Source organism: Haladaptatus pallidirubidus (assembly GCF_020700235.1).
Taxonomy (GTDB): domain Archaea; phylum Halobacteriota; class Halobacteria; order Halobacteriales; family Haladaptataceae; genus Haladaptatus; species Haladaptatus pallidirubidus.
Window position 1 is genome coordinate 3400432 of the sequence record NZ_CP085301.1, and the last position, 52537, is coordinate 3452968.

Genomic DNA, 52537 nt, shown 5'->3' on the forward strand with positions numbered 1-52537 from the left:
GAAGCCGCCGCGGAGGGTGACGAAGAATAATGTCGCTCCCCGGTGAGAACACCAAATTCTACGAAACGCCGAATCACCCGTTCCAGGGCGAGCGCATCGGCGAAGAACGCGGTCTGATGGGCCGATACGGTCTGAAGAACAAGGAAGAACTCTGGCGCGCCCAGAGCGAACTCCGCAACTTCCGCCGTGAGGCCCGACGACTGCTCGGCGACATTACGGGCGACGAATCCGCAGACGGTGGGGAGTTCCTCTCCCGCCTGAAGCGAATCGGCGTCCTCGACGATGGCGACGAACTCGGCGACGTTCTGCTCCTCGAAATCACAGACGTCCTGGAGCGACGTCTCCAAACCGTCGCCTACCGAAAGGGACTGGCCAACACGCCACAGCAGGCGCGCCAGTTCATCACTCACGGCCACGTTACGGTTGACGGTCGGCGCGTGTCGATCCCGTCGTACAAGGTCGAAATCGTCGAGGAAGGCAGCGTCGCCTTCGACGAGAACAGCCCGCTTGCAGACGAACTTCATCCAGAACGCGCGGAGGGTAACGAATGAGCGACAACGACGAAAAGTGGGGCATCGCCCACGTACACGCATCGTTCAACAACACGATTATCACGATTACCGACCTCACCGGTGCGGAGACGATTGCGAAATCCTCCGGTGGGACGGTCGTGAAACAGAACCGAGACGAGTCATCCCCGTATGCGGCCATGCAGATGGCCGAAACGGTCGCTGACGAAGTCAAAGCTGCCGGCATCGACGGCCTGCACGTCCGCGTGCGAGGTCCCGGTGGCAACCTTCAGCAGAACCCGGGTCCGGGTGCGCAGGCGACGATTCGCGCGCTCGCTCGTGCCGGAATCGAAATCGGCCGCATCGAGGACGTAACGCCGATTCCGCACGACGGTACCCGCGCACCGAAAGGTAGTGGATTCTAACACATGACCGACAACTTCGACGTAGAGTTCATCGACGGCGACGAACACAAGGCGCAGTTCCTCGTTCGCAACGTCACACCGGCGTTCGCCAACGGTATTCGCCGGGCCATGATTGCGGACGTTCCGACGCTGTCCATCGAGACGCTCCGCGTTATCGAGAACTCCTCGGTGATGTTCGACGAGCAAATCGGACTGCGTCTGGGCTTGGTTCCGCTAACCACGCCGCCCGGAGAGTTCGAGGAGGGCGACACTGTAACGCTCAGCCTCGACGTTTCCGGTCCGGGAACCGCGTTCTCGGGCGACCTCATCAGTTCCGATGAGATGGTACAACCCGCCGAGGACAACGTTCCGATCATCGACCTGAAGGACAGTCAGCGCCTCGAGCTGGAGGCCGACGCAGTCCTCGGGACGGGGAAAGAACACGCACGGCACCAAGGTGGCGTTGCGGTCGGATACCGCCACCTGCAGCGCGTCGAAGTCGTCGGCGACCGGGACGAGTTCGGAGAGGAAGACCCCCAGATTCTCCGCGGCATCATCGAAGACGATGGTGAGATCGTTCCGACGGAATCGTTCGACCACGACCTGACCAACCGGTACCCCGGAAAGGAGGTCGAGGTTCACGACGTTCCGAACGCATTCGTGTTCGACGTCGAAAGCGACGGTTCGTTTACCGTCGAGGAGTTGGTCACGCAGGCGGTCGATTCGTTGGCCGAGCGCGCGGACGAACTCGAACAGGCAATTCAATTATAACAATGACAGGCCCTTGGAACACCCCTGACGCGTTCGCCGATTCGACGGAGAGTGTCGACTCTCGGAATCGGCCAACCGAAAGTGGTTTTAAGGGCCGCGGACAACTGTGTGATGCCCACGAGGGTGCGCACGTATTCTCAGCGTGCAGGGATAGCCAAGTCTGGCCAACGGCGCAGCGTTCAGGGCGCTGTCTCGTAGGAGTCCGCAGGTTCAAATCCTGCTCCCTGCACTTCAGTTCTCAGTACTTGGAGGAAGTAGCATGAGTAAAACTAATCCGAGGCTCAGTAGTCTCATCGCCGAGCTCAAGTCGGTTTCGCGCAGCGAAGAAACCGACGTGTGGAACGACGTTGCGACCCGCCTCGAGAAACCACGGAGTACGCACGCGGAGGTTAACCTGGGCCGTATCGAACGATACGCACAGGAAGACGAAACCGTCATCGTACCCGGCAAGGTTCTCGGAAGCGGCGTCCTGCAAAAGAACGTCACTGTTGCCGCAGTCGATTTCTCATCGACCGCGGAGACGAAGATAGAGCAGGCAAACGGCGATCCGATCCAACTCGAACAGGCAATCGAACAAAACCCCAACGGCGCTAACGTGCGAGTGATTCGATGAGTATCGCAGAGTACGACGCTGATGTCATCGTCGACGCCCGCGATTGCATTCTCGGTCGCGTGGCGAGCAAGGTCGCACAGAAGGCAATGGACGGCGAACGAGTCGCCGTCGTCAACGCCGAGGAAGCTATCATCACCGGCGGCAAACAGGACATACTGGACAAGTTCGAGACGAGGTTCAACCTCAGCTCCGACCAAGGTCCGTACTACCCAAAGCGACCGGACATGATCGCAAAGCGCGCGATTCGCGGCATGGTTCCGTACAAGAAGCCGCGCGGCCGGGAGGCCTTCGAGAACATTCGCGTCTACGTTGGCAACCCGTACGACGAGGACGGCGAAGTCCTCGACGGGACGTCGCTGGACCGACTCTCGAACATCCGCTTCGTCCAACTGGGCGAAGTCAGCGAATACCTAGGTGCTAACGTCACATGGTAACGAATACGAGCGGAAAGAAAAAGACGGCAATCGCCCGTGCCACGGTTGCGGAGGGCGAAGGTCGTGTGCGAATCAACTCGAAACCAGTCGAACTGGTCGAGCCGGAGATGGCCCGACTCAAGATGCTCGAACCGTTCCGCATCGCGGACGACGAGCGCGAAGCCGTCGACGTCGACGTCGACGTTTCGGGCGGCGGCATCACCGGACAGGCAGACGCAGTCCGCACCGCGATTGCCCGCGGACTCGTCCAGCATATGAACGACGCAGAACTCCGTGATGCGTTCATGGAGTTCGACCGTTCCCTGCTGGTCAACGACGTTCGCCAGTCCGAACCCAAAAAGTGGGGCGGTCCCGGTGCCCGCGCCCGCTACCAGAAATCCTACCGTTGAGGTGGTTTAACCCATGATGATTCCAGTCCGGTGTTTCACGTGCGGTAAGGTCGTCGGTGAACACTGGCAGGAGTACAAGGCGCGCGCCGAAACCCAGATGGGGAACGAAGACCCCGGAAAGGTTCTCGACGAACTCGGCGTCGAGCGTCACTGCTGCCGTCGAATGATAGTGTCACACAAAGACCTCGTGGACATCGTCGCCCCGTACCAGTAATGGCTCAACAACACTACTCCCGATACGAAAAAGCCCGAATCCTCGGTGCGAGAGCGCTGCAAGTGTCATACGGCGCGCCAGTGCTCATCGAAACAGAGGAGTCACAGCCGATTCTCATCGCCGCAGAAGAGTACGACGCCGGTGTGCTTCCGTTCACCGTCCGTCGGGGGGAGCAATGACGCGCATCGAAAGCGTCAGGCTCCGCCGGATTCTCGACTCTCGCGGTAACGCGACGGTCGAAGCGGACGTGCTGACCGAAAGCGGTGGCTTCGGCCGTGCCGCCGCACCGAGCGGCGCGAGCACGGGCGAATACGAAGCGATAGAACTCGACCCCGGCGAGGCAATCGCCTCGGCGCGGGAACACGCCGTTCCACGCCTCGAAGGGAACGTCTACGTCGGCGACCAGCGCGACGTTGACACCACCCTCCGCTCGGCGGACGGCACGGACAACTTCTCGGAAATTGGCGCGAACAGCGCCGTTGCAATCAGCATGGCCGCCGCGAAGGCCGCGGCGGACGTGCTTGGCGCACCGCTCTACCAGCATCTCGGTGGTGCGTTCCGCGGTGACACCTTCCCGGTGCCGCTCGGAAACGTCATCGGGGGTGGCGAACACGCCGCGGACGCGACCGCGATTCAGGAGTTCCTCGCGGCACCCGTCGGCGCGCCGAGCGTACAGGACGCGGTGTTCGCAAACGCCGCGGTGCATCAGGAAGCCGCGAACATTCTCGACGAGCGGGACGTCCCCTCGGCCAAAGGTGACGAGGGTGCGTGGGCACCGTCAATCGACGACGATGAAGCGTTCGAAGTGATGGACGAAGCGGTTTCGACCGTCGCGGACGACTTCGGCTTCGACATTCGGTTCGGCCTCGACGTGGCGGGTGCCGAATTGTACGAGGACGGCGAGTACCACTATCGCGACCAGACGCGCTCGACCGACGAGCAGATAGAGTACGTCGCAGACCTCGTAGACGAGTACGACCTCGTCTACGTCGAAGACCCGCTTGACGAGAACGATTACGACGGCTTCGCCGAACTCACCGACGCGGTCGGTGACCGAACGCTCATCTGCGGTGACGACCTGTTCGTCACCAACGTCGAGCGACTGTCCGACGGCATCGAACAGGATGCCGGAAACAGCATCCTCATCAAGCCGAACCAAATCGGCACGCTTTCGGATGCCTTCGACGCCATCGAACTCGCCGTCGAAAACGGCTACGACCCAGTCATCTCGCACCGAAGCGGCGAAACCGAGGATACGACCATCGCACACCTCGCCGTTGCGACCGACGCCCCGTTCATCAAGACGGGGTCGGTCGGCGGCGAGCGAACCGCCAAGCTCAACGAACTCATCCGAATCGAGCAGAACGTATCACGATTATGAGCGATAACGAATCAGAACAGGTAGAAGAAGAAACGGACGGTCTCGACGCCGCGGAAGAAGAAGTCGATGCGGAACCGACCGGCGAGTCCGGTGCGGAACCCGACATCGACCCCGACGAGGATGTCGGTGCGCAGACGGAAGAGACCGAAGAAGAACCACAGTTCGACAAGGACGTACTCGGCGACGAGGAGGCAGACCTCCTCATCCCCGTCGAGGACTACCTCGGCGCTGGTGTCCATATCGGTACGCAACAGAAGACCGAGGACATGGAGCGGTTCATTCACCGCGTTCGTACGGACGGTCTGTACGTCCTCGACGTGAGTAAGACCGACCAGCGAATCCGCACGGCCGCGGACTTCTTGTCCAACTACAACCCGGAGCAGATGTTGGTCACGTCCTCGCGCCAGTACGGTCGCTTCCCGGCCGAGAAGTTCGCCGAAGCGGTCGGCGCGCGCGCTCGCACGGGTCGCTTCATCCCGGGAACGCTGACGAACCCGAAATACGACGGTTACATCGAACCCGACGTCGTCGTCGTCACCGACCCGATCGGAGACGCACAGGCGGTCAAGGAGGCCATCACGGTCGGCATCCCCGTCATCGCCATGTGTGACTCCAACAACAACACGAGCAACGTCGACCTCGTCGTCCCGACGAACAACAAAGGTCGCAAAGCGCTGTCGGTCGTCTACTGGCTGCTCGCCAACGAGACACTCGACCGCCGCGGTGCCAAACCCGCTTACTCGCTCGACGATTTCGAGAGCGAGATTTAATCGAATTTTCGACTCCGAACTGCGCTGTTTTCCGGATTGGTCGTGCTAACGCAGAATCCTCAGAGACGTCTCGTTCATCGGTAATGGCCCGTTCGAAATTGCCGGTCGAAGGTGCCCTCGTGTAAAAGCGCTTGATGGTGCAACCAATGCAGTAACCACGTAGTCGGACGGATACACGATGATGGGTGGGAGACGGATTTTAGACTGTCAAGCGTGCGAATGGGTCGCCGACACGGCGACGAACGGGCGCGAAGAGTCGAATCGACGGGCGATAGCACACTTCAGTAAAACTGGCCATCCGATTACGTGCCGCGAACGATGCCATTCGTTTCGTGCGTTCTCGGGTCGATATTTTGTCTCGAAGTGACCGCCGTCAAAAACCGACTCCTCCGCGACGCGAATCGAGAGGGTCGCGGTCAACGAACTGATTGCGTCACTGGACGTTCCGTCGGTCAGCTACTTCGAGGAACCAGCACCTTCACCGAGGATGAGCGCGTTTTCCACGAGACTGCCGTGGCCGCGGCGCAAGCGCTCGGAAATTGCTTGATGTGAGATTCCGAGTTCCTCGGCGAGGTCGTCGGCTGTCGCTTTGCGAGGAACCTGATAGTAGCCGTGGTCGTAGGCGAGCGTGAGCGTGTCCTGTTGGTCTTCTGTGAGCCCAAATCGACCCCTTCGTCCCTCGTCCAATCGATAAATGTTGAGAACGTCGAGCGTCAGCCCGTGGTTTTCACAGTAGTCGTAGGTGCGCGAGAGCGCCTCCCGTTCGGGAAAAACGATGCGGAGATTCCAGCAGCTGTGGTTGCCCATCGCCGCGAGAATCGTCCCGTCTTCTTTGACGAGGATTTGGATGAGGGCGCCTATCTGGTCCACCCAGCCCATCTGGTAAAGCCACTCGTCCTCTAAATTGGCGAGCAACTCGATGTCCTTGACGGACGGATCTTCGGCGAGCGCCGTTTCGATGTCTTCGCGGCTACTTTTCTCGCTGCTAATCCAGACGAACGGCATGACTTCGTCGTCGTCGTGAGCGACGACGCGCTCGATTTCGAAGCTTAAATCTTCGAGCGCGGCTAGCGACTGACTCAATGCAAACTCGTCGGGAGGGATTTCGACTTCGACGACTGTCGCAGTCATATGATGACAGTGGTCGCCACCTACGATATATGCGTTGACTCGGTCTCCCACGTGAATCTACCGTCGTCAGCGAACCATTTGGACTCAGTCGGCCGTTTTCGGCGGAATTTCTCGGGAGTCGCGCGCGCATCTACGCCAGCGACGCAATCCATTCGAAAAAAGTGATACCCCCCGCTCACCGAGAGTACGACATGACCGTTTCGAGTGCCCCGGGGAAGGTGTATCTGTTCGGGGAACACGCCGTAGTGTATGGCGAACCCGCCGTTCCTTGCGCCATCGAGCGTCGGGCGACGGTGGCAGTCGAATCGCGCGATGACGACCGTCTTCGCGTTCATCTTTCGGATCTCAGCATCGACGGATTCACCGTCGAATACAGCGGTAGCACCGACGAAACACCCGACGTGAACGTCTCCGAATCGCTCGTTCAAGCGGGAATCGGCTACATCGACGCCGCAATCGAGCAGGCCCGCGATGCGACCGACAGGCCGGACGCTGGTTTCGACATCACCGTCGAAAGCGACATTCCGCTGGGTGCCGGGCTCGGCTCCTCCGCGGCGGTGACCGTTGCCGCAATCGACGCCGCAACGCGCGAAGTCGGCGTGTCGCTTTCGAGCGACGAAATCGCAGACAGAGCGTACCGCGCGGAACTCACGGTACAGGACGGCGAGGCTTCGCGTGCGGACACGTTCTGCTCCGCAACTGGTGGCGCGGTTCGCGTGGAAGGAGACGACTGTCGAGCCGTGAAATCGCCGGAATTGCCCATTGTCGTCGGCTTCGACGGCGGTGCTGGCGACACGGGCAAACTCGTGGCTGGCGTTCGCGCGCTGCGCGAGGAGTACGAGTTTGCGGGCGACACGGTGCAAAGTATCGGCGACATCGTCCGACAGGGAGAGCGCGCGCTAGCCGAGGGCGACACTGAGGAGCTCGGAAGGCTGATGAACTTCAACCACGGCCTGCTGGAGGCGCTCGGCGTTTCCTCGCGCTCGCTCGACAACATGGTCTGGGCGGCCCGCGACGCGGGTGCGCTCGGGGCGAAACTAACCGGTGCGGGCGGCGGCGGCTGTATCGTCGCCCTCGACCCGACCGACGAAACCGAGACGGCGCTCCGATTTACGCCCGGATGTGAAGATGCGTTCCGCGCCGAACTGGACACCGAGGGGGTGCGCGAAGAATGAGCCTCACCGTCCTCAAACTCGGCGGAAGCGTCATCACGGACAAAGACCGCGCCGACACGCTCGACGGCGAGACGCTCGGGAAAGTCAGCGATGCAATCGGCGACGCGACCGTGGACGACCTCGTGTTGGTTCACGGCGGCGGCAGTTTCGGCCACCACCACGCGAGCGAACACGGCGTATCGAAAACGACCGGGAGTAGCGACATCGACGCCGTTACGGACATCCACGGCGCGATGAAAACCCTGAACAACTTCGTCCTATCGCGGCTTCACGACCGAGGGATTCCGGCCGTTCCCGTCCATCCGTTCTCCGCCGCGGTGAGAGACGCAACTGCGTCTCTCACCCTCCCGACGTCGCAAATCGAAACGATGCTCGAAGAAGGATTCGTCCCCGTCCTCCACGGCGACGTGGTCGCCCACGAGGGCGAAGGCGTCACCGTCGTCAGCGGCGACGAACTCGTCGTTTCGGTGGCGCGCCACCTCGACGCCGACCGCGTTGGGTTCTGCTCGACGGTTCCGGGAGTGTTGGACGAGAACGACGACGTTATTCCCGAAATCACGGCCTACGAAGCTGTCGCGGACGTACTCGGCGAGAGCGAATCGACTGACGTAACCGGCGGCATGGCCGGAAAAGTTCGCTCGCTTCTCGAACTCGGTGCCTCGGCGTCGATTTTCAGCCCGGACGACGTGTCTTCGTTTCTCGATGGAGAAACGCCCGGAACGCGAATTGATGCCGCAGGCGAGCGGACAGACTGAGTTTATAAGCGAGTTTGGGCTGATTTCTCCGAGCTAACAGCTACGTGCGTACTAGAAGACGAAAGAAGAGGTAGATGCTTTTTGCTGGTGGCTCGTTTTCGATTCGACGCCGCAACTACTGTCGCGCCAGTCGAAGTTGGCGAATGCCTGGGATGATAACCCAGAAGAACAGCATGCCGAGGATAGCGAACCAAAAGAACGCTTCGCGGAGTATTATAGCGAGGCTACCGTACATATCGAGACCAGTCGGAACCTCACCAATGAGTTGCGTATCTTCGAACCCGGGTGTCGTGTACCAGCCCGAGAGAACCATCCAAGCGAAACCCGCACAGGTGGCAATACTGAGTCCCTTTATGAATTCGTCAGCCATTGTTTGACGGTTCGTCGGAGTCGTCTTTAGACTTTCCCATTCCCTCAGCGCGGAAGCGAGTGGAGAAGGCGTACACGACCGTCCCTGCTACAATAAGGAGGAGTCCGAAAATCGCAAGAGAGTAGTTAACCTCCGAAATCGGCGCGCTCGCACGGTTGGTTGCAAAATCCAGTGCGATGAACCCACCGACGACGGTGAAGACTGCGAACATCGTCGAGAAGACGGTGACGATTTTGTACAGTTGTAACGGAACGACGACGTCGCGGGACGCGATACCGGTCGAACTTTCATTCGTATTCGGCGCATCATTCCCGTCGCTCTCGTCCTCGAAAGCCGAGTAGCTAGTCTCTGATTCGTCGTCGCGTGAAGACATAAAGAAAGTCGGGTTATTTCGGCGGCCGCAGGCGGTAGTACCGGCGGTTGAGGCTGAACATGTATCCTTCCCGCATCGACTTCAGCACCGCGTAGGTGATGGTTCCTGCTGCGATGGGCAGGAGGAACGTCAGGTCGAAGAGCAGGTGCGAGTCGATGGGCATCAGGTTCTTGATGGCGAGCGTGCTGATGGTGAGGGAGAAGACGACGCCGAACATACCAACCGCGGCCCAGAACGGTTGTTCGACTGGTCGTCGGGCGCTCCCCTTGTTGAGGAACGGCACGATGGCGATGATGCCGACGACGACGCCGTTCGCCACGACACCGTAGGTTCGGTCTGCCATCAGCTTGTCGCCGCCGAGGATGGCGAGTTCGGGGTTCAGTGGCCCTAACTTCAGCAGGCCGAACGACCAGTACAGATACCAGTCGGGCAAGATAATCGCTGGCGTCGAACTCGGGTCGGCCGGTGGGCCAAGGTGAGGTGGGAGCGCAGCGGCGAGGAACAGAATCATCCCGACGAAAAAACTCGTAATGGAGAGGTTACGAATCATTTCGTGGGGCCACGTCGGGAACGCGAGCACGTCACGTTCGACGTAGCTCGATTCCTGTCGCAGGTCTTCGTCTTCTCTGCGCGAGCGCTCGAAGTATTCGTATGTCAGCCGGGAGAGTCCCTGCGTGCGCTGTTTCCGCTCAAGCCACGAGGGAGTCTCGTCGTCCGGCGAGACGATGCCGGTACCGCTTCCGTCGGTTCGGGGTTCGGGTTCGTTTTCGTCGGTCATTGTATCAGTGTGGTTCTGCGATGCCCTGCATCCAGACGATGCCGATGTGTACCGCGATGAGCGTCGTCACGACGAACGGGAGCAAGAACACGTGCAGGATGTACATCCGTTGCAGTGTCGCCTGACTCAGGCTGAAGCCGCCGAACAGGAGCTGTGCGACCCATTCGCCAATGAGCGGCACGGACAAGCTCATTTCGACGCCGATCTGTCCCGCCCAGAACGCCAACTGGTCCCACGGGAGTAGGTAGCCCGTGTATCCGAACACCATCGTCAAACTGATAAGGATGATGCCGAGAATCCAGTTGACCTCGCGCGGTTCCTTGTACGCGCCCGTGAAGTAGACACGGAGCATGTGAAGGAACACCGCCGCCACCATCACCTGTGCAGACCAGCGGTGGATACTCCGGAGCATGAATCCGAAGTTGAGGTCGGTCATGATGTACGCTAACTGGTTGTACGCGGCCGTGGGGTCGCCCGCCGTCGATGGCGAGTAGTAGAACCCGAGTAGCGCACCGCTAACTGCGGCCACTACGTATGCGATAGTCGAGAAACTACCCAGTGCGTACAGCGGATACCAGTACCAGAATTTGTTGTCGAGTCCGTACTGCTCGGTGTGGCTTTTCGGCATCTGGAGGTTGACGCGGTAGTACAACGTCTCCAGTATTTCGAGGTAGTCCACGATGCGGAACCGTTTGTCCATCCAGATGAGCGTCGTGAGGAACGTCGTCTCGATGGGAGTGAGTTCCTTCTCGCGGAGCCACTCACCGTGGTCGTGTTCGTCTTTGCGTTCGATACTCATTTAGTCATCCTCCGGCCGTGGCAGTGCCACGAACGATTCCTTGACGATGCTGAAGGGGTCGTACACCGACTGGTGGCACGGACAGTAAATCAGATCCGCGGCACCGAACTTCGCGCTTCCGGGGTCGCCCTTGAACATCGGCACACAACAGAAATGTGTACATTTGTTCAGATTGGCGATGAAACCCTGTTTGGTGCTCGCTTTGAGCCATTCGTTTTCGTTCGCCATCTTCTCTACCTTCGTGCTTCGAATCAACTGGACGGTCATCGTCTGGCTCGCTTCAACGTCCTGCGAACGCCACGTCACCGTCGCTGGCTTCCCGAGACCGGCTTTCCCGACGTTGTTGCCCCACGTCTCGTAATCGCTGAAATCATCGACGTGAACTTTGTTTCCGGCTTCGACCTCGCTCGATTGCCAATCGTACTTCGCCCCTTCCTTGTATCGGAAGTAGTTGTCCATGTCGGCGTCGGGCTTGATACCCTTGTAGGTCTGGACGCCGCAGTACTGGAACCAGTTCGCCGAGTAGGTCATGCCGCCGACTTCCGCCTCTGCGACCGTCACTTCTCGACCCTGCTCCGTCCTCGTCGATGCTTCCGGGAAGAAGCCCTTGACGTATCCCTCATCGTCGATTTTGATGGGAATCTGGGGCATACCACGTGGAGCGGGGCCTGCGGTGTTTTCCATCCCCATGAATTGCGTGATACCACCGCCTTCACCGGATGGGGCCGTCGTCGTCTTGAGCGAGGCGGCTCCCGCGGTTCCAACACTGGCGAGCGTCGCGCTTCCGACGACGCCTTTGACGAATCGGCGGCGACCTGTGCTCTCTGGATATTTGTCGTCTCCTGCCATAGTTTATCGTTTGTAGTAGGGGTACACTGCTCGTTTGAACTGTTCCCATGCGTCTCCGAACGACTCGGTTCCGTACTGCTCTTCCTCACGCACGTAGAGGTCTTCCCACTTGCGACGACGCTTTTTGACGATCATTACGTCGGGGAGGAACTCCTTGCGATACAGCATGAGGATGAACGCGAGGTCAACGAAGATGACTGCGAGAACGCCACCGAGGTACATGTTACCGAGTTCGGTCAGACCCCATCCGTTGAGGAGACCGTAGGTGAACAAGCCGACGAACACCACTTCGATAATCGTCAACAGGACGATTGCGATGGCGGCAGTCGTACTTTCTCGCGCCGGTTCGTATCGGTGTATGTCGCCGTATGTGCTTCCTGACGAGGACATCTATCTGTTCCCTCCGCTAGTGTGTGGAGATTCGCCGTACTTCAGGAAGAAGAACGTAAAGATGAGCGACATAACCATCATCAGAATCGTCGCAATTCCAACGTAGTGCGCCTGAAACGGCACGCCCATGTGTTCCGGGTCGGCTTCCGCAGAGCCACCGCCGCCGCCGCCACCACTACTACCGACCGTGATAGTGCCGGTCATGCCAGCTGATTCGTGGGGGATGCACACGTACTCGTAGGAGCCTTCGGTGTCGAAGGTGTGACTGTAGGTGTGGCCCGTGTCGAAGGTTTCGCTCTCGCTGCCGCTTCCTTCCCAGCCGGCCCCGTCGGGTTGGCTGGTGGGAATCACGTTGTGGGTGTCGGATTCCCAGACCCACTCGACGGTGGTGCCCGGCGAAATCTGGAGCTCGGCTGGTTCGAAAACGAGCTCGCCGCCCGGTCCGACGGTAACCGTCTCCGAACCGCCGCCACCGCCGCCGCCTCCTTCTGATTGATTCCCGCTAGACTGGTTTCCATTTGACTGGTTGCCACCGCCTGACGTCGTCGTCTGAGTGCCGCCAGTCCCGTTGCCGCCGGACTGGTTGCCACCTCCGGACGTCGTCGTCTGCTGCGCACCAGCGGGTGCCGCCGCCGCGGCAGTTCCGCCAGCAACGCCGCTGGCCGCCAGTAGAAAGTCCCGCCTCTTCATACATGTGTTGGTCAGGATGGGACTTGCTTAAACCCACCGATGCCGCGGGAGTGCCAACATCGACAGTGTGGGAACTGCTCCCGCCGGTTCAGTCGTCTCGTTCGTCTTCGTCTTCCCGGAGAAAGTCGGGTCGATAGTCGGAATCAACGCCAGCGGAGCGCAAGCGATTTCGGTACTCTTCCGACCGGAATCTGTCGGAAAGTCGGGCGTTCGCCACGATGAGCAGGACGAAAAATCCGAAGACGAAGAAGCCACCGCCGACGAGGGCCAACAGGGGTGCGCCGTCTTGGATATTTTCCGAAACGCTAACAATTTCGAAGTAAACGAGGAACCACGCAATCATCATCCCGAATCCAGCAACGACGTGGATGGCCGCAATCACCTGCATCAACTTGTTGCCGAGTTCGCCGCTCCCTTCTGGTACCTCGTCGGGGTTGGGGAGCTGGTCGCCTTCCGGCATCTCCGGCACGTCGTACTCCTCCATCGACGCCAGCGCAACCGTCGGTTTCACGTCGCGGAGGACGGTTCCGCGCCCTTCGACGCTTCCATCGGGATAGACCACGGCGTAGCCTTCGTCCGAATAGGCGACCAGCAGGGGTTCACCCTCGTGGGAGGTTCGCTCGATGACGGCGAACACCTCCCGGATTGCGACGCGATGTTTCAGGTCGGCTTCCACCCGGTCGAGCAGTTCCCTGCCCGTAATCCACGTGTCCGGGTCGAACGCGGCCTCCCACTCTTCGAGTGACATCTCCGCCATATCTTCCGGGCCGAAATCCTCGAAGTCGTACTTTTCATCGACCTCGCGGCGAAGTTCCTCGCGGGATTCCTCCGGCGCGTCTTCCCCTGCGCCCTGCGTCCCACTGTCGGAGTCAGCCATTGTTCGGACGTTATGCTTGGATAGCTAAACATCTTCTGTCCTGCCCGACGTTTCGGACGGTTTAACGCGCCCCAGTCTAACCACCGACTATGGTAAGCGACGCGGCGATTGCATCGGTGGTCGCGCTAGTCGTGACGGCGAGTTTTCCGTTCTACCTCTACGGCGCGTGGATAATCATCGAAGCCGAAACGGTGACGTGGGACGTTCTCACGCATCATCTGAAATTCATCGTCACCGGCCTCCTGCTGACGACGGTTCCCGCAGTGGTGTGGATGATTCCGCGATTCGAACGCCAGTTCGGCGGCCTCGCGGCGGTTCACGCCTTCCTCGGACTGCAAGCCTACGCAATGCTGATTCTCGCGCTCACGGGCATCGTCAGAATCTTTCAGGTCAAACGCGCCCACGATTTGTACGGCACGCCGAATCCCGGCATGGACATCAGCGAACTCCACGAAAACATGGATTCGTGGCGGTGGCGGCTTCGCGCCGGTGTCGCGGGCTACATCGTCTTCTGGCAGTTGACGTGGGTACTCGGTATGGCCCGATTTCTCATCCTGCACACTGATTACTTCTGACGCGCTGTGGCCGCTCGTTTCTCCTTATCCCCACGCCTCGCCGCTGGCGAGGTCAATCTCATTATCGACCTTTGAGGAGGGACAGATGTCCTCCAGCACGCAGTCACCACAGTCAGGGTTTCGGGCCTTACAGGTCGCCCGTCCGTGGCTGATAAATAGGTGGGTCAGCCACTGCCAGTCCTCTTCGTCCACGAACGTCATCAGGTCGGTTTCGATTTTCTGCGGTGTCTTCTCCTCCGTCAATCCCAATCGACGTGAAAGACGTTGAACGTGCGTATCGACCACGATTCCCTCGACCACGTCGTGGCCGTGCTGAAGCACCACGTTGGCTGTTTTGCGCCCGACGCCTGTTAGGTCGGTGAGTTCGCTCATCGTGTCCGGCACCTCGCCGTCGTGTTCCTCGATGATGGTCTGGCACGCGCTGTTTATCCACTTCGCCTTGTTGTTGTAGTAGGTGATTGAGTTCAAATCCTCGGCCAGTTCGTCCACGTCGGCCTCGGCGAAATCCGACACCGACTGGTACTTTTCGAACAGGTGTTCCGTCTCCTTGTTCACGCGCTCGTCGGTACATTGGGCCGAGAGCATCACCGCGATGAGCAGTTCGTGGCGCGTCGAGAAGTTGAGCGAGATGGTTGCGTCCGGATATTCGTCGTACAGTCTGTCGAGAATTTCCTCCAGTTGTTCCTCTCGCGTGTCGAGTTGGACGCCCATGCGATGTGGTTAGTGGGACGGGCTTTCAGTCGTTCGATGTTTGCGAGAAAAGCGACGAAGGTACAACTGTGGAGTTTGTCGAGTTTCGGGGTTTACGAGAGTGAGAAAACAACTAACGGTGGAGACGGGTCGTTTACAAATCACGACTCTATGCCACGCCTGCGAAAGACTTCGTCTTTCGCGGCACCTGAAAACCATCGGTTTTCCGTGACTTGCAAACGCGAAGCGTTTGCTCACCCGAGGAAATCCCCGATTTCCCCCGGCTCGCCTGCGAGTCTGGTGGCAACGGGCGAGTGAAGGAGGGAAGGAGTGGCGAAGCCACGAGTGACCGACTGAGCGAGGGCGTCCTTTGTAGCCGTGATTTCTGCGGTCGCAGTGGCTCCAGTTCGTTCGAACGCGGTTTTCACAAATACACGCTCAAACTCCACATTTCTTCTTCGCTCTCCCCCTTACCGTATTCCAGAGAGTTTAAACGCCCGTCACACAGCCATCGACGTATGAAAGCGACCGCGAAGGCCCACCCGATACAGGGACTCGTCAAGTACCACGGAATGCGCGACGAAGAAGAGCGTTACCCCTACCACGACAGCATCAGCGTCTGTACCGCCCCGAGCTACACGAAGACGACCGTCGAGTTCGACAACTCGCTCGATTCCGACATCTTCGTCGTTGACGGCGACGAACTGACGGGGCGGAAGGCAGACCGCGTCAGGACAGTAGTCTCCCGCGTGCGTGAACTTGCGGACATCGACAGCTGCGTTCGCCTCGAAAGCGAGAACAGTTTCCCGTCCAACGTCGGCCTCGGGTCGTCTTCGTCCGGGTTCGCCGCCGCTGCGATGGCCAGCGCGGAGGCTGCCGGACTCGACCTCTCGCGCCCCGACATCTCGACCATCGCTCGCCTCGGGTCGTCCTCCGCGGCGCGCGCCGTGACGGGTGGCTTCTCCGACCTCCACATGGGGCTGAACGACTACGACTGCCGTTCTGAGCGACTCGAATCGCCGCTCGAAGACGACGTTCGAATCGTCGCTGGACTGGTTCCGGCGTACAAGGAAACCGAAGAAGCCCACCGCGAAGCCGCTGACAGTCACATGTTCGAGGCCCGACTCGCGCACATCCACGACCAACTCGTGGAGATGCGGGATGCCTTGCGGGAGGGTGATTTCGACCGCGTCTTCGAGACGGCGGAACACGATTCGCTTTCGCTCGCCGCGACGACCATGACCGGCCCGGCGGGGTGGGTGTACTGGAAGCCCGAAACCATCAAAATCTTCAACGAGGTGCGGCGACTGCGCGAAAAAGAGGACGTTCCGGTCTACTTCTCCACCGACACGGGCGCGAGCGTCTACGTCAACACGACGGCGGAACACGAGGAGTACGTCGAGGAAGTCATTGCCGACTGCGGCGTCGAAACCATGCGCTGGAAGGTCGGCGGCCCTGCCGAAATCCTCCCCGAAAGCGACGCTCTGTTCTGAGGACAAACGCGAACCCCTGTTCTAGCGGGGAGTACGCCTTTAGCCCTCCTGTTCCAATCTACTCCCATGCAGATTGCTGTCCTCGGTGCTGGCTATGCTGGTCTTACCCTCGCCAGAAAACTCGAACGCTCCCTTCCGGACGACGCGAACTTCGTCGTCGTCGAGCAGACTGGGAAGCATCTGGTGCAACACGAACTCCACCGCGTCATCCGCAGGCCGTCACTGGCGGACGACATCTCGATTCCCTTAGAAGACGTTCTCGACTGCGAAATTCGGGAGACGAGAGTCGAATCCATCGACCCGGAGGAAAACGTAGTTGTGTTCGAGGATGGGGAACTCGAATACGATTACGCCGGAGTTTGTCTCGGTGCGGAAACCGCCTTCTACGACCTGCCGGGCGTCGAAGAGCACGCAACTCCCCTGAAGCGATTACATCAAGCAGAAACGATTCGGGAGGAGTTCTTCACCAACGAAGGCGGCCGCGTCGTGGTTGGCGGGGCGGGACTGTCGGGCGTGCAGGTCGCGGGCGAACTTGCCGCGCTCGCCCGCGAGGAAGAGATGAACACGGAAATCGTCCTGTTGGAGCAGTTCGCCACCGTCGCTCCTTCCTTCCCGAGCAATTTCCAGCAAGCGGTGGAGAAAGAACTCGAAAAGCGTGATGTCGAGATACAAACCGGAACAGCAGTCAAACGCGCTGACGACGAGGAAATCATGCTGGCCGACGGAACCGTGCTCCCCTACGACCAGTTCATCTGGACGGGGGGCATTCGCGGCCCGGATGCCCTCGGCGGTGACCGCCCGCAAGTCGATAGCACGCTCCGACTCGGCGACGGAACCTTCGTCGTCGGCGACGCTGGAAGGGTCGTGGATGCAGACGGCGAAGCGGTTCCGGCGAGTGCCCAATCCGCGATTCGAGAGGCCAGAGTCGTCGCAGCAAATATCGCGCGACTGGTGGAGGACAAAAGTGATGGAGACGGTGACGTGTTCGACACGCGACTCGAACAGTTCAGCTTCAATTCGCCCGGATGGCTGGTTTCCGTGGGGGACGGTGCGGTCGCACAGGTTGGGCCAACAGTCGTCACCGGCAAGCCAGCGAAAGCACTCAAAACGACGGTCGGCGCGGGGTATCTGTCCTCAGTCGGTGCTGTTCGGAATGCGGTGGATTTGCTCGGAGAAGAGTTGGGCAATTAGATGCCCGGAATGCCGAGCGCTTCGAACGTCAACACGTTCATGATGGCCAGCGCGTAGGTGATGGCGACGACCGAAAGCCAGCCGATAAGTGCGATTCCAATCGCGTTGCCCCATCCGCCGGGGTAGCGGAAATTGATGACCCAAATCCACGCGACGAGGACGACTATCCAGCCGAACAGCCACCCGAGGAGGAATGCGACGATGACACCGACTATCGACCCGACGATGGCCGTGATGAGCGCGTATCCGTAGTCGTCGGTTCCCGTCACGACTCGCGCACCGATGTAGATGCCGAGCGCGCCGATAAGCAGGCTCACGACGAACCCGACAACTGACCCAGTGAGAGATATCATACGAACCGTTCTACGACGAACTTATTTTTATATGAACCGCTTGTCCCTCGGTAGGATGCGACGTGGCCGAAAGATATATTACGAATGAATCCAGCAGTAGCTTTAAGGTACTGGCCTATCCTTGCCTCACCATGGCACGCGAAAACGCAATTGACACGATTTTGATGGGTGCGGTTGGAGCAGGTGCCGTCGCAGTAATCGGCACACGAGTGGTCAAATACTACCACGAACGACAGCGACGTTCGAAGCCACATGTCGTCTGCACAGACTGTGGGGAGGCGATGCCTGTCGGTGAACTACTCGACCCGGTCATCACCTGCGGCTGTGCGACGATTCGAACGGACTGAAAAAACCGCGTGCCAGACGTTCACTTTCAACAAAATCGAGCCGGGGAACGTTAGACGCGGCCAAGAGTGCCGCGAAGCCCCCGCTCAGCTACTCCGATGAGGAGCAGGGCGAAGAGAGCGACGACGAGCCAGCGTCCCGTCTGGGAACTGACCGCCTCCGCGAACAGCCCCAGCAGGTCGAAACCGACGGCCTGGCCGAGTGCGAACAACAACAACACGAAGCCGATGACCGCGAGTCCCGACATCAAGCCGGTCTTCGCGAGCCAGTTCGACGACTTCTCGTTCTTGCGACGCGCGTTCTGCGCTTGTGATTGCCGTTTCGCACCGCCCTGTCCAGCAGTTTCTTTCTGTGTGGTTCGTTGACTGCTGTCGTTACGGTCTCTATCGCCGTTTTGTGGTTGGGGCATAATGAATCATCCCCGAGAGGAGAAAGAACACCCGAACCTAAAGTTATAGAGCAGTTAAACGGCATGTTACGTGGTGTCTATGGAGATTCACGGAGCAAGTATTCAGGAGCGAGACGACGTCGTGCTGACCGCTTACTCCACCGACTCCGCATATCGCTCCAACTCTCCAGCCAACTCCCGCGCCTGTTCCGGCGACAACGTAACCGTGTCGGCGTGGGCGGGCAGATGCTCCAACCCCGTGTTGTCCAGTTCGAGTTGGAGCAGTACCTCGTCGGGTGCATCCTCTCCGCGTGGCGTTTTGACGTTCAAAACGCCCACGGCTTCCTCCGTCCAGCCGTGACCTTCCGCGACGGCGTCTACGAGGTCGAACGTGGTGTAGGCGTTCACCGACAGGATGCGGTCTGGCATCTCAGTCGTCTCCTGAAATCGCGTCGTCCGGGCTGTTCGGGGCCGGACTGGCGTCCATTGCGTCGTCCTCGGCGTACGGGTACCACGTCTTCTTCGTGTTGTGCATGTATGGGTCGTCGTAGGAGGTCTCCTCCGGCTTGGCGAGCGTTTCCAACCGGTCTTCGTGGCGGGCTTGAACGAACTCGCGGAACGTTTCGCCGTCTTCGCGTTCCTCCGCGAAGCCGCGTATCAGGTTCCGAATCGCGCCGGGAACCTCATCGGCGGCGATTCGCTCTCGAATCCACGTCGCGAAGCTCGGGTCTTTGCCGAGACCGCCGCCAACGCCGATGTCGAGGGCTTCGACCGCCTCGCCGTCTTTGCGGGTTTTCATCCCGCGCAGGCTGATGTCGGCGATTTGTGGTTGTGCGCAGGAAGCGGTACAACCCGACAGGTGGATGTGGAAGTTCTCCACGTCCTCCGGCAGTTCGACGTTGTCCCGAAGCCAGCGCGAAAGTCGCACTTGCCGGTTCTTCGTCTCCACGATAGAGAGTGAGCAGAATTCGGTTCCGGTACAGGCGATGGACCCGCGCTGGAAGGGGTGCGGGTCGGGACTGTAGCGGTCGAACAGCGGTTCGTCCAGCATCGCGTCGAGGCGGTCTTCGGGCACGTCCGTCAGGATGATGTTCTGCCGTTGGGTGAGTCGGGCCTCGCCGGAACCGTATTTCGTGGCGATGTCGGCCATCTCGATCATGTCCTCCGCGCCGACGCGTCCGACGAGGACGTTCAGGCCGACGTAGTAGTTTCCGTCGGGTTGTTCGTGGACGCCGACGTGATCCGCGTGCCCGTGGTCGTCCGGAACTCCGGCGTTGTACGAATACTCCTCGCGGAGGTCGTCGCCCGCCGTTTTGAGGTAGAAATCGACGTACTCCTCCTGTAACACCTTTCGAATCTTCTCCGGACCCCACTCGTCCACGAGGAACTTGATGCGGGCGCGACGGCGATTCTCGCGGTTGCCGTAGTCGCGGAACAGTCCGGAGAGACCGCCCAAGACCGGAACGACTTCGTCCGGTTCGGCGAACACGTCGATATCTCGCGCGAAGCGCGCTTCGCGCCCGGCGAGTCCGCCGCCGACGCGGACATTGAATCCACGAACCGTTTCGCCGTCGATCTCCTTCTCGGCAGGTTCGATGCCGATGTCGTTGATGTCGCCCTGTCCGCAGCCTTCCCGGCAGCCGGTGACGGATACCTTCCACTTCCGGGGAAGATTCGCGTATTCGGGATTGCCTTTGAAGTTCTCGTTCAAATCCTTGACGACGGGGAGGGCATCCACGAATTCGCGTTCGTCCTTGCCCGCGACCGGACAGCCGACGATGTTGCGCCACGAGTCGCCACAGGCCTGCTTGGTCGAGAGTCCCGCGTCCTCCAATCGTTCCCAGATTTTCGGCACGTCCTCGATGTTTATCCAGTGGAGTTGTACCGCCTGTCGCGTCGTCACGTCGGCGTAGCCGTTTCCGAATTCCGGATTTTCGGCCGGACCGACGGCGAAATCGCGCGCGATTTCGCCGATAACTCGCAGTTGTCCGGGTTCGAGGACGCCGCTCGGCGGCCCGATTCGCATCATGAAGTAGCTCTCTTGGCCGTCGCGCTGGTGGTACAGCCCCCACCATTTGAACCGCTCGAACCACGCGTCGTGCTCGTCGTCCGGAATGGCGTCCCAGCCCTCCTCGGCGAATCGGAGCATGTGTTCCCGTATCTCCTCGCCGTACACCTCGTCCTTCCATTTCTCCACGTCTGTCGGCATGGGACATCGTACAGAATCCACCCGTAAACCCCCGCGCTCCGCGTCAATGTCCGCCGGGGGTCGGGAATACCGGCAAGAATCGCGGCGACGTGCGACGCGAGAACTGGACGACGGATGGATGTGACGGTAGATGGATTATTTCGGGGAGTGGACGCCCTCGACTGCGACGGAGCGGAAACGGCTTTCACCCATCTTTCCAACTTGGAGCCAGCCCGTCGTCCCGCGTTCGCCACAGCCGATACACTGTCCCCCGGCGCGGGCTTCGACCCGGCGCCCATCGACCCCCACGTCGGTGAACACTTCGACGACGAAAAAGGCGACCCCGCAGTCGCAGATGTCGTGGCGAGCGAGCTTCCAGACGTTGCTCACGCCGACGATTCGGGTGTTGTTCACGTTCACCCACGCGCCCTCGTCCAGCGTGCGAACCGCGATAACCATATCGCAATATCGGGCTGCCCGCGACCTGAACGCGTCGGCAGTCGCAATCCACGCCGCGTCGGATGACGCGTCACAGCGGGCTGAACTGCCGATTTCGGTTCCGTATCGACATAAAATCCGAAAACAGCCAGCTCGCGGATGTCAGAGATACCCTCGAATGTTACCGTAACGTGGGAGCATCGGCTGGTATTACGCCAAGACGCACCGTTTAGGAGTCGTACCGTAAACCGAGGGGTGATGAGAAGAAACGACAGCGACGAACGTTGGTTCCTCCGCGACGCAGTCGCGGAACCGGCGAATCGGGAGGTGGCGCGACGTGAGCGATAGACAAGAAACCGACCATCTGGAGGACGTTCCGGACGGGAGCGGCTGTACCGAAATCTGGGAACACCTCTCGGAGCGTCGAGACGCGGACGAAGAGGAGGAAACGGTCGAAGAATGAGGAGCTCTGCACTCGTACTGGTCGGGCACGGGTCGCATCTCGACCCGAAATCCGCCCGACCGCTGTACGACCACGCCGACGAAATCCGCTCGCGGGGCGTTTTCGACGCCGTCCACGAGGCGTTTTGGAAGGAAGCGCCGTCGCCCCGCGAAGTGCTCCGAACCGTCGAACAGGACGAAGTGTACGTCGTCCCGCTGTTCACCAGCGAGGGGTATTTCACCGAACAGGTGATTCCGCGCGAACTCCGAATCGCGGACGATTGGAACCTCGACGTGGACAAATCGGTGCGGTACACCGACCCCGTCGGCACGCACGAGGCGATGACGGCGGTCATCGCCCGGCGTGCCGAGCGCGTGACCGGAAAGCCCGAAATCGGTTCCGGCGTCGGACTCGCGGTCGTCGGACACGGCACCGAGCGCAACGAAAACAGCGCCATCTCGACGCAAACCCACGCAGACCGCCTCCGAAAGCAGGGGCGGTTTGACGAGGTTCGAGCGCTGTTCATGGACGAAGCACCGCGAATCGACGACCTCACCGACCGTTTCGAGAGCGACGAACTCGTCGTCGTTCCGCTGTTCATCGCGGACGGCTACCACACGCAGGAAGACATTCCGGAGGACATCGGGTTGACCGACGACGCACACGCTGGCTACTACGTTCCCGCCGAAGTGGACGGCAAAACCGTCTGGTACGCCGGAGCGGTCGGAACGGAGCCGCTGATCGCGGACGTTGTTCTCGAACGCGCGGGGGATGCGGGGGCCGAAATAGAAGCATCGGAAACCGGAGTCGAAACGGGGAACGTTCAAAAATCGGAGCATTCGACGTTCGACCACCGCCGTACATTTTTGCGGTGGCTGGAAGGCACGAACCACCCAGTTTCGGAACGCGACAACGAACCGGACACGAAGAGCGGAATCGAAAAAACGTGGGGTGAACTCTCGATCACCGTCCGTTTGATCGATGCTGCGGAACGCGAATACGAGGTTCGCCACGTCGAAGACCGCGACGAAGACAGCTCGGCTCTCGAAACCTACCGCGACCCGACCGCGGTACGCGACCTGTCGCGGTTCACCGACGGTGGCGACTACCGCCCGCTACGAACAGCCCCGAATCTGCCGACCGGGTGGTCGTTCGAAACGGAGAATCCGGACGAACTGTATCGGGTCGTGGATTGGGTGTATCCCGCGGCGGTGACCAACTGGAACCGGGAACGCGAAGACGCTCTCGACGTGACTCATTTCGTGGAAACGGCAGACCGCCAAACGGGGATGTACGCGGAAATCGGGAATATAGACGAGGACGCGCTGGAAAACGCGGTCGCGGCCTGCTGTTCCGACTCGCAATGTCTCAAACGCCGGGAGTGGGATGCGAGCGAAAGCGAGGAAATCGACGTTCCGCGCGGCGACGGCGAGTTTCCGTGTCGGGAGCCGTGTTCGTTGTTCGTCGCCGCGGTGCGGGAATTTCTGGCGACCGAACGGGGGGATCGGGAAAACGAATTCGGGGACGAAGACGAACCGAGATTCGAGCAATCGGAGCGCGACGCGGACGAGCGACCGGCGTTCGTGGACGGTACCGCGGAGTCGTCCGTCCGCGACGGCGACGTGAGCGACCCCGCGAACCGTTACCGGGCGCGCTATCGCCGCGCGAAGCGGTTCGCAGAGGAGCGATGATACGATGCACACAGGAACAGTTTATCTGGTCGGTGCAGGACCGGGCGACCCGGAACTGCTGACGGTAAAGGCACGCAAACTACTCGACGCGGCGGACGCGGTTCTCCACGATCGGTTGGCCGACGACCGAATCGTGGACTCCTGTTCGGACGCCGCCGAAATCGTTTCGGTCGGAAAGCGACCCGGCCCCGACGGCGAGCGAACCACGCAGGAAGAGATTCATCACCTGATGGTTCGGAAGGCGCGCGAAGGGAAGGATGTGGTTCGACTGAAAGGGGGCGACCCGACGGTGTTCGGCCGCGGCGGCGAGGAGGCGGAGCACCTCGCTGCCGCCGGAATCGACTTCGAAATCGTCCCCGGCATCACGAGCGCCGTCGCGGGGCCGGGAGTCGCGGGCATTCCGGTCACGCACCGCGACCACGCGTCCTGCGTCACCGTCCTGACAGGCCACGAAGACCCGACGAAACCGGAGAGCGCGCTCGACTGGAACGCGCTTTCCGCCACCGTACGGGCGGGCGGAACGCTCGTCATCCTGATGGGGGTCGGCAGACTTCCGGACAACGTGGCCGCGCTTCGGGCTGGCGGGGTTCCGGAAGATACCCCGGTCGCGATGGTCGAACGGGCGACCCGCGACGAGGAGTTCACCGTCACCGGAACGCTCGGAACCATCGTGGAGCGTCGGGACGAAGTCGGTATCGAACCACCCGCGGTAACCGTCGTCGGCGATGTGGTGAACGTTCGTGACAGGGTCGTCGAGTACCTCCAAGGCGCGCCGTCGGTGGGATTCGCCCCCGCGCCCGAGACGGCCGTCTCCGACAGAGGTGTCGAGTAATGGCGCAGAAGGAGTTGCGAGATTTGATGTCGCAGGTCGGCTCCGGCCCGAAATCCGCCGAGGACATGAGCTACGAGCAGGCGTACTCCGCCTTCGAACGAATCCTCTCCGGCGACGCCGACCCGACCGCACTCGGCGGGTTTTGGCTTGCGAACCGCTGGAAACGCAACACGCCCGAGGAATTGGCCGGATTCCTCGACGCCATGCGGGAGAATTCGGTCGAAGTCGCGTCGTCGGAGGCGGTCGCTTCCCCCGACGCGACTCCGGTTGACTGCGGGGCGAACTACGACGGCAAGCGCGAAACGGCACTGCTCGGCGTGGCGGCGGGGTTAGTTTCGGCCGCCTCGGGGATACCCGTCGTCGTCCACAGCGGCGACCGAGTTCCGATGTCCGAGGGATGTGCGTATCGACACGTCCTGTCGGAACTCGGCGTCGAAACCGACCTCGAACCCGAGGAAAGCGCGAAGATGGTCGATTCGGTCGGCTTCGGATTCTACGACCAATCGCGGTTCAACCCCGACGTCTATGCGCTCCTCGACCGTCGCTCCGCGGTCGGCGTCCGGACGTTCATTAACACCGTGGAGACGTTAGCGAACCCCGCCGACGCGCGGGTTCACCTCGGCAGTTTCTACCACCTTTCCTTCGCGAAACGAATCATCGACACGCTCCGGGAGAGTCGAACCTCGACAGTCGAACGCGCCATCCTGTTCCAGGGGTTGGAAGGCTACGACGACGTTCGACCGGGATACACGAAAGTCGCCGAGTGGAACGAGGCGACGGGAGAAGAGGGCGAGTTAACCGACTACGAAATCGAAACCGCGAACTACGGCATGTCGTTCGAGCGCGACGACCTCGAAGTCGAATCCGTCGCCGAGGACTCCGCGCGAATCACCGAATCCGTGCTTTCGGGCGAGCGCGACGACCGCTTCGCCGACGCGGTCGCGCTCAACGCGGCGTTCAGAATCTACGCCGGGGGCGGCGCGGAGTCGCTCGATGACGGTCTGGAGACGGCGAGGAGGACGATTGCGGACGGGGAGGCGCTCGAATCCCTTTCGGAATTGCGGAGGGTATCGTGACGAATGCGCCGCCGGTTGCGGAGAAGCCATACAAGATCGTCTTCGAGGGCGGGCGCTGTTTCGGCGCTGGAAAATGCGCCGAGGTGGCGGACAACTGGGAGATGGATTTTTCGACCGGATTGGGAGCGCCGAAAACGTACTTCGTCGGCGAGGATGAACTCGACGAAAACGTCCGCGCCGCGGAGGTCTGCCCGGCAAAAAAGGACGCCGGAGTCATTCACGTCATCGACCGGAAAACCGGCGACGAAATCGCGCCGAACCCGCACGGCGACGGAACCGTTAGTCTCGATTGAGGACGTCGGCGACGATTCTCTCCGCTTTTGCTCGTGCGGTGATTCCAACGAAATCACCGCACGAGTCGCGCTCACTTTGTTCGTGCTCGATGGCGTCCCACACCGATTCGGATTCGACGACCGCGCGAATCGCATTCCGGCGAACGTTCGCCGGAACGCCTTCGTTTTTCAACTCCTGCCGAACCTCCGCGGTCAGTTCGGCCATCGCGTCCGCGCGGGAAAGCAGCGGTTCGATTCGCTGGCGAAGATATTTGCTCAAAGCGGGGCTTCGTCCGCCGGTTCCGACCGCCGCAACAACCTCCCCGTCTCGCACCGTTGCCGGAACGACGACGCTCCCGACCCCGCGATTTCCGTGTCTATCGGCGCGATTAACGAGGATATTCCGTTTCTCGGCCTCTTTCTCGATGGTCTCGTTGAGCGCGCCGTCGTCGGTCGCGGCGACGACGAGCGCGGGGGACGCTCGGTCGAACCATCCCGGAAGGTCGTCCGGCGAAAGATGCGCTTTAATCTGTGCGGCGACGCGAAGTTCGTCCACGAACGCCGCGCCCACGACGATGACGTCCGCCTCTTGCGCGAAAAACCGGGCTTTCCGACATCCGACGCGGCCCCCGCCGAAGACGAGGACAGTTTCGTCCGCGAAGTCGTGAAACAGGGGGAGCATTCGACTCGGAAATCGCAGGCGAGCGGTTTGAATTTCGCGGTTCCAGTGGGAGACGGGATTACAATCCCAGAATTTCGCGCGCCTGCGACGGGGATGCGACCTCGCGTTCGAGTTCGCTCGAGAGGCGCACGACTCGCCGGACCAGTTGTGCGTTGCTTTCCGCGCGTTCGCCCCGTCGATAGTAGACGTTGTCTTCCAACCCGACTCGGACGTGGCCGCCGAACACGATTCCCATCGCGGAAAACGGAAGTTGGTGCCTGCCGAACCCGAGCGTGTTAAACAGCGTGCCGCCGGGCAAATCCTCGATCGCGTTCAGGAAATTCCGGGGGGTCGGACGCGTGAGCGTCCCCGGCCCGAAGATGAGCGTGGTGTACACCGGGTCGGAGAGGTCGCGACGCTCCAGTAGTCCGAACGCCTCGTTTCGGTGGCCGTCGTTGAATACCTCTAGTTCCGGTTTGATTTCCAAATCCGCCATCTCATCGTAGAGGCTATCGACCAACGCTCGCGTGTTCTCGCTCGTGAGGTGATCGTACCGGTTCAGCGGTCCCATGTCCAACGAGGCCATCTCCGGCGGCGGGTCGGTTCGCAGGGGCGAGTGTCTGTCTTCGTCCGGTGCTGCCGTTCCGCCCGTCGAGTGCTGGATGACGATGTCGTCGGTGTGTTCCCTGACCGCGTCGTCTATCGCCTGAAATCGGTCGGTCGAAAAGGACCGTTCGCCGTTCGGTTTCCGAGCGTGGAGATGCACGACCGCGGCACCCGCCTCCTCCACAGCACCGGCGGCGCGCCCGATTTCTTCTGGTGTCTCCGGAACGTTCGGGTTTGCTTCCTTGCCGTGGACGCCGCCCGTTATCGCCGCCGTGACGATGAGTGGGTCGCCCTCGAGATAGTTCCCGTAGCTCATTCGTTTTCCTCCGCGGCGTGCTCCGCTTCCTCGACGTGCCCGCGGTAGATTTCGCAGTGACGTTCGTGATGCAGTTCGTACCGGTCGTTGCAGATGTCCGCCCGCATCGGTTGGACGAACTCCTCGATGACGGTACAGAAGGCGCGCGGTTCGTCGAACCGCATCCTATCGGGGTTGTCGGTACCGTCGAAGTATTCGAGATACGGACAGGCCATATCTTGGTGGATGATAACTGAACACATAATCGTTCGCTACCACGGTCGTCAGGCGGGAACTCGCGAGTCATTAGATGGCTGTCAGACGGTGGTTTCCCGGCGAGTAGTCGATACGCTGGAATGTAAGCGAGCTACTGTTCCCGTAGAAATGCATAAATTAACACACTAGTCCAATTTTTGAGACAGTATTTGCGATGTCATAATATGTTAACGGACATAACAGTACGATTTAAACGTATTATTTATTGATTGAATGTTATAGTCGAATTGCACATTCAACAACACGACGGAAGGTTTTGGGTACGATTGCAGCGCTAACTGCGGTCGGTGTGGGTTCCACGCAAGTGTTCGGCGAGGAATCCGTTCCGATCGAAATCGCGAAGGTCGAACCCGAAGCGGAGTTTGTCACCTTCGAAAACACGGAAATGGAGGATGTGGACGTATCGGGCTACGTCGTCGAGTTCGAATACGACAACGACGGAACCGACCAGCGTCGCACCCTGCCGGAGGGCACGGTCATCGGCGGCGGTCAGTCGCTCATCGTCGCGACCGGTGCGAAGGAGGTTCCCGAAGCGGATGTGAAATTGGATTACGACGGCGACGTGTTGAATAACGACGATACCGACGTTGTCGCTTAGCTTTCGCCGGAAGGGTCGGTTGTCGCCCGCAGTGACGACTCGTCCGAAGACGAAGAAGACGGTGACGAAAACGAAACCGGCGGCGAGGACGAAACGACCCCGCCGACCGAAGGGGAACCGGACGATTCGGATGACGATTCCGACGAGTCGAGCGACGGTTCGTCCGAGGAGGAGTCGGAAGAGGACTGCTAACTCGCGGCGACTCGGTAGTTGTTTCTTGTCGGTGACAGCCCCGAAACGGCTGTGCACCGCTTTTTGCGAACGGCGTTCGAATCCGACAGAGACGGCTTCGCGGACGAGAGCTCACGGGAACGTCGGTAACCCCTGTCCGGAGTATCTAGGGCGTGAACACCGCCCGAACGCAGTCGTCCTCTTTCTCCTTGAACATCTCGTAACCACGCGGTGACTCCTCCAGCGAAAATTCGTGCGTCGCCAGATACGAAGGATCCATTTCCCCCTCCGCTACGTGTTCCAGTAACTGCGGGACGTACCGTTGTCCGTGCTGTTGAGCGGTGCGCACGGTCAGCCCCTTGTTCATTACGATGCCGAGCGGAAACTTGTCCATCACGCCGTAGACGCCGAGAATCGATAACGTGCCGCCCTTCCGGCACGCTCGGATGGCTTGTCGAAGCGCCGCGCCGCGGTCGGTGTGGAGCTTCATCGACTGTTTCACGCGATCGTAGGCGTGAGTGAGTCCGGTACCGTGCGCTTCCATTCCGACGGCGTCGATACACGCGTCGGGGCCGCGGCCGCCGGTCTTCGCCTTCAGCACTTCCACGACGCTCTCGACCTCGGTGTAATCGATGGTCTCCGACCCCGCTTCCCGCTCGGCCATTTTCAATCGCTCCGGGAAGCGGTCGATACCGATGACGCGCTCGGCACCCATGAGAAAGGCGCTCTGCTGTGCCATCAGTCCGACGCCGCCGCATCCCCAGACGGCGACGGTGTCGCCCGGTTCGATGTCGCAGAAGTCGGCACCCATGTAGCCGGTCGGCCACGCGTCGGACGCGAACAGGGCCTGCTCGTCGCTGAGCTCGTCCGGAACGGCGAAACAGTCGCTGTCCGCGTAGGGAACCCGAACGTACTCAGCGTGTGCGCCCGCATAACCGCCGAAGGCGTGAGTGTAGCCGTAGATTCCTGCGGTCGGATAGCCGAGCACCGGCTCTTGTAGTTCCGCGTTCGGATTCGAATTATCGCAGAGCGACCACTGGTCGGTTTGGCAGTAGTGACAGCTCCCGCACCCGACGAACGAGGGGACGACCACCCGGTCGCCCACTTCGACGGAGTCCACCTTCCGACCGACTGCGGCCACTTCGCCCATGAACTCGTGCCCGATGACGTCCCCCTCGCGCATCGTTGGGAGGTAGCCGTCGATGAAGTGCAGGTCGGAACCGCACGTCGTGGACATCGTGACCCGCAGAACGACATCCCTCGGATTGACGATTTCCGGGTCGGGAACCGTCTCCACGCGCAGGTCGTTGACGCCCTCCCAGCAGAGTGCCCTCATACCAAATCCCCCGTTCCGCGGGCGGACGGATTACCTTCAAGCGTCGGAATTTCGCCCGTCTCGGCGAGGCTCTTGAACCGTCGGAGCGATTTCATCGCGAGCGCGTTCGGGACGACGCGCAGATACCGTACTGCCGCGTCACCGAGCGCGCCACCCGGCGGGTCAAAACGGACGGAAAGCGTTACCACCGTCCCTCGGTCGCCCGGCGCTTCGTGGAACCGCACTGATCCCTCGTTTTGAATATCGGCCCCCTCGACCGACTCCCAGCGTAGAAACTCTCCTTCCCGTTCTTCCACGATTTCGGCGTCCCACGATACGAGCGCTCCGACCGGACTCCGAACCTCCCAGTGCTGACGCTCGGGGCCGGATGAGCTCACATCGGCGAAGTGGGCCATGACGCGGGCGAGCGTCTCCGGCTCGCGCCAGAACCCGTATAGTTCCTCGGCGGGTTTTCCGACGGTAATGGATCGCTCTACTGCCGTCAACTCGACGGGAATTTCGGCACCTCCGTAATTTTCGCCCGCGCCGACCAGCTCGCGCATCCGTCCGAATCCGTTCCGCCCGTCGAGAGCGCGATACAGTAACCATCCGCCGCCAAGCGTCGCAACCGCCCCACCGACAGACCGTCGTTTGAGTCCGACCACTACGAGCGTTCCGCCGAGTATTGTTGACGCCAATCGCTTCTCGACACTGGCCTCACCGCTTCTCCGGTCTGGTACTGTTCCGCCTTCACTTCCCAGAAGCGTGGATTTAATTGACATTTACTCCCCCATTGGAGGGCAACCGACAAGGCAATGTATTTTGTGCCCGGCGGACGATTCGATCGGCCCACATTCCAGCAGCGTTATCCGACTGCCTCGCCGCCGCAAAGCCTGCCACTGTCTTTAGGGACGTTGGTGCGGTATTCGTGTTACGTGATTTCCGGCGCGATACCGGGTACGAGATGACTTGTCATGAATATGAACTTAAAACCGCTTGCAGAGCAAGTAATCGTGATAACCGGTGCCTCGTCAGGAATCGGGTTAACGACCGCACGGAGGGCCGCTGACGGAGGGGCGCGGCTGGTCGTTGCTGCTCGAAGCGAGGATGCGTTGGAGGAATTGACAGAGGAAATCACCGAAAACGGCGGCGAAGCGGTGTTCGTCGTCGCCGACGTGAGCAACCGAGACGACGTCAGAAAAATAGCGGATGTGGCAACGGACAGCTACGGTGGGTTCGACACGTGGGTCAACTGTGCGGGCACCTTCCTCTACGGAGCGCTGGAGGAGACGCCGGTCGAAGACATGCGTGAGCAGTTCGAAACGAACGTCTGGGGGCTGCTGTACGGATCGCTCGAAGCCGCAGACCACCTGAAGGAGCGCGGTGGTGCGATAATCAACGTCGGGAGCGTCGCGTCCGACCGCGCCATCCCTCTGCAGGGAAGCTACTCGGCCTCCAAGCACGCCGTCAAAGGGTTCACGGATTCCCTGCGTATGGAGTTAGAGGAAGACGACGCACCCGTCTCGGTGACGCTCGTCAAACCCGCGGCTATCGACACGCCGTATCCACGGCACGCGAAAAATTACATGGACGAAGACGCGACGCTTCCGCCTCCCGTCTACGCCCCAGAGACGGTTGCACGCGCAATCCTGAACGCCGCGGAACACCCGGAGCGCGACGTGTTCGTCGGCGGCGGTGCGAAGGGCATGTCGATGCTCGGCCACTACGCGCCGAGCATCACGGATACGATTATGGAGAAGCTGTTTTTCAAGTTACAGCGCCGAAACGGGCAGCCACAACCCCGCGAGCAAAACATCGTCGACGAACCGGTCGGAAGCCTCGAAGGGCGAGGGGACAACGAGAGGCGCGTTTCCGAGTCCAGTCTCTACACCGAACTCGCCCAGCGCCGGTCGCTGTCCGGCGCGAAGGTCGGCGGTGCTGCAGTCGTTGTGACCGTACTGTACGTACTCTTCAGGATGGTGCGTTCGAAAGGATGAGACACACAACCAATCGCCCAAACCCACGACGATGCTGATACTCGGCGATGCGCACGCCGCCGACCCGAACCGCCGAACAGCCCTCCTGAGCGCGTACGATGCCGCGAATGCCGAAGTTGCGTGTCAGCTCGGCGACCTAGAGTGGTACGACCTCCCGGTCGAAACGTGGTTCGTCGCCGGAAACAACGAAGATTTCGACGTTATCGACGCCATTCGACACGACGCGGAACGCTCCGACGTGATCAACGCGCACCTGTTGGCCAGTACGTCGGTCGAACTGGAGGGGCTTCGCGTCGCGGGACTGTCCGGAAATCACGCGCCGACGCAGTACGACCTGCCACGAAGCGAACTCGAAGGCGACCGCCGACGTCACTTCACGCGCACCGATGTCGAACGACTCGCCGGTATCGAGGGCGTGGACGTGCTGTTGACGCACGAAGCGCCGACGGGTCTGCTGTCCTACGGCTACGACCCCGGCTGTGAGCATATCAACGAGTTGCTCGACGCGACCGACCCTGACCTCTGTCTCGTCGGGCACCACCACCGCCATCGAGAAGCCGAAATCCGCGGCTGTCGCGTCGTGAGTCTCGCACCGGTCTGGGAACGTTACTACACCCTCGACCCGACCGCCCTGACGCTCGAATCGTACGAAACGCCCGACTGATGGGCGACATACTTTCCCGATTTATCGGCGGGTTCGACTCACGCCAAATCGCGCTGTCGATACGCGTCCAACTCATCTCGCGCATCCCGCAACACTGTCTTCGTCTCGTCGTCGGTTTCGTCTATCAATCCTCGAAGTTTCTCTTCGATATGTTTGAACCGCTCCGCTTCGTCGGCGGGTTCCCCCGTACCTTCGGTCTTTCCACCCTCTGTGAGTTCCTCCAAACCTTCGTCGAGCGAGAGCAAGTTCTGTTGAACCTCACCGTCGGCGCGATCGCTGGCTCGTCGGATTTTCTCCCGAGCGCGTCGGAGATGCGCATCCATGCGCGGGAGTCAACTGGGATTTAGTTAGAAGTGATGGTTGGATTCGAATCCGACAAGGGATTTTTATTCGACCACCTCTCCACCGGTTCTACGCTCGCTCGAACACGGCCTTCAAATCCCGCTCCATCTCCCCCTCCTTGCTGTCGTCGTAGAAGGTCGCCGCCGGATGGTACGTCGGTACGACATCGTACTCATCGAACTCGAACGTCTGCCCGTGAACGTCCGAGACGTTCTCGTCCGTGTCGAGTATTTCACGCGTGGCGAAACTTCCGAGTGGGACGATGACCGACGGACTCACGCGCTCGATTTCGGCTTCCATCACTGGCCACCACGCATCGATTTCGGTTCGTCGGGGACTCCGATTCTCCGGCGGTCGAACTTTTACCAGATTGGTGATGTACAAGTCGTTTCGACTCGCGCCGATAGACTCCAGCGCGCTGTTCAGTCGCCCGCCAGCACGGCCGACGAACGGTTCGCCCTGTGCGACTTCTTGTTTTCCGGGAGCCTCGCCGACCAACATCACATCGGCGTCGAACGGGCCGACCGACGGGACGAAGCGCGATCTGTCGAACTGTTCGGTTGGAACTGTCGCGAGCGCGTCCTCGAACTCGGTTTCGAACGTCGAACTCATGGCGCGACAGTGGTTCGCCCTCCGCCGACGAAAAGAGAGCGGCCAAACGCCATCGGAGCGCAGGCTCCAACTCGGAGCAACGCGGCAGGCATCCAGCTAGTCTTCCGCCGCGGGCCGGGATTCTCGCCCCTGTTTTAGGCAGCCTGCAAATGTAGCCTCGCCGCTCATTGACTCTGCGAACAAAAGAACAGACGAGATACCATGACAACTGACTCGATCGAACAACTCCTCGTCAACGGCCTTCAAGAACTGTACTACACCGAGCAACAACTCGTCGACGCACTGGAAACGCTCGCCGAGCAGACGAACAACGAAGACGCCAGTCAGGCGTTCTCTGAACACCGCGACGAGACGCAAGAGCACGTCAACCGACTGGAGCAGGTGTTCGAACAAATCGGTGAGTCGGTCCAGACCAAAGACGAGCAGGTCGTGGACGCGCTCATCGACGAACACGAGCAGTTCGCACAAGAAAACGACGGCGACGTGCTCGATCGCTACAACATCGAAGTCGGGCAGAAAACCGAACACTACGAAATCGCCGCCTACGGCAACCTCACGTCGTTAGCCGGCAAACTCGGCTACGACGAGGCCGCCAATCTCCTGGAGGAAACCCTCCGCGAGGAGGAGTCCGCACTCGACGAACTATCGCAGGTCGGTGAACGGTTCGACGAGCAGCAGATTGCCAGCGACTAAGCGAACCGCCCGTCGGTCGCTTAGTCGCGTCCGGTATTTTCGTATCGGTAGTGACGTCACCGACCGTCGCCACACCGAGTCAGGGTACGATTACTGAACACTCGTTTTCGGTTTAGCCGGGGGCGAATAGTAGTCGGGTGTCCCGCCCAGTTTTGTACCCGCAGTTTCGTATCTTCGTAGCAGAGCCGTTACGGTGCTGTGACCAAGCGTTCCGTCTTGGCATATGCGAACGCCGGCGACTAACGGAATTTTACGCGATTCCTTAGACGAAGCCGAACCAAAATCGTCGGCATCAACCTCGTGGTAGTCCACTTCCTATTGGCGACTGAACACTGTTATAAACCTTCGTGCGGCATCTTCCGTTCCTCACCTTCGTTTGTCGCAGAAAGATGGGCGCTACAGGATTTGAACCCGTGGCAGCTTGGTCCGAAGCCAAGCACTCTGTCCAGACTGAGCTAAGCGCCCTGTACCCACATCTATTGTGTGGTACCTTTTAAGCGTCGTGGTTTCGAGTCGCGAAAATCACATCCAATCCATTTATACCGGGTGCGCCGAGTACGACGCCGTATGGCTACTGACGGGCGTGCGAAAGGACTGTTCGAACTCACGCGCCCGGGAAACACGTTCGCGGCGGGAGTGCTGACGTTTATCGGCGCGTTCGTCGCGGGGGGTGTCTTTACCGACGCAAAACCGGTACAGGTCGCCGGGGCGGTGCTGGCGACGTGGTTAGCGACCGGTGCGGGAAACGCGATCAACGACTACTTCGACCGAGAAATCGACCGCATCAACGCGCCGGAGCGACCGATTCCACGCGGCGCGGTCTCACCGCGCGGTGCCTTGTTCTTCAGCGGACTACTGTTCGCGGGGGCGGTCGTTTCGGTGCTCGTGCTTCCCCTGCTCGCAATCGCCATCGCGGCGATAAACCTCCTCGCGCTCGTCGCCTACACGAAACTGTTTAAGGGACTACCGGGAGTCGGAAATGCGGTCGTGGCGTATCTTGGCGGGAGTACGTTCCTTTTCGGGAGCGTCGCAGTCGCGGCCGATGCAGGAAGTTCTGCGGTTCCACTCGGGTCGGATGCAGGGAATCACGCCGCGTTCATCCTCTTCGTGCTGGCGGGACTCTCGACGTTCACGCGCGAAATCATCAAAGACGTGGAGGACATGGCCGGCGACCGCGAGGAAGGATTGAACACGCTCCCGTTGGCAATCGGTGCGCGACCCGCAATCGGTGTCGGAGCCGTGTTTCTCGTAATTGCCGTGCTGGCGAGTCCACTGCCGTACGTGTGGGGTACGTTTGGGCTTCCGTATCTCGCGGTCGTCCTCCCGGCGGACGCTCTCATGCTCTATGCAGTGTACGGGAGCGTCGATAATCCGACGGCGGGGCAAAAATATCTAAAATACGGAATGTTTCTCGCCGCAATTGCGTTTGTTGTCGGCCGAGTCGCCGTATTGGCGTGACTAACGACCGAACTGATCCATCAGCAATCAAAAAGAATATAAGTAGACTCCAATATATTAATCCCAGATAAGACTGGAGGAGAAAAGAGACACGGCATTAGTGCTCTTCTCTGTCCATTACGCTGCTGTGAGGTGTCATGATGTATACGTTAGGCAATTCGTTCTCGGAGTTGGAAGTCGACCCGGGAACGAACCTGCTCATTTCGGGTTCTCCGATGACTGGAAAGAAGAATCTCGCGCTCGACTCCCTTGCATACGGTGGCAACGATGGCGACGGCGCGATTATCGTGACGACGAAAGATAGCGGCAAACACGCCCTCAAGGAGTACGAATCGCGCCTCGAAACCGCTTCGTCACCCGTCGGCATCGTCGATTGCGTCTCGAAGCAACGGGGGATGTCCGCGCGTCGAGTCGATGGTGTCGAGTTCGCGTCCTCGCCGGTCGATATGACCGGTATCGGCATCAAATTGTCAGAATTTCTTCAGTAATTTTACGACTCGGGTGTGCGAGCGAACCGAATCGCGTTCGACTCGCTTTCGACGCTTCTCATGTATTCGAACCTCCAAACCGTCTTTCGATTTCTGCACGTCTTCACCGGGCGCGTCCAGAGCGCGGAAGCCCTCGGGTTGTTCATCGTCGACTCGACGGCCCACGACAATCAAACGATGAGTACGCTCCGGCAGTTGTTCGACGGCGAAATCGAAGTTCGGGAAGCCGAAGGAGACGAATCTGAACTCAGAGTAAAAGGCGTCGGCAAAACCGCCGGCTGGCAGTCGTTGTAGACGCCGTACTGGTCACCGAGCTATATTGGCTATCGAACCGCGTCGGTCGTCGAACCCTGCTTCGAGCCAAATTCTTTTCCACGTTCACGGCGTCAGTTCTTCCATGCCAGTCGAAAGCGATGACGAACTTCGTGACATCCTCGAACTCGACACTGTGGCCGTCGTCGGCTGTTCCTCGACGCCGGGAAAGGATGCCCACGAAATTCCAAAATACCTCCGTGAGAACGGCTACGACGTTATCCCGGTCAACCCGTTCGCGGACGAGATTTTCGGCCGAACTGCCTACGACACCCTCACCGACGTGGACGAGAAAATCGACATCGTGGACGTGTTCCGCCCGAGCGAGGAAGTAAGCGACATCGTGGACAACGCCATCGAACGCGACGATGCGGGCGTCGTGTGGACGCAGTTGGGGATTCGAGACGACGAGGCCGCGAAGCGAGCGGAAGACGCCGGAAAGCGGGTAGTGCAAGACCACTGTATGAAAGTCGAACACCAACGATTGATGGAATAGGAATCTACTTTTCTAGCGGAGAATGTGGGCTCGATTGGAACTGAATCGAGGCGCGAAGCCCCTTCCGCAAACGGGCGACAAATTCTCAAAAAGAGACGACTCACACGGTTCGGGGCGGAAAGTAAAACGAAGCTAACGGCTCTGTAAGAGATCCCTAGCTGTTCGCGTTTCCATTACCGGGATTTTCGTTTCCGTTACCAGGGTTGTCCTCTCCTTTGCCGGGGTTGTCTTCGTCGTCACCCTCGTCGTTCCCGTGGCCGCGGTCATCGTCCGTTTCGGGGTCGTAGACGTACAGGCAATCGTTGCTGTACGACCGACCGAATTTGTCCGCATCCTCACAGCAGAGGACGCGACCGTCGTCCATCACGTAGACGTTGTCGACGTTGATGAGCGCGTCGTCCGCCACGTCGGCGGGGTCGCTCGCGTCCGGGCCGACGATGACGGGTTCGAGCGTCGAGACGTTGTAGTCGTCTTCGAGTTCGGCACGGTAGACGACGCCGCCGTCCACGCGGTCGAGTCGAACGTCGCCCAACGTGTCTGCCATAGCGTCGTTGAGTTCCGAAATCGCGAAGTAGACGTAATCGTCGGGTTGCGCGCCATCGACGCTGTCGACTCCTTCCGCCTTGTTGAACTCGATGGTCGCGCCGATTTCTTTGGCGGCGGCGCGGGTTTCGAGGAACGGAACTTTGCGGAGTTCGTCGTCCACGCCGTCCGGCCCCTCGCTTTCGTACTGCTCCGCCCACGCGAGGATTTCTTCGTTCGTGATGTAGTTTCGGTTTCCGTTCTCGACGACTTCCTTGTCGGCCTCTTCGAGCGCCGCATCGAGGTTCTCTTCCCAGTCGGTGTCGGCGTGGGTTTCGAGGTAGTCTACCTGCGTGACGTCGTCGTACTCGGCGATCCATTCCTCGACTTCCCGGTTCGTGGCGTGGCCGAGTTTTAGCCACTCAAATTCGAGAGTAACGTCGGCAGGTGGATTCTTCTTCGCGGCTTCTTCGTTGGTCACTTTCGGCGCGTACAGCGTTCCAGCGGTGTCCATCGGGTCACAGAAGTCGGGAATCGGCTTGTCGGCGACGAACTTGTAGATGCCCTTGCTGTCGCCGTCGGAACAACCGTACACCGTCTTCAGGTCGCCCTGTACGTCGGGTGCTTCCCACGCGGCTCGACCCATGACGTAGTATTTGACCGGCTGTGGCGTTTCTGCGGTCGGTTCCCGGACATCGACGTGGTAGCCGTAGCGGTACGGGTTGGGGTAGACGTCGCCAATCGGTTCGGTCGTGTTAGTTTCGTCTTCGGCGGATTGGTCGACCGGACTCGACGTTTGGTCAGTCGGCTCCGCACCGAGGTAGTAGGCGAGGAATTCGAGTCCCGTCAGCGCCCAGTAGCCCTGCACGGCCCACGATTCGTCGCCGTAGTATTCGTCGATAGCCTCCTGAATCTCGTTCGGATTGGGACGATTCCAGAACTGACCGGCACCGAGGAGGTTTTTCCCGGTTCCTTGCTCCACGATGTCGTCCACCGTCGCAGTGAGGGAAACGCGGGTATGGGCGTAGTTCTCCTCAGACGAAATCATCGTGTTCCACGGTGAGAGGTCGCCGTAACAGTTGATTCGCGTACCGCCAAGGTCGCGCAGGGGTTCGGCGTTGGCAAGGTTGATAGCGGACTCCAAATCGGCGCTCCACTCGCCGTCTTCGTCCTGGTTGATCGGTATGCGCGAGATATTTCCGGGGCTGTTTTCCCAGTTCGTAAATAGATACCCCTCGGTCTCCTCGTCGTTAGTGGCGACGAACTCGTTGCAGTCCGGATTGTAGGCGGCGTCCCCGTATTGGGTTCCCGCGAAGGTATCCTGAGTGATGTCTCGCCCGTCGGGCGTCTGGACGACACCGAGGCGTTCGGTGCCACCGTTGATGCGGTCTTCTTCCTGCGCGAGAAAGACGTACTCTCCGCCCGCGCTCCGGATCATTCCCTGTTCTTCGTTCGTTTGGGGAGTCGATAGCTCGTCGAAGTCGTCGTTGTTCCCGCCCATCGAGAACTGGAACCCGCTGAAGTAGCCGATTCCAGATTTGTCGTACGGTGCGGGATTGTCCCGGCTCGGATGTTGGAGACTGTACAGCGGTGTTCCGTCCTCGAACACGAACGGCCCGGTGACTTCCGCACCGAACGCAGTCGATGAAAAACGCTTGAGATCACCCTTCACGTAGGGTGCACGAGGCGTGTCGTCATCCTCGGGAGGTTCTGTACTCTCGATTCCGGTAACGTTCGCGGGAACGCTCGCGCCTAAGGCGGCGGCCACGGATGTCGCCATCAGATTACGTCGGCTGAACTCGACCATGCAAGCATGTGAATACACGCCGATCATATGTAAATTTATAATATGGATATATGATATATATCTTTGTTGCAAAATGTACGATATCTATGTACCGATCGAAATGATATTATTTTATATTCGAGCGCATACGTGTGTTTTCGGAATTTTGCTCCCAGCGACGAACAAGCGGACTTTCAAAGAAGAGAACGTAGATTTCATCGTTCTATAGCGTACTACGTTGTATCATATCTTGAACGATTATCACGGAATGATGTGGTGCCGGACAAGCAGCACGACGTGGTACGCTAATCGGCACGAACCGTCCGAAACCGCGATAGTATTGGTCAGGAAAATAAGCGGGTCTTACTCCATCCCGATTTCTTCGGCTCCCTCGCGTATCTCTTGGGCGCGTTTCCGAACCGAAGCCACATACCGTTCGATTTCCGTGGGTTTTTTGCCGTAAAACGAAGCGACCCAGTTGATGTCCGAGTACGGTTGAGTGAGAAAGTAGGCGGCCAGCGTATCCCGACCCGCTTGGATTATCTCCGGTGGGACGCCGCGTTCGCCCGTCCCAGCCTCTTCGAACCCGTTAACGTCGAAATAAATATCAGCGTACAGCTCCGCCAGTTCGGGGGTATCAAAGAGAACTTCGATGTGTTCCGGTGCGTCGAACCGATACTGCGGCCCATCCTCGCCCGGGGGCTGTACCCTGACGATTCTGATATTCAGAATGTATTCTCGATGTATCGATTCGCCCTCGTCGATAGCACTGTTCTGGTTGGTGCGTGACATGGTTCGTCTCTACGGTTGTCCGTGCGCCTGTCGAAAACCGCCGACCGAGAGCAGGACGACTAGCGTAAAGAATACGGACGGATGGTCATTAGTATTTTTGTAATTTTGCTATATATGAGAACGGATATTCGCGGAAGGTGTTTTTGCTTTCGAACGTCGATACCACAGCGCTGAAACGGTGGACTTCCGCGAGTACCCCTATCCGTCCCATTCCGCGAACGAACGATAAATTCCCTTCGAGAGGTATCGCTCGCTGGGGTCGGGGAAGACGGTGACGACCGAATCGTACGGGGCGTCGATTTCCCCGTTCTGAATCTTCTCCGCGACTTGTCGGGCCGCGACGCTCGCCGCGCCCGAGCTTGAGGCGACCAGATGGCCTTCCTCGCGCGCGAGACGTTTCAGTTCGTCGTGGGCGGTTTGATCCGGCACCTGCACGATTTCGTCCACGAGGTCGGGGTCGAACAGTTCGTTCGTCGTCGGGTCGTGGGTTCCGATACCTTCGATTTTGTACTCCTCTTCTTCCACGTCCGCACCCACTGTTCGCGAGTAGAGCGACCCCTCGGGTTCGACGGCGGCGACGTACGTGTCCGGATTCTGTTCACGGGCGTACTTTGCCATCCCCATCAGGGTTCCGGCGGTGCCACACCCCGCGACGACCGCGCCGACCTTCCCGTCCAACGCCTCGTACATTTCCGGAGCGGTGGTTTCGTAGTGAGCTTCGACGTTCAGCGGATTTCCGAACTGCTGTGGAACCACCGCGTTCTCAGTCTCCTTGGCGAGTTGGTGGGCGCGCTCGATTGCGCCGCCCATCCCATCCTCGGTCGGCGTGTTGATGACTTCTGCGCCGAGCGCGCGCATGAGCTGTTGTTTCTCGACGCTGAACCGTTCGGGGACGACGAACGCGGCGTTCACGTCGAGTTGCCCCGCGGCGAGCGCGAAGCCGATGCCGGTGTTTCCGGCGGTCGGTTCGATGACCGTTCCGCCGGGGGTGAGATCACCGGATTCGAGCATCTGTTCGAGCATGTACTTCCCGATGCGGTCTTTGACGCTCGCGCCGGGGTTGAACGACTCCAACTTCGCGTACACAGGCACCTCGTCGGGCGCGTTCTGCACGCGGACGAGCGGCGTTTGCCCGACGGTGTCCAGTACCGAATCGAGCGGTTCCCGATGTGTCGTCATGCGCGAGAAAAGGAAGGCCGGACTGTTAGTCGTTGTTATGTGTTCGCTTCCGGGGTTTCGTCGGTCGCGCCGTCTTCAGTTTCGTCCTTGGCAACGTCCTCTTCGACATCTTCCGGCGGTTCCACGTCCTCCAGAATCGATTCGACGTCGATACCCTGTTCGTGCGCCAGCGCCTCGATGAGGGCTTTCTGTTCCGCGTTTTCGACTTCGAGTTTCTGGACGCGCTCGTCCGTCGCCTCCAGCGAATCGCGAATGGCGATGACTTGCTCGCGCAGTTCGTTGAGTTTGGCGTACAGTTTTTCGGCGGTGTCTGCTACTTTCTGGATCTTCTTGGCCGTGCTTCCGAGTCCCATATTCGGTCGTTCGTTCTGAAGTAATGTGATTTTTCCGACTCAAACGCGGCGTTTAACTCAGTTCGGTGAGTGACTTCGCACATGAGCAAGCGACTCGCGCCGAAAGTCGGAATCGTGTCGTGCCTGGTAGTGCTTTTGCTCCTCTCGCTTCCGTACTTTCTCGCCCCCGCGACGGCAGTCGGTGCCTACTACGGGACGATTCCGGTTCCCGTCCACCTCCTCGATACGTTCTTCGCACTCGTGGCAATCATCGCGTTCGGCTCCGGACTGAAAAACCGGAGCGACCCCGCAACCGTCGCTGGCGTTGCGCTCGTTCTCGGGGCGTTCATGGCCGTCATTACGCTCTGGTGGGCGGTCGTGACTCCGGCGGATACGCTCGTGGAGGCGGCACGGATGGACTCGCTCTCGGGACACCGCTGGGCGTTCGCGCTCGTCACGCTCGCCGTCCCGATAAGTGCGGGTTGGTACGCTAGAAGTGTGCTGTAGTCTCCCGTTTTCGTCGTACAGCGAGTTGTTACTCACCGACAGTCTCCCTATAACAAAGTGCTGTGACGGCGGAGGAGGAGTGTGCCACCAGATGACTACCAACTGTGGTCACACGTCTCCTTGCCGCTGTTAGTCGCCGTTCTCGGCGTGATGCTCGGCGACGTAGCTACGACCGGAGTGGGACTCGAACTCGGTTTGCAGGAGGGCAATCCCTTCGTTGCGCATCTACTGAGGGAGATGGGATTGATTGGCCTGGTTTTCATCAAAATTCTCACCGTTGTTCTGTTGGTCGTCCTTTCGGGATGGACGCAGTACTCACGGCAGACGTTTCGGCTCGGAAGCTTGGTTTACCTCATTATCGGACTGTTAGTCGTCGTTTCGAACGTCATCGCTATCGCAACTGTCGGATAAAATTAATCTCTCGACGGAATCCGAATGCGACGCGGGACCCGAAAGGTCCTTAAGGTGGTGTCGGTTAGTTGGAAGTGGACTAGGTTGAGCAGTTAGGCCCTGCTCCTTGCCCGCGCTGTGGTCTTGAGCGGGAACCGAACTCCGGACTCGTCCGGTCAGACCGGGTCGGGCCCCGGAAGCCAACGCAGAAGCCTCGTCCTGCGGGGCCAGCGGTCTGCGTCGAACACTCGCAGGGGTGTTTCGTCGCAGTTAGTCGGTGGCAATCCGTCAGGCACGGAAGTGAGCAGCGGACCATCGAACAGCTGTCGCTCGTAGGATCGCGGGGTGGAGGAGGCAACCGGGATTCCCCGACCCGGAACGCCGGGCAACTCCGGCCGTCCGCATTCATATCGTATTCTAGTTGGCGAGTCGAAACGCCGGAGGAACGGCTGGGAAAATACGCCTATTCGTTCATCCGGAGCGCCCGAATTCCCCACGTATCGAGCATACTGGAGACGAACGCCTTCGTCCATCGCGCGCGCTTTTCCGATTCGACGCCATCCTGCGTGACTTCGAACAGACACGACGGGATGTTTCTGTCCAGTCGCGTTTTGTTCATCAACATCGGCGCGGTCGCGTACTCCGTCTCGTCCGCGAAGGTGTGAACGAAGTCGTAAATCGGGTCGTAGCCGGTTACGTACTCGTCGTTCAGCAGTTCGATGGCGGTCTGATTGCTCCGGATTATCTTCTCGTGGCTCGACCGGAAGACGTTCTGACCGACGCCTTCGTCGTTTTCGCGCTCTAAAATTCCCTTCGAACTGTGGAGATCCATCACCACGTCCGGGTTGTGTTGACCGATTACGTCCCAAATTCCCTGCGCGAGCGCGTTTTTCGGCGGTTTGCCGATCGGAAACTGCCGATTTAAATCCATCCCTTTCGGCCACTTTCGACGCTCCTGTTCCACCGCTTGTGCGTTCGCCTCCGGGAGAACGACGAGCGTTCCGGCGTCGATTTCCCATTCCCGAATGTCGCGGGCCGCCCAGTAACCGCTCTCCTCGTTGCCGTGCATTCCGCCGATAACGAACGCGGTCGGTCCGGATTGCTTCGATTGAATTTCATAAACCGTCGTTTCCTGTTCCGTCCCGGCGCGAATCGCCGAGGTCGTAACGATCAGGTTAGGCTTTCCATCGCTCCGGACAGTCGTCTTCGTCCTCATAAACCGTCGTTTCCTGTTCCGTCCCGGCGCGAATCGCCGAGGTCGTAACGATCAGGTTAGGCTTTCCATCGCTCCGGACAGTCGTCTTCGTCCCATGTTGACTCGTTCCGGCAGTTCCTGTCGAGTCGGCTTTCGCGTCCTGTGGACCGTCCCCGGCGCAACCACCGAGTACGGCGGTTCCACCGACTGAGGCGGTGCCGAGGGTGAAAAGGAAGGCGCGTCTGCTTTTCTCCATACGATGGAAATACGGTTCGAACTACTTCAACGCTCTTTCATAAGCGCTGAAACAATCGTCCGCAGCCGTTCGGTTAGTCGCCGCTCAGTGTCTGTAATTCGGCTGGGTTGGCGATTTCGAGGCCGCCGGCGAGTTGGCGGTGCGGGTACGGCATGTCGATACCTTCCGTATCGAATCGCTCCTTGACGGCGGTGACGTACTCGCTGCGAGTCTTCACGAAGTCACCGCGTTTCGGGTCGGCAATCCAGAATCGAGATTTGAGACCAATCGCGGAGTCGCCGAGTTCCGTGAGTCGAACCGACGGTTCGGGAGTGTCCAGAATCTCGGAGTGATTTTCGGCCTCTTCGACGATGATATCGGTGGCTCGGTGGATGTCGTCGTCGTAGCCGATGCCGAAGAGGAACTGGATACGAAGTTCGTCGTTGGCGACGGGGTTTTTGATGACGCCTTCGGTTAAAACCGAATTTGGCACGGTGAGGAGTTCGTTATCGAAGGTTCGCACGCGAGTCACTCGAAGGTCGATATCTTCGACGATACCTGAATAGCTTCCGCCGTCCCACTCTATCCAGTCGCCGATTTTGAACGGTTTGTCCGTGAAGATGAACACGCCGGCGACGAAGTTGGCGAGGATGTCCTGTAAGGCGAACCCGATTGCGAGCGTCGCGGCGGCGGCGACGGTTGCGAACGCCGTAAGGAAGTCCCCCAAGCCAGCGAAACCGAACGCCAACGCGACCGCCGCGAACAGGACGCCGAACTGCGTGACTTTGGTGAGCGGATTTTTGACACTCTCCTCGTAGCCGCGTTTCTCCATCAGACGCTTGGCGAGCGGAATGACGACGGTGCGCCCGACGAGATACAGCGCGGCGAACGCGACAACGAAGACGAGAATTTGGGCCAGCAGTCCTGCGATCTCCCCTTCCAACCCGAGACTATTGAGAATCGTCTTGACTGCCGTGTTCGCGTCGTCACCGTTTTCGGGTTGCATCAGTGGTAGACCGCTGTATTCCCGCGTGTTTCGATGAGGTCGGCGCTCACCTCATCTGCCAGTTCCTCCGCGAGTTCGTCGGTCGAAGACCCGCCGCGGGCCGCGCGGAGAAACTTCACTTTGACGAGGTCTTCGTTTTTCAGTTGATTTTGCAGTTCTTCGGTGACGGCACCGAGACCGCTCTTTCCGACCCAGACGGTTACGTCCAAGTCGTGTGCCTGTTTCCGCAAATCCTGCTTATCCATAGTGTTGGAACGTTGAGCGCGATTGCTTTTAAAGCTTGCAGCCAACGAATGAGGGCAACCCGAGAGTGAGATTGTCTCGCACCCTGCTTCGGGTTTCAACACCTTTGTATCGCATGACTCCAGAGATTCTGGTATGACTGCGAAGGTTGTCGTTCTCGGTGCTGGCTACGCTGGTGCCGGAGCGATACAGCAACTCGAAGCGGAACTCGATGACGCCGACATCACGTGGGTGTCGGACACCGACTACCATCTCGTACTACACGAATCCCACCGGGTCATCCGCGACCCACGGGTTAAGGACAAAATCACGCTCCCGGTCCACGAAGTTAAATCCCCGAACACTCGGTTCGTACAGGACATCGTCACGGGCATCGACACGGACGAGCGCACCGTCGAGCTCGAAGACGACAGCGACCTCAACTACGATTATCTGCTCGTCGCTCTCGGCAGCGACACCGCGTTCTACGGCATCCCCGGCATGGCCGAGAACGCGCTCACGCTAAAAGGACTGGACGACGCGCTCGAAATCCACGACCAAGTCAAGGAGGCCGCAAAAACTGCATCCCGCAACGACCCCGCGAAAGTCGTCATCGGCGGGGCCGGGCTGTCTGGCATCCAGAGCGCGGGCGAAATCGCGGAGTACCGCGACAAACACCGCGCGCCGATCGACATCTACCTCGTCGAGGCGATGGACGAAATCATGCCCGGGCAAGACCCGGAACTCCAGGGTACGGTGAAAAAACACCTCCTCGAAAAGGACATCAACATCCTCACGGACGACCCGATTACGGAAGCCACCGAGGAAGAAATTCAGTTCGACGAAGGCGAAGCCCTCGACTACGACGTGTTCGTCTGGACCGGTGGCGTCACGGGACGGAAAGCACTGAACGACTGCAACCTCGACAACCAGCACAACCGCGTCACGACGGAGGCCAACTTCCAGACCAGTGACGACCGCGTGTTCGCCATCGGCGACAGCGCCATCATCGACCAGGGCGAGAACCCGGCACCGCCGACCGCGCAGGCCGCGTGGCAGGCCGCCGAGGTCGTCGGCGAGAACATCGCGCGTGAAATCCGCGGACAACCGCTCAAAACGTGGACGTTCAACGACAAGGGGACCGTCATCTCCATCGGTGACGACGCGGTTGCACACAACGTCAAGGCTGGCGGAATGGACTTACCGATTAGCACGTTCAGTTCGGTTCCGGCAGAGGTTTTGAAGAAGGTTATCGCCGCACGCTGGATTGCGGATATCACCTCGTGGAACCGCGCGTTCAAGGCGTGGGACTCGCTGTAATCGAGGACTAGCTGTTTTTACTTTGTTTTCGAACCTTCGTCAGTGACGACGTCGAAAAACGAAAATCGGAGAAGTGTTGGAAACGACCGGATCTCAGGGAATCCGAACGTCGTGGGAAAGCGCTCCGATGCCTTCGATTTCGACTTCGACGCTGTCGCCGTCGGAAAGCGGCGCAACGCCCGCTGGAGTGCCGGTGATGACCACGTCGCCGGGTTCGAGCGTGAGGTAGGTGGTGATTTCCGCGATGAGTTCCGGCACGGAGAAGATGAACTGGTCTCGTGAAGATTCCTGTCGGAGTTCGCCGTTCACGCGCAGTCTGACCGCCGCATCCTCTGGAACTTCGTCGGGAGTCGCCATGACCGGGCCGAGAGGACAGGAGTTGTCGAAAGCCTTTCCGCGAACCCAGTTCTGCTCGCGGTCTTGGTCGTCGCGGTTTGAGATGTCGTCCGCGCACGTGAACCCCGCCACCGCGTCCATGGCGTTTTCCTCCGCGACGTTGCGGCACTGCTCGCCGATGACGATGCCGAGTTCTGCCTCGTGGTCGATTCGCTCCTTTCCGGCGGGGAGCGTGATAGTGTCACCGTGGGAAGCCACCGTATTCGGCGGTTTGAGAAACAAGAGCGGTCGGTCGGGAACATTCTTGTTTCGCTCCGCCGCGTGGTCGGCGTAGTTCAGACCGACGCAGACGATTTTCGTGGGGTCGGTCGGCGCGAGAATTTCCACTTCGTCCGGGTCGTAGCTGTCGTTGGCGAATCGGATTTCTCCGTCAATCCATTCGCCGGTTCTGGTCGAACCTGCCGGGTCGCGGAATCGGACTCGTTTCATGTGCTGGCTGTCGTATCCGGATGCCTAAATCGTTCGGACTCCGGTAACCCCCTACACATCGCCAACATCCTTTAAGGCGAATTACGCCAAACCTGAAACCGCACTATGGAACTCACTTGGTACGGGCACTCGACGTGGCACGTAACAGTCGGCGATACCGACCTCCTCATCGACCCGTTCTTCGACAATCCGAAGACGGACACCGACCCGGAGGAACTCGACCCGGATTACCTCCTTCTCACGCACGGGCACGCGGATCACATCGGCGACGTAGACCGCTACGAAGGAACCACGCTGGTTGCGACCCCCGAACTCGTCGGCTACTGTAACGACGAATTCGGCGAGTACAACGCTGTCGGCGGCATGGGAATGAACCTCGGCGGAACCGTCGAATGCGGCGACGCCTTCGTTACGATGGTTCGCGCAGACCATACCAACGGCATCGACACGAGCTACGGAGCCACCGGCGGCATGCCCGCCGGGTTCGTCATCTCGGATACGAAACCGACGCAGGTGTCGGACGAGGAGAGCGAGACGTTCTACCACGCTGGCGACACCTCGCTGATGGTCGAGATGCGCGAGGTCATCGGTCCGTACCTCGAACCCGACGCGGTTGCCCTCCCGATCGGCGACCACTTCACGATGGGACCGGCGCAGGCCGCCATCGCGGTGGACTGGCTGGACGCCGATTTCGCGTTCCCGATGCACTACGACACGTTCCCGCCAATCGAGCAAGATCCGGAAGACTTCGCGAAAGAGGTCGATGCGGCAGGCTGTGATACCGACGTTCGAGTGTTGGAAGGCGAAGAGTCGTTCGACCTCTCCGAAGAACTCTCGTACTAAGAGTTCGATTCACGGGATATTCTTTTTAGTTGGAAATGCGGATACTAGTTTGAGCAACATTTTCGTGTGGGGTTGTTGGTTTCTGCTCTTCGAGCGGTTGCCGACTCCAAACGAAGCCACGGGAAGACGTCCCGTCTTCCGAGGCCGGGGGGAATCTTCGATTTCCCCCGGCCCTCGTTCGCTCCTCCGTCGCTCACTCGCCCTTCAGCCACCGATGCCTGCCCCACCATCGCCAGTGTCCCCACACCTCCCCGCCAGCGCAGGGATTGCACTCGGTGCTCGCTTCGCTCACCCCTCGTGCGAGTGCGCTGGCGCATCCGTGTCAGACCAATCAAGTTACCTGGTGCGCGCTAGCGCAGACCCGAGGACAGCGGTCGTCCGAGGGCCTGTGCTGACAGCGTGCGAGGGATGAGTACCGGAGCGAAGCGAGGAACGGAATCGGTTGGAGAGGCGTGTGGCTCTCGCGGTGCGGAGGCGGTTTCATTGGAGTCGGCAACTGCTATCACTAATTGAAAAAATCTAAACGGTTCATAACTGAGTTCCACAGGGATTTGTACAATTAGAGTCGGCAACTGCTACCGACAACCCAAACAAACCGATTCCGAAGAAACCAGCAAAACAGAAAACGCCAAACCATCCATCTCCCCCTAACAAACGAAGCCGGAAGAACAAACCTTAGGAGTGTCGCGCCAGATTTGCAAACTGCAATGCCAGAAGTCACTACCACGTCCGAAGAGGGCTACAGCGCAGAGAACGACGTCCGCGACTTTTCGCTCACCATCGACGCGACGGGTGAAGAGGCACCCGACACGCTCGAAACGCTGCTCGCGGCCTACGGCTCGTGCTACGTACCGGCCCTCCGCGTCGGCGGCGAACAGCGCGACGCCGGCGACCTCGGCAAAATCGAAATCACGGTAGATGGCGACCTGAACGACGACGACAAACTCGACGCCGTCTCGTTCGACATCAAGTGGGAAGCCGAGACCGACGACGAAACGGCCCAGAACGTCATCGACCGCGCGTTCGAACTCTGTAAGGTTCACGACGCGCTGAAAGACAGCCTCCACGCAGAGACGTCCGTCGAGACGGGCGCGTTCTAAGGCGCGTTTTTGCCGACCGTTTTCCGAATCAAGAAGGGAAGCGTTAAAAGCCGCGCGGCGGAACGTGGAGGTATGAGTCAGACGCAAAAGCAGGCGCGAAAATGCGTCTCGTGCGGGATTAATATCTCCGGTACGAACGCCGCGTCGTTCAAGTGCCCCGACTGCGGGCAGACCATCTACCGCTGTGCAAAGTGCCGCAAACAGAGCAACCTCTACGAGTGCCCCGACTGTGGGTTCCTCGGTCCGTAAACTATGGGAAAAGTAGCCGCCAAAATCAAGGTTATGCCGCAGAGCCCCGAAATCGACCTCGACGACCTGCAGGAGAAACTGGAGGATTCGCTTCCGGAAGGAGCGAAAATCAACGGCTTCGAGCGCGACAACGTCGCGTTCGGTCTCGTCGCGCTCCTACCGACCGTCATCGTCCCCGACGATGCGGGCGGCACGGAAGCCGTCGAAGAACGCTTCGCGTCCGTCGAACAAGTCGAGAGCGTCGAAGTGCAGAACGTCGGTCGGATATAGTTCCGGTCATCTGGCCGTCCGACTCTTTTCGTTTTTGCCGTTTCACTCCGTGAGCGACTCGTATATCTCTCGAATATCAGCGCCGTCACCCTCCACGAATCCGCCGTGATAACAGAGGATTTGATTCGCGTCCAACTCGGCGAGTTTGCCGAGCGAGTCGATTGCCTCCTCCATTTCGGGCGTGAATCGCTCGTTCGGCCCGGCGAGGCCATCATCGTCGGCGACCGTCGCGTCACCGGCGAAAAGCAGGTCGATTTCGGGAAGCGCGAGCGAAATGTGGCCCGGGGTGTGTCCCGGCGTTTCGATGACTCGCAGCGGGCCCGCCTCGGTTCGGAAGACGACATCCTCGACTACCTGTACGTCCACCGAAACCGGCGGGTAGCGGTCGCCGGAGGATTTGATGGGGTCTTCGTCGCCCTCGATAGCAGGCGTATCCCGCGGATGGGCGACCGTAGTTGCCCCGGTTCGGGAAATGAGCTCCTCCGCGCAACCGACGTGGTCGCCGTCTTGGTGAGTCAAAATCAGGATTTCCACGTCGTCCAGTTCGAATCCGTGTTCCGCCAGTGCCGATTCCAAATCCTCTATCTGCCCCTGAAAACCCGCATCGAGGAGAACGAGTCCGGAATCCGTTTCGACGCCGGACGGATGAATCGTCGTTTCGTGGTCGCCGCGGTCGAACGTGAGCGGGAACGAATAGACGTGCTGGTCGAGTTCCATGTGACGGGTGACGGGGGCAACCTGCCTGAAAGATTCGGCTGACCGAACTTCAGTTCAGCACCGCGTCGAACGCCTGCTGTAGGTCGGCTTTCAGGTCGTCAACGTGTTCGATACCGATGCTCGCTCGGATGAGTCCGTCCGACAGTCCCGCGGCAAGTCGCTCTTCTTTCGGAATCGCAGCGTGGGTCATCGTCGCGGGTTGTTCGATGAGCGATTCGACGCCGCCGAGGCTTTCCGCGAGGGTGAAGATGTCCGTCTCGGCCACGACTTCCGCGGCCTCTTCGAGCGAAGCGTCGAGTTCGAAGCTCACTATGCCGCCGAAGTCGTCCATCTGCTCCGCCGCGAGTTCGTGGTTCGGGTGGGATTCGAGTCCGGGGTAGTACACCGTCTCGATGGCTGCGTGATCGTCCAACCACGCCGCGATATCGCGTGCGTTGTCGCAATGTCTATCCATTCGAACGCCGAGGGTCTTAGTTCCGCGGAGGACGAGGAAACAGTCGTGCGGGCCGGGGGTCGCACCGACGCTGTTCTGGTAGAAACCGATCTGCTCGTCCAGTTTTTCGTCGTCAGTGACGAGCGCGCCGCCGACCACGTCGGAGTGGCCGCCGAGGTACTTCGTCAAGGAGTGTGAGACGATGTCCGCGCCGAGTTTGAGCGGACGCTGGAGGTACGGCGTGGCGAAGGTGTTGTCCACGGTGCAGAGCGCGTCGGCGTCCTCGGCGATGTCGGCCATCGCCGCGATGTCTACGACGTTGAGTAGCGGGTTCGTCGGCGTTTCGACCCACAGCAGTTCGGTGTTGTCGCGAACCGCGTCGGACACCTCGTCCGCGTCGGTCATATCTACGAAAGAAAATTCGATGTCGTAATCCGCGTACACCTGCGTGAAGATTCGGTGGGTGCCGCCGTACACGTCCTCGCTGGCGATGACGTGGTCGCCCGAGGAAAGCAGGTTCAAGACGGTGTTGATGGAACCCATCCCGCTGGAGAAAGCGCGCCCGAACTCGCCGCCCTCCAAGCCGGCGAGGTTATCTTCGAGGTCGGTGCGCGTCGGGTTGCCCGTGCGCGAGTATTCGTAGCCGCGGTGGTCGCCAGGGCCGTCCTGCACGTAGGTCGAGTTGGCGTAGATGGGTGTCATCAGCGCGCCCGTTTCCTCGTCGGGTTCCTGTCCTGCGTGGATGGAGCGCGTTTCGAACTGGAAATCGTCGCTGTCGGTCATGCATGAGGGGATGCAGTGTGGACAGGTTATTCTTGCCCTTCTGCGTCGGAATCGTCGCTTTCAGGAACTGGTATATTTTCATATTACTTCTGAAACAGTATTCTGAGATAGGCTACGATGATACGTTTTGCTACCGTATTGCTAGCTGTTGCCGACTCCAATGAAACCGCTACAGCCACCGCATCCGTCCACATGCCTCCCCAACCGACTCCCTCGCGTGATAATCGGCAGGCCTTCGGATTTCCTCAGGCTTGCCGTCGCACGCGCCAAAGTGATCTTTGCGCGGATTCAAGAAACCCAACTATGGTGGCGCGTGCTGACACGAACCTGAGGACTTCACGTCCGAAGGTCGTGTTCGTGTCAAAGCCGCGCGAGGGATGAGTATCGCAACGAACGAAGTGAGTGAGAAACGCAGTCGGTTGGGGAGGACGTGGCCTGCGGAGGCGGTGGCGGTCTGATTGGAGTCATGATTACCTAGCGACTCTCTCGAAAATATGCTACTTAGGACTTCTTTGGAAATACAACAGCTAGCGACTGTTCACAAGCAACAAAGAATTCTACACAACCAAACAAAACATCACAAACTACTCACCACTGGTGTTCTCGTCGTCGTGGAACGGACGTTTTATAACGGTCACCGAACAAGAGCGTCATACGACTATGCCGAGTTCGCACGGACCCAACCACAGTACTCGCGAAAAGCTCTCGAACGACCCCCGAAAACGCGGCACCTCGCCGCCACAGCGTGCGGTACAGGAGTTCGAGGACGGACAGAAAGTCCACCTCAAAATCGACCCGAGCGTCCGCAAAGGTCGCTTCCACCCGCGATTCGACGGCCGCACGGGTGAAGTCGCTGGGAAGCAGGGCAAAGCGTACAAAGTCCTTATCGTCGATGGTAAGAAAGAGAAGACGCTCATCACGAAGCCAGCACACCTCCGCGCACAGGAATAACGCATGACGATTTTTAAGGAAAAGCTCCACGAGGATCATCTCACTACGGCGGAAGCCAAGGAACTGCTCGCGGACATCGAGCAAGACCGTGCGCTGGACGAAACCCGCGAAATGCCGTACAACCTCTCGCGGGCCATCGAGCACGTCAACCGCTTTGCCGCCTTGGACGCCGAAGAGTCGCATGAACTCGTGGACGACCTGCTCGAACTCGAAAAGGTGGACGAACCGACGGCGTTCAAAATCGCCGACC

Annotated in this window: 70 protein-coding genes, 2 tRNA genes, 1 other RNA gene and 3 pseudogenes (2 of these 76 running past the window's edge); 40 read left to right on the forward strand and 36 right to left on the reverse strand. The window is 59.8% G+C overall.

Annotated elements, in window-relative coordinates:
• From LIX15_RS18320 to rpsB, 12 genes are all read left to right on the forward strand, one after another.
• Window positions 1-30, forward strand: partial view of a 30S ribosomal protein S13 gene (locus tag LIX15_RS18320; RefSeq protein ID WP_227774862.1) — the end only. It extends 474 nt beyond the left edge of the window; 30 of the gene's 504 nt are visible here — the last part of the coding sequence; its start codon lies beyond the left edge, outside the window; its stop codon occupies window positions 28-30.
• A complete protein-coding gene (locus LIX15_RS18325) occupies window positions 30-551 on the forward strand; it encodes a 30S ribosomal protein S4 (RefSeq protein WP_227774864.1) in 522 nt (173 codons plus the stop codon). The genes LIX15_RS18320 and LIX15_RS18325 overlap by 1 nt, the downstream gene beginning before the upstream one ends.
• Entirely contained in the window at window positions 548-934 is a 387-nt protein-coding gene (locus LIX15_RS18330) for a 30S ribosomal protein S11 (protein WP_076428590.1), read from the forward strand. Before LIX15_RS18325 ends, LIX15_RS18330 begins: the two co-directional genes overlap by 4 nt.
• 3 nt (window positions 935-937) lie before the next feature.
• Window positions 938-1684, forward strand: a complete 747-nt coding sequence (locus LIX15_RS18335; protein WP_227774866.1) for a DNA-directed RNA polymerase subunit D — start codon at window positions 938-940, stop codon at window positions 1682-1684.
• A gap of 144 nt (window positions 1685-1828) precedes the next feature.
• A tRNA-Leu gene (locus LIX15_RS18340) sits at window positions 1829-1913 on the forward strand.
• Window positions 1914-1943: 30 nt separating this feature from the next.
• Window positions 1944-2297: a 50S ribosomal protein L18e gene (locus LIX15_RS18345; protein WP_049970947.1), complete on the forward strand. Its 354-nt coding sequence runs from the start codon at window positions 1944-1946 to the stop codon at window positions 2295-2297.
• On the forward strand, window positions 2294-2731 hold the full coding sequence (locus tag LIX15_RS18350; protein ID WP_227774868.1) for a 50S ribosomal protein L13: 438 nt from the start codon (window positions 2294-2296) through the stop codon (window positions 2729-2731). Before LIX15_RS18345 ends, LIX15_RS18350 begins: the two co-directional genes overlap by 4 nt.
• Window positions 2725-3120: a 30S ribosomal protein S9 gene (locus LIX15_RS18355; protein WP_227774870.1), complete on the forward strand. Its 396-nt coding sequence runs from the start codon at window positions 2725-2727 to the stop codon at window positions 3118-3120. The genes LIX15_RS18350 and LIX15_RS18355 overlap by 7 nt, the downstream gene beginning before the upstream one ends.
• A gap of 13 nt (window positions 3121-3133) precedes the next feature.
• Window positions 3134-3334, forward strand: a complete 201-nt coding sequence (locus LIX15_RS18360; protein ID WP_049970944.1) for a DNA-directed RNA polymerase subunit N — start codon at window positions 3134-3136, stop codon at window positions 3332-3334.
• Window positions 3334-3513 carry a DNA-directed RNA polymerase subunit K gene (locus LIX15_RS18365; RefSeq protein WP_227774872.1) on the forward strand — a complete coding sequence of 60 codons (180 nt, stop codon included), beginning with the start codon at window positions 3334-3336 and terminating at the stop codon, window positions 3511-3513. The genes LIX15_RS18360 and LIX15_RS18365 overlap by 1 nt, the downstream gene beginning before the upstream one ends.
• Complete coding sequence (gene eno / locus LIX15_RS18370) at window positions 3510-4715, forward strand: phosphopyruvate hydratase (protein ID WP_227774873.1); 1206 nt, start codon at window positions 3510-3512, stop codon at window positions 4713-4715. Before LIX15_RS18365 ends, eno begins: the two co-directional genes overlap by 4 nt.
• Window positions 4712-5485 carry a 30S ribosomal protein S2 gene (rpsB, locus tag LIX15_RS18375; RefSeq protein WP_227774874.1) on the forward strand — a complete coding sequence of 258 codons (774 nt, stop codon included), beginning with the start codon at window positions 4712-4714 and terminating at the stop codon, window positions 5483-5485. The genes eno and rpsB overlap by 4 nt, the downstream gene beginning before the upstream one ends.
• Before the next feature lie 456 nt (window positions 5486-5941).
• On the opposite strand, the gene LIX15_RS18380 is transcribed toward rpsB, so the two are convergent.
• Window positions 5942-6616 (reverse strand): helix-turn-helix domain-containing protein, encoded by a 675-nt coding sequence (locus tag LIX15_RS18380; protein WP_227774876.1) that lies wholly within the window; start codon window positions 6614-6616, stop codon window positions 5942-5944.
• 191 nt (window positions 6617-6807) lie between these two features.
• Between LIX15_RS18380 and mvk the strand changes: the two genes are divergently transcribed.
• Window positions 6808-7791: a mevalonate kinase gene (mvk, locus tag LIX15_RS18385; RefSeq protein ID WP_227774877.1), complete on the forward strand. Its 984-nt coding sequence runs from the start codon at window positions 6808-6810 to the stop codon at window positions 7789-7791.
• Window positions 7788-8546 (forward strand): isopentenyl phosphate kinase, encoded by a 759-nt coding sequence (locus LIX15_RS18390; RefSeq protein WP_227774879.1) that lies wholly within the window; start codon window positions 7788-7790, stop codon window positions 8544-8546. Before mvk ends, LIX15_RS18390 begins: the two co-directional genes overlap by 4 nt.
• Before the next feature lie 115 nt (window positions 8547-8661).
• On the opposite strand, the gene LIX15_RS18395 is transcribed toward LIX15_RS18390, so the two are convergent.
• The 8 genes from LIX15_RS18395 to LIX15_RS18430 form a co-directional block, all read right to left on the reverse strand.
• Window positions 8662-8916 carry a DUF7314 family protein gene (locus LIX15_RS18395; protein ID WP_049970937.1) on the reverse strand — a complete coding sequence of 85 codons (255 nt, stop codon included), beginning with the start codon at window positions 8914-8916 and terminating at the stop codon, window positions 8662-8664.
• On the reverse strand, window positions 8909-9289 hold the full coding sequence (locus LIX15_RS18400; protein WP_227774881.1) for a DUF7315 family membrane protein: 381 nt from the start codon (window positions 9287-9289) through the stop codon (window positions 8909-8911). The genes LIX15_RS18395 and LIX15_RS18400 overlap by 8 nt, the downstream gene beginning before the upstream one ends.
• A gap of 13 nt (window positions 9290-9302) precedes the next feature.
• Entirely contained in the window at window positions 9303-10067 is a 765-nt protein-coding gene (locus LIX15_RS18405) for a cytochrome b family protein (RefSeq protein WP_049970936.1), read from the reverse strand.
• A gap of 4 nt (window positions 10068-10071) precedes the next feature.
• Entirely contained in the window at window positions 10072-10866 is a 795-nt protein-coding gene (locus tag LIX15_RS18410; RefSeq protein ID WP_227774883.1) for a cytochrome b, read from the reverse strand.
• Entirely contained in the window at window positions 10867-11715 is an 849-nt protein-coding gene (locus LIX15_RS18415; protein WP_227774884.1) for a Rieske (2Fe-2S) protein, read from the reverse strand.
• A 3-nt stretch (window positions 11716-11718) separates the two neighbouring features.
• Window positions 11719-12105: a DUF7318 family protein gene (locus LIX15_RS18420; protein ID WP_049970933.1), complete on the reverse strand. Its 387-nt coding sequence runs from the start codon at window positions 12103-12105 to the stop codon at window positions 11719-11721.
• Window positions 12106-12795: a plastocyanin/azurin family copper-binding protein gene (locus LIX15_RS18425; RefSeq protein WP_227774886.1), complete on the reverse strand. Its 690-nt coding sequence runs from the start codon at window positions 12793-12795 to the stop codon at window positions 12106-12108.
• A gap of 88 nt (window positions 12796-12883) precedes the next feature.
• Window positions 12884-13672, reverse strand: a complete 789-nt coding sequence (locus tag LIX15_RS18430) for a DUF7319 domain-containing protein (protein ID WP_227774888.1) — start codon at window positions 13670-13672, stop codon at window positions 12884-12886.
• Between the two features lie 89 nt (window positions 13673-13761).
• Between LIX15_RS18430 and LIX15_RS18435 the strand changes: the two genes are divergently transcribed.
• Entirely contained in the window at window positions 13762-14247 is a 486-nt protein-coding gene (locus tag LIX15_RS18435; RefSeq protein WP_227774890.1) for a DUF7321 family protein, read from the forward strand.
• A 24-nt stretch (window positions 14248-14271) separates the two neighbouring features.
• Here the strand turns inward: LIX15_RS18435 and nth are convergent, their stop codons facing one another.
• Both nth and LIX15_RS18445 read right to left on the reverse strand, forming a co-directional pair.
• Entirely contained in the window at window positions 14272-14958 is a 687-nt protein-coding gene (nth, locus tag LIX15_RS18440; protein ID WP_227774891.1) for an endonuclease III, read from the reverse strand.
• 233 nt (window positions 14959-15191) lie between these two features.
• On the reverse strand, window positions 15192-15386 hold the full coding sequence (locus LIX15_RS18445; protein ID WP_227774892.1) for a hypothetical protein: 195 nt from the start codon (window positions 15384-15386) through the stop codon (window positions 15192-15194).
• 69 nt (window positions 15387-15455) lie between these two features.
• Here LIX15_RS18445 and mvaD point away from each other — a divergent pair, with 69 nt between their 5' ends.
• Together mvaD and LIX15_RS18455 are read left to right on the forward strand one after the other, a co-directional pair.
• Window positions 15456-16430: a phosphomevalonate decarboxylase MvaD gene (gene mvaD / locus LIX15_RS18450; RefSeq protein ID WP_227774893.1), complete on the forward strand. Its 975-nt coding sequence runs from the start codon at window positions 15456-15458 to the stop codon at window positions 16428-16430.
• Window positions 16431-16496: 66 nt separating this feature from the next.
• On the forward strand, window positions 16497-17621 hold the full coding sequence (locus tag LIX15_RS18455) for an NAD(P)/FAD-dependent oxidoreductase (protein ID WP_227774895.1): 1125 nt from the start codon (window positions 16497-16499) through the stop codon (window positions 17619-17621).
• Here LIX15_RS18455 and LIX15_RS18460 read toward each other — a convergent pair.
• Window positions 17618-17974: a hypothetical protein gene (locus LIX15_RS18460; protein WP_227774897.1), complete on the reverse strand. Its 357-nt coding sequence runs from the start codon at window positions 17972-17974 to the stop codon at window positions 17618-17620. The genes LIX15_RS18455 and LIX15_RS18460 overlap by 4 nt on opposite strands.
• A gap of 131 nt (window positions 17975-18105) precedes the next feature.
• On the opposite strand from LIX15_RS18460, the gene LIX15_RS18465 reads away from it, so the two are divergent.
• On the forward strand, window positions 18106-18321 hold the full coding sequence (locus tag LIX15_RS18465; protein WP_227774899.1) for a hypothetical protein: 216 nt from the start codon (window positions 18106-18108) through the stop codon (window positions 18319-18321).
• Window positions 18322-18371: 50 nt separating this feature from the next.
• Here LIX15_RS18465 and LIX15_RS18470 read toward each other — a convergent pair whose 3' ends face one another.
• From LIX15_RS18470 to LIX15_RS18485, 4 genes are all read right to left on the reverse strand, one after another.
• Window positions 18372-18728, reverse strand: a complete 357-nt coding sequence (locus tag LIX15_RS18470; protein WP_227774901.1) for a hypothetical protein — start codon at window positions 18726-18728, stop codon at window positions 18372-18374.
• Window positions 18729-18860: 132 nt separating this feature from the next.
• Entirely contained in the window at window positions 18861-19136 is a 276-nt protein-coding gene (locus LIX15_RS18475; protein WP_227774903.1) for a DUF6360 family protein, read from the reverse strand.
• 1 nt (window position 19137) lies between these two features.
• Window positions 19138-20916: a nitrite/sulfite reductase gene (locus LIX15_RS18480; RefSeq protein WP_227774905.1), complete on the reverse strand. Its 1779-nt coding sequence runs from the start codon at window positions 20914-20916 to the stop codon at window positions 19138-19140.
• A 135-nt stretch (window positions 20917-21051) separates the two neighbouring features.
• Window positions 21052-21354: a DUF8134 family protein gene (locus LIX15_RS18485; RefSeq protein WP_227774906.1), complete on the reverse strand. Its 303-nt coding sequence runs from the start codon at window positions 21352-21354 to the stop codon at window positions 21052-21054.
• Window positions 21355-21670: 316 nt separating this feature from the next.
• Between LIX15_RS18485 and LIX15_RS32855 the strand changes: the two genes are divergently transcribed.
• The 6 genes and pseudogenes from LIX15_RS32855 (at window position 21671) to LIX15_RS18505 (ending at window position 25667) form a co-directional block, all read left to right on the forward strand.
• Entirely contained in the window at window positions 21671-21796 is a 126-nt protein-coding gene (locus LIX15_RS32855) for a DUF8595 family protein (RefSeq protein ID WP_265338381.1), read from the forward strand.
• Window positions 21793-22581 (forward strand): annotated as a pseudogene (locus LIX15_RS33280) (CbiX/SirB N-terminal domain-containing protein); the annotation flags it as partial. The gene LIX15_RS32855 and the pseudogene LIX15_RS33280, both read left to right, overlap by 4 nt.
• A 60-nt stretch (window positions 22582-22641) precedes the next feature.
• The gene (locus tag LIX15_RS33285) at window positions 22642-23466 is read left to right on the forward strand and encodes a DR2241 family protein (RefSeq protein ID WP_345410652.1); all 825 of its coding nucleotides are present in this window, start codon (window positions 22642-22644) and stop codon (window positions 23464-23466) included.
• A gap of 4 nt (window positions 23467-23470) precedes the next feature.
• Entirely contained in the window at window positions 23471-24298 is an 828-nt protein-coding gene (gene cobA / locus LIX15_RS18495) for a uroporphyrinogen-III C-methyltransferase (protein WP_227774910.1), read from the forward strand.
• Window positions 24298-25374 carry an anthranilate phosphoribosyltransferase gene (locus tag LIX15_RS18500; RefSeq protein ID WP_227774912.1) on the forward strand — a complete coding sequence of 359 codons (1077 nt, stop codon included), beginning with the start codon at window positions 24298-24300 and terminating at the stop codon, window positions 25372-25374. Before cobA ends, LIX15_RS18500 begins: the two co-directional genes overlap by 1 nt.
• Window positions 25344-25667, forward strand: a complete 324-nt coding sequence (locus tag LIX15_RS18505) for a ferredoxin (protein ID WP_390184531.1) — start codon at window positions 25344-25346, stop codon at window positions 25665-25667. The genes LIX15_RS18500 and LIX15_RS18505 overlap by 31 nt, the downstream gene beginning before the upstream one ends.
• Here LIX15_RS18505 and LIX15_RS18510 read toward each other — a convergent pair.
• The 6 genes from LIX15_RS18510 to LIX15_RS18535 all read right to left on the reverse strand — a co-directional run bounded on the left by LIX15_RS18510 (window position 25654) and on the right by LIX15_RS18535 (window position 30350).
• Window positions 25654-26328, reverse strand: coding sequence for a precorrin-2 dehydrogenase/sirohydrochlorin ferrochelatase family protein (locus LIX15_RS18510; protein ID WP_227774916.1), 675 nt, complete (start codon window positions 26326-26328; stop codon window positions 25654-25656). The two genes, LIX15_RS18505 and LIX15_RS18510, sit on opposite strands and share 14 nt — an antisense overlap.
• Before the next feature lie 58 nt (window positions 26329-26386).
• A complete protein-coding gene (locus LIX15_RS18515; protein ID WP_227774917.1) occupies window positions 26387-27229 on the reverse strand; it encodes a beta-keto acid cleavage family enzyme in 843 nt (280 codons plus the stop codon).
• Window positions 27226-27444, reverse strand: coding sequence for a hypothetical protein (locus LIX15_RS18520; protein ID WP_227774919.1), 219 nt, complete (start codon window positions 27442-27444; stop codon window positions 27226-27228). Before LIX15_RS18520 ends, LIX15_RS18515 begins: the two co-directional genes overlap by 4 nt.
• Window positions 27445-27758: 314 nt before the next feature.
• A complete protein-coding gene (locus LIX15_RS18525; RefSeq protein WP_227774921.1) occupies window positions 27759-28331 on the reverse strand; it encodes a hypothetical protein in 573 nt (190 codons plus the stop codon).
• 88 nt (window positions 28332-28419) lie between these two features.
• Window positions 28420-29589 carry a zinc-dependent alcohol dehydrogenase gene (locus LIX15_RS18530; protein ID WP_227774922.1) on the reverse strand — a complete coding sequence of 390 codons (1170 nt, stop codon included), beginning with the start codon at window positions 29587-29589 and terminating at the stop codon, window positions 28420-28422.
• Window positions 29586-30350, reverse strand: a complete 765-nt coding sequence (locus LIX15_RS18535) for an SRPBCC family protein (protein WP_227774923.1) — start codon at window positions 30348-30350, stop codon at window positions 29586-29588. The genes LIX15_RS18530 and LIX15_RS18535 overlap by 4 nt, the downstream gene beginning before the upstream one ends.
• Before the next feature lie 192 nt (window positions 30351-30542).
• Between LIX15_RS18535 and LIX15_RS18540 the strand changes: the two genes are divergently transcribed.
• Both LIX15_RS18540 and LIX15_RS18545 read left to right on the forward strand, forming a co-directional pair.
• Window positions 30543-31565, forward strand: a complete 1023-nt coding sequence (locus tag LIX15_RS18540; protein ID WP_227774924.1) for an SDR family oxidoreductase — start codon at window positions 30543-30545, stop codon at window positions 31563-31565.
• A gap of 22 nt (window positions 31566-31587) precedes the next feature.
• Window positions 31588-32229: pseudogene (locus tag LIX15_RS18545) on the forward strand (metallophosphoesterase family protein); the annotation flags it as partial.
• A 38-nt stretch (window positions 32230-32267) separates the two neighbouring features.
• On the opposite strand, the gene LIX15_RS18550 reads toward LIX15_RS18545, so the two are convergent.
• Window positions 32268-32552 carry a DUF7553 family protein gene (locus LIX15_RS18550; protein ID WP_227774927.1) on the reverse strand — a complete coding sequence of 95 codons (285 nt, stop codon included), beginning with the start codon at window positions 32550-32552 and terminating at the stop codon, window positions 32268-32270.
• A gap of 88 nt (window positions 32553-32640) precedes the next feature.
• Window positions 32641-33183 (reverse strand): uracil-DNA glycosylase, encoded by a 543-nt coding sequence (locus tag LIX15_RS18555; RefSeq protein ID WP_227774929.1) that lies wholly within the window; start codon window positions 33181-33183, stop codon window positions 32641-32643.
• 201 nt (window positions 33184-33384) lie between these two features.
• On the opposite strand from LIX15_RS18555, the gene LIX15_RS18560 reads away from it, so the two are divergent.
• Window positions 33385-33876: a YciE/YciF ferroxidase family protein gene (locus LIX15_RS18560; protein ID WP_227774930.1), complete on the forward strand. Its 492-nt coding sequence runs from the start codon at window positions 33385-33387 to the stop codon at window positions 33874-33876.
• A 390-nt stretch (window positions 33877-34266) separates the two neighbouring features.
• Here LIX15_RS18560 and LIX15_RS18565 read toward each other — a convergent pair.
• Window positions 34267-34341: transfer RNA gene (locus tag LIX15_RS18565), tRNA-Arg, on the reverse strand.
• Between the two features lie 102 nt (window positions 34342-34443).
• Between LIX15_RS18565 and LIX15_RS18570 the strand changes: the two genes are divergently transcribed.
• The 3 genes and pseudogenes from LIX15_RS18570 to LIX15_RS18585 all read left to right on the forward strand — a co-directional run bounded on the left by LIX15_RS18570 (window position 34444) and on the right by LIX15_RS18585 (window position 36630).
• Window positions 34444-35334, forward strand: a complete 891-nt coding sequence (locus tag LIX15_RS18570; RefSeq protein WP_227774932.1) for a geranylgeranylglycerol-phosphate geranylgeranyltransferase — start codon at window positions 34444-34446, stop codon at window positions 35332-35334.
• 140 nt (window positions 35335-35474) lie between these two features.
• Window positions 35475-36116 (forward strand): annotated as a pseudogene (locus LIX15_RS33290) (RAD55 family ATPase).
• A gap of 103 nt (window positions 36117-36219) precedes the next feature.
• A complete protein-coding gene (locus LIX15_RS18585; RefSeq protein WP_227774938.1) occupies window positions 36220-36630 on the forward strand; it encodes a CoA-binding protein in 411 nt (136 codons plus the stop codon).
• A gap of 154 nt (window positions 36631-36784) precedes the next feature.
• On the opposite strand, the gene LIX15_RS18590 is transcribed toward LIX15_RS18585, so the two are convergent.
• From LIX15_RS18590 to LIX15_RS18605, 4 genes are all read right to left on the reverse strand, one after another.
• On the reverse strand, window positions 36785-38959 hold the full coding sequence (locus LIX15_RS18590) for an alkaline phosphatase PhoX (RefSeq protein WP_227774940.1): 2175 nt from the start codon (window positions 38957-38959) through the stop codon (window positions 36785-36787).
• Between the two features lie 342 nt (window positions 38960-39301).
• Complete coding sequence (locus LIX15_RS18595; RefSeq protein ID WP_227774942.1) at window positions 39302-39730, reverse strand: hypothetical protein; 429 nt, start codon at window positions 39728-39730, stop codon at window positions 39302-39304.
• Between the two features lie 198 nt (window positions 39731-39928).
• Complete coding sequence (locus tag LIX15_RS18600) at window positions 39929-40909, reverse strand: PLP-dependent cysteine synthase family protein (protein ID WP_227774944.1); 981 nt, start codon at window positions 40907-40909, stop codon at window positions 39929-39931.
• 35 nt (window positions 40910-40944) lie between these two features.
• Entirely contained in the window at window positions 40945-41262 is a 318-nt protein-coding gene (locus tag LIX15_RS18605) for a DUF5798 family protein (RefSeq protein ID WP_227774945.1), read from the reverse strand.
• 81 nt (window positions 41263-41343) lie between these two features.
• Here LIX15_RS18605 and LIX15_RS18610 point away from each other — a divergent pair, with 81 nt between their 5' ends.
• From LIX15_RS18610 to ffs, 3 genes are all read left to right on the forward strand, one after another.
• Window positions 41344-41748, forward strand: coding sequence for a DUF7548 family protein (locus LIX15_RS18610; RefSeq protein ID WP_227774947.1), 405 nt, complete (start codon window positions 41344-41346; stop codon window positions 41746-41748).
• Window positions 41749-41829: 81 nt separating this feature from the next.
• Window positions 41830-42159 (forward strand): DUF5658 family protein, encoded by a 330-nt coding sequence (locus LIX15_RS18615; protein WP_227774949.1) that lies wholly within the window; start codon window positions 41830-41832, stop codon window positions 42157-42159.
• A gap of 72 nt (window positions 42160-42231) precedes the next feature.
• Window positions 42232-42543, forward strand: an RNA gene (ffs, locus tag LIX15_RS18620) — signal recognition particle sRNA.
• Window positions 42544-42601: 58 nt separating this feature from the next.
• On the opposite strand, the gene LIX15_RS18625 is transcribed toward ffs, so the two are convergent.
• The 4 genes from LIX15_RS18625 to LIX15_RS18640 all read right to left on the reverse strand — a co-directional run bounded on the left by LIX15_RS18625 (window position 42602) and on the right by LIX15_RS18640 (window position 44819).
• Window positions 42602-43354, reverse strand: coding sequence for a succinylglutamate desuccinylase/aspartoacylase family protein (locus LIX15_RS18625; RefSeq protein ID WP_227774950.1), 753 nt, complete (start codon window positions 43352-43354; stop codon window positions 42602-42604).
• Entirely contained in the window at window positions 43314-43589 is a 276-nt protein-coding gene (locus LIX15_RS18630; protein WP_227774951.1) for a hypothetical protein, read from the reverse strand. Before LIX15_RS18630 ends, LIX15_RS18625 begins: the two co-directional genes overlap by 41 nt.
• Window positions 43590-43662: 73 nt before the next feature.
• A complete protein-coding gene (locus tag LIX15_RS18635; protein ID WP_227774952.1) occupies window positions 43663-44574 on the reverse strand; it encodes a mechanosensitive ion channel family protein in 912 nt (303 codons plus the stop codon).
• The gene (locus LIX15_RS18640; RefSeq protein WP_227774953.1) at window positions 44574-44819 is read right to left on the reverse strand and encodes a YhbY family RNA-binding protein; all 246 of its coding nucleotides are present in this window, start codon (window positions 44817-44819) and stop codon (window positions 44574-44576) included. The genes LIX15_RS18635 and LIX15_RS18640 overlap by 1 nt, the downstream gene beginning before the upstream one ends.
• Before the next feature lie 133 nt (window positions 44820-44952).
• Between LIX15_RS18640 and LIX15_RS18645 the strand changes: the two genes are divergently transcribed.
• On the forward strand, window positions 44953-46116 hold the full coding sequence (locus LIX15_RS18645) for an NAD(P)/FAD-dependent oxidoreductase (protein ID WP_227774955.1): 1164 nt from the start codon (window positions 44953-44955) through the stop codon (window positions 46114-46116).
• A 93-nt stretch (window positions 46117-46209) separates the two neighbouring features.
• Here the strand turns inward: LIX15_RS18645 and LIX15_RS18650 are convergent, their stop codons facing one another.
• Window positions 46210-46941 carry a fumarylacetoacetate hydrolase family protein gene (locus LIX15_RS18650; protein ID WP_227774957.1) on the reverse strand — a complete coding sequence of 244 codons (732 nt, stop codon included), beginning with the start codon at window positions 46939-46941 and terminating at the stop codon, window positions 46210-46212.
• A 105-nt stretch (window positions 46942-47046) separates the two neighbouring features.
• Between LIX15_RS18650 and LIX15_RS18655 the strand changes: the two genes are divergently transcribed.
• The 4 genes from LIX15_RS18655 to LIX15_RS18670 all read left to right on the forward strand — a co-directional run bounded on the left by LIX15_RS18655 (window position 47047) and on the right by LIX15_RS18670 (window position 49403).
• The gene (locus LIX15_RS18655) at window positions 47047-47784 is read left to right on the forward strand and encodes a metal-dependent hydrolase (RefSeq protein ID WP_227774960.1); all 738 of its coding nucleotides are present in this window, start codon (window positions 47047-47049) and stop codon (window positions 47782-47784) included.
• A 707-nt stretch (window positions 47785-48491) separates the two neighbouring features.
• On the forward strand, window positions 48492-48884 hold the full coding sequence (locus tag LIX15_RS18660) for an OsmC family protein (protein WP_227774962.1): 393 nt from the start codon (window positions 48492-48494) through the stop codon (window positions 48882-48884).
• Window positions 48885-48956: 72 nt separating this feature from the next.
• A complete protein-coding gene (locus tag LIX15_RS18665; protein WP_007978781.1) occupies window positions 48957-49133 on the forward strand; it encodes an HVO_2753 family zinc finger protein in 177 nt (58 codons plus the stop codon).
• Between the two features lie 3 nt (window positions 49134-49136).
• Entirely contained in the window at window positions 49137-49403 is a 267-nt protein-coding gene (locus tag LIX15_RS18670) for an elongation factor 1-beta (protein WP_227774964.1), read from the forward strand.
• A 42-nt stretch (window positions 49404-49445) separates the two neighbouring features.
• Here the strand turns inward: LIX15_RS18670 and LIX15_RS18675 are convergent, their stop codons facing one another.
• Both LIX15_RS18675 and LIX15_RS18680 read right to left on the reverse strand, forming a co-directional pair.
• Window positions 49446-50120 carry an MBL fold metallo-hydrolase gene (locus LIX15_RS18675; protein WP_227774966.1) on the reverse strand — a complete coding sequence of 225 codons (675 nt, stop codon included), beginning with the start codon at window positions 50118-50120 and terminating at the stop codon, window positions 49446-49448.
• 49 nt (window positions 50121-50169) lie between these two features.
• The gene (locus LIX15_RS18680; protein WP_227774968.1) at window positions 50170-51336 is read right to left on the reverse strand and encodes a cystathionine gamma-synthase; all 1167 of its coding nucleotides are present in this window, start codon (window positions 51334-51336) and stop codon (window positions 50170-50172) included.
• A 660-nt stretch (window positions 51337-51996) separates the two neighbouring features.
• Between LIX15_RS18680 and LIX15_RS18685 the strand changes: the two genes are divergently transcribed.
• Both LIX15_RS18685 and LIX15_RS18690 read left to right on the forward strand, forming a co-directional pair.
• Window positions 51997-52287, forward strand: a complete 291-nt coding sequence (locus tag LIX15_RS18685; protein ID WP_227774970.1) for a 50S ribosomal protein L21e — start codon at window positions 51997-51999, stop codon at window positions 52285-52287.
• Between the two features lie 3 nt (window positions 52288-52290).
• Window positions 52291-52537: the 5' portion of an RNA polymerase Rpb4 family protein gene (locus tag LIX15_RS18690; RefSeq protein ID WP_227774971.1), read on the forward strand. It continues 110 nt past the right edge of the window; the window shows 247 of its 357 coding nt (coding positions 1-247); the start codon lies at window positions 52291-52293; its stop codon lies beyond the right edge, outside the window.

Coding starts and splice junctions, on each gene's coding strand:
- LIX15_RS18325 (WP_227774864.1), top strand. CDS start 30: ATGTCGCTCCCCGGTGAGAACACCAAATTCTACGAAACGCCGAATCAC.
- LIX15_RS18330 (WP_076428590.1), top strand. CDS start 548: ATGAGCGACAACGACGAAAAGTGGGGCATCGCCCACGTACACGCATCG.
- LIX15_RS18335 (WP_227774866.1), top strand. CDS start 938: ATGACCGACAACTTCGACGTAGAGTTCATCGACGGCGACGAACACAAG.
- LIX15_RS18345 (WP_049970947.1), top strand. CDS start 1,944: ATGAGTAAAACTAATCCGAGGCTCAGTAGTCTCATCGCCGAGCTCAAG.
- LIX15_RS18350 (WP_227774868.1), top strand. CDS start 2,294: ATGAGTATCGCAGAGTACGACGCTGATGTCATCGTCGACGCCCGCGAT.
- LIX15_RS18355 (WP_227774870.1), top strand. CDS start 2,725: ATGGTAACGAATACGAGCGGAAAGAAAAAGACGGCAATCGCCCGTGCC.
- LIX15_RS18360 (WP_049970944.1), top strand. CDS start 3,134: ATGATGATTCCAGTCCGGTGTTTCACGTGCGGTAAGGTCGTCGGTGAA.
- LIX15_RS18365 (WP_227774872.1), top strand. CDS start 3,334: ATGGCTCAACAACACTACTCCCGATACGAAAAAGCCCGAATCCTCGGT.
- eno (WP_227774873.1), top strand. CDS start 3,510: ATGACGCGCATCGAAAGCGTCAGGCTCCGCCGGATTCTCGACTCTCGC.
- rpsB (WP_227774874.1), top strand. CDS start 4,712: ATGAGCGATAACGAATCAGAACAGGTAGAAGAAGAAACGGACGGTCTC.
- LIX15_RS18380 (WP_227774876.1), bottom strand. CDS start 6,616: ATGACTGCGACAGTCGTCGAAGTCGAAATCCCTCCCGACGAGTTTGCA.
- mvk (WP_227774877.1), top strand. CDS start 6,808: ATGACCGTTTCGAGTGCCCCGGGGAAGGTGTATCTGTTCGGGGAACAC.
- LIX15_RS18390 (WP_227774879.1), top strand. CDS start 7,788: ATGAGCCTCACCGTCCTCAAACTCGGCGGAAGCGTCATCACGGACAAA.
- LIX15_RS18395 (WP_049970937.1), bottom strand. CDS start 8,916: ATGGCTGACGAATTCATAAAGGGACTCAGTATTGCCACCTGTGCGGGT.
- LIX15_RS18400 (WP_227774881.1), bottom strand. CDS start 9,289: ATGTCTTCACGCGACGACGAATCAGAGACTAGCTACTCGGCTTTCGAG.
- LIX15_RS18405 (WP_049970936.1), bottom strand. CDS start 10,067: ATGACCGACGAAAACGAACCCGAACCCCGAACCGACGGAAGCGGTACC.
- LIX15_RS18410 (WP_227774883.1), bottom strand. CDS start 10,866: ATGAGTATCGAACGCAAAGACGAACACGACCACGGTGAGTGGCTCCGC.
- LIX15_RS18415 (WP_227774884.1), bottom strand. CDS start 11,715: ATGGCAGGAGACGACAAATATCCAGAGAGCACAGGTCGCCGCCGATTC.
- LIX15_RS18420 (WP_049970933.1), bottom strand. CDS start 12,105: ATGTCCTCGTCAGGAAGCACATACGGCGACATACACCGATACGAACCG.
- LIX15_RS18425 (WP_227774886.1), bottom strand. CDS start 12,795: ATGAAGAGGCGGGACTTTCTACTGGCGGCCAGCGGCGTTGCTGGCGGA.
- LIX15_RS18430 (WP_227774888.1), bottom strand. CDS start 13,672: ATGGCTGACTCCGACAGTGGGACGCAGGGCGCAGGGGAAGACGCGCCG.
- LIX15_RS18435 (WP_227774890.1), top strand. CDS start 13,762: ATGGTAAGCGACGCGGCGATTGCATCGGTGGTCGCGCTAGTCGTGACG.
- nth (WP_227774891.1), bottom strand. CDS start 14,958: ATGGGCGTCCAACTCGACACGCGAGAGGAACAACTGGAGGAAATTCTC.
- mvaD (WP_227774893.1), top strand. CDS start 15,456: ATGAAAGCGACCGCGAAGGCCCACCCGATACAGGGACTCGTCAAGTAC.
- LIX15_RS18455 (WP_227774895.1), top strand. CDS start 16,497: ATGCAGATTGCTGTCCTCGGTGCTGGCTATGCTGGTCTTACCCTCGCC.
- LIX15_RS18460 (WP_227774897.1), bottom strand. CDS start 17,974: ATGATATCTCTCACTGGGTCAGTTGTCGGGTTCGTCGTGAGCCTGCTT.
- LIX15_RS18465 (WP_227774899.1), top strand. CDS start 18,106: ATGGCACGCGAAAACGCAATTGACACGATTTTGATGGGTGCGGTTGGA.
- LIX15_RS18470 (WP_227774901.1), bottom strand. CDS start 18,728: ATGCCCCAACCACAAAACGGCGATAGAGACCGTAACGACAGCAGTCAA.
- LIX15_RS18475 (WP_227774903.1), bottom strand. CDS start 19,136: ATGCCAGACCGCATCCTGTCGGTGAACGCCTACACCACGTTCGACCTC.
- LIX15_RS18480 (WP_227774905.1), bottom strand. CDS start 20,916: ATGCCGACAGACGTGGAGAAATGGAAGGACGAGGTGTACGGCGAGGAG.
- LIX15_RS18485 (WP_227774906.1), bottom strand. CDS start 21,354: ATGGTTATCGCGGTTCGCACGCTGGACGAGGGCGCGTGGGTGAACGTG.
- cobA (WP_227774910.1), top strand. CDS start 23,471: ATGCACACAGGAACAGTTTATCTGGTCGGTGCAGGACCGGGCGACCCG.
- LIX15_RS18500 (WP_227774912.1), top strand. CDS start 24,298: ATGGCGCAGAAGGAGTTGCGAGATTTGATGTCGCAGGTCGGCTCCGGC.
- LIX15_RS18510 (WP_227774916.1), bottom strand. CDS start 26,328: ATGCTCCCCCTGTTTCACGACTTCGCGGACGAAACTGTCCTCGTCTTC.
- LIX15_RS18515 (WP_227774917.1), bottom strand. CDS start 27,229: ATGAGCTACGGGAACTATCTCGAGGGCGACCCACTCATCGTCACGGCG.
- LIX15_RS18520 (WP_227774919.1), bottom strand. CDS start 27,444: ATGGCCTGTCCGTATCTCGAATACTTCGACGGTACCGACAACCCCGAT.
- LIX15_RS18530 (WP_227774922.1), bottom strand. CDS start 29,589: ATGAGGGCACTCTGCTGGGAGGGCGTCAACGACCTGCGCGTGGAGACG.
- LIX15_RS18535 (WP_227774923.1), bottom strand. CDS start 30,350: ATGTCAATTAAATCCACGCTTCTGGGAAGTGAAGGCGGAACAGTACCA.
- LIX15_RS18540 (WP_227774924.1), top strand. CDS start 30,543: ATGAATATGAACTTAAAACCGCTTGCAGAGCAAGTAATCGTGATAACC.
- LIX15_RS18550 (WP_227774927.1), bottom strand. CDS start 32,552: ATGGATGCGCATCTCCGACGCGCTCGGGAGAAAATCCGACGAGCCAGC.
- LIX15_RS18555 (WP_227774929.1), bottom strand. CDS start 33,183: ATGAGTTCGACGTTCGAAACCGAGTTCGAGGACGCGCTCGCGACAGTT.
- LIX15_RS18560 (WP_227774930.1), top strand. CDS start 33,385: ATGACAACTGACTCGATCGAACAACTCCTCGTCAACGGCCTTCAAGAA.
- LIX15_RS18570 (WP_227774932.1), top strand. CDS start 34,444: ATGGCTACTGACGGGCGTGCGAAAGGACTGTTCGAACTCACGCGCCCG.
- LIX15_RS18585 (WP_227774938.1), top strand. CDS start 36,220: ATGCCAGTCGAAAGCGATGACGAACTTCGTGACATCCTCGAACTCGAC.
- LIX15_RS18590 (WP_227774940.1), bottom strand. CDS start 38,959: ATGGTCGAGTTCAGCCGACGTAATCTGATGGCGACATCCGTGGCCGCC.
- LIX15_RS18595 (WP_227774942.1), bottom strand. CDS start 39,730: ATGTCACGCACCAACCAGAACAGTGCTATCGACGAGGGCGAATCGATA.
- LIX15_RS18600 (WP_227774944.1), bottom strand. CDS start 40,909: ATGACGACACATCGGGAACCGCTCGATTCGGTACTGGACACCGTCGGG.
- LIX15_RS18605 (WP_227774945.1), bottom strand. CDS start 41,262: ATGGGACTCGGAAGCACGGCCAAGAAGATCCAGAAAGTAGCAGACACC.
- LIX15_RS18610 (WP_227774947.1), top strand. CDS start 41,344: ATGAGCAAGCGACTCGCGCCGAAAGTCGGAATCGTGTCGTGCCTGGTA.
- LIX15_RS18625 (WP_227774950.1), bottom strand. CDS start 43,354: ATGAGGACGAAGACGACTGTCCGGAGCGATGGAAAGCCTAACCTGATC.
- LIX15_RS18630 (WP_227774951.1), bottom strand. CDS start 43,589: ATGGAGAAAAGCAGACGCGCCTTCCTTTTCACCCTCGGCACCGCCTCA.
- LIX15_RS18635 (WP_227774952.1), bottom strand. CDS start 44,574: ATGCAACCCGAAAACGGTGACGACGCGAACACGGCAGTCAAGACGATT.
- LIX15_RS18640 (WP_227774953.1), bottom strand. CDS start 44,819: ATGGATAAGCAGGATTTGCGGAAACAGGCACACGACTTGGACGTAACC.
- LIX15_RS18645 (WP_227774955.1), top strand. CDS start 44,953: ATGACTGCGAAGGTTGTCGTTCTCGGTGCTGGCTACGCTGGTGCCGGA.
- LIX15_RS18650 (WP_227774957.1), bottom strand. CDS start 46,941: ATGAAACGAGTCCGATTCCGCGACCCGGCAGGTTCGACCAGAACCGGC.
- LIX15_RS18655 (WP_227774960.1), top strand. CDS start 47,047: ATGGAACTCACTTGGTACGGGCACTCGACGTGGCACGTAACAGTCGGC.
- LIX15_RS18660 (WP_227774962.1), top strand. CDS start 48,492: ATGCCAGAAGTCACTACCACGTCCGAAGAGGGCTACAGCGCAGAGAAC.
- LIX15_RS18665 (WP_007978781.1), top strand. CDS start 48,957: ATGAGTCAGACGCAAAAGCAGGCGCGAAAATGCGTCTCGTGCGGGATT.
- LIX15_RS18670 (WP_227774964.1), top strand. CDS start 49,137: ATGGGAAAAGTAGCCGCCAAAATCAAGGTTATGCCGCAGAGCCCCGAA.
- LIX15_RS18675 (WP_227774966.1), bottom strand. CDS start 50,120: ATGGAACTCGACCAGCACGTCTATTCGTTCCCGCTCACGTTCGACCGC.
- LIX15_RS18680 (WP_227774968.1), bottom strand. CDS start 51,336: ATGACCGACAGCGACGATTTCCAGTTCGAAACGCGCTCCATCCACGCA.
- LIX15_RS18685 (WP_227774970.1), top strand. CDS start 51,997: ATGCCGAGTTCGCACGGACCCAACCACAGTACTCGCGAAAAGCTCTCG.